Source organism: Streptomyces sp. NPDC058653 (assembly GCF_042716895.1).
In the GTDB taxonomy this organism is placed as follows: domain Bacteria; phylum Actinomycetota; class Actinomycetes; order Streptomycetales; family Streptomycetaceae; genus Streptomyces.
On sequence record NZ_JBHXRM010000045.1, the window covers coordinates 1 to 57671 of the forward strand.

Genomic DNA, 57671 nt, shown 5'->3' on the forward strand with positions numbered 1-57671 from the left:
CCCTAACTCCCTTATCGCCTGTTAAAGCCTGCGGGCGCGCGGGCCGGCACACCCCCGGCCGGCGGACCCGGCGCCGATCGGCTGTGACTGCGTACATCATCCGACGCGTGATCGCCGCGGTAATGCTGTTGCTGGTGGTCAGCGCAGTCACCTTCGCGATCTTCTTCCTTGTTCCACGGCTCGGTGGGCAGACGATCGACCAGCTGGCAGTCCAGTACGTCGGTAAGGACGCCAACCCTGACTCCATCGCCGCCGTCAAGGCGAACCTGGGGCTCGACCAGCCCCTCTACACCCAGTACTTCGACTTCATCAAGGGCATCTTCGTCGGCGCCGAGTACAACTTCGGCCCGGACCCGTCCATCTGCAACGCGCCCTGCTTCGGCTACTCCTTCAAGACGCACGTCGAGGTGTGGCCCGAGCTGATGGACCGGGTGCCGATCACGTTCTCCCTGGCCATCGGTGCCGCGGTGATCTGGCTGCTCTCCGGTGTCGCCATCGGTGTCCTGTCCGCGCTCAAGCGGGGCTCGATCTTCGACCGCTTCGCCATGACGCTGGCCCTGGCCGGTGTCTCGCTGCCGATCTTCTTCACCGGCATGCTCGGTCTGGCCCTCTTCACCGTCCAATGGCCACTGTGGGAGGACGGGGTCAACTACGTCCCGTTCGCCGACAATCCGGCGGACTGGGCCTGGAACCTGGTCATCCCCTGGTGCAGCCTCGCCTTCCTCTACTCCGCCCTGTACGCCAGGCTCACCCGGGCCGGCATGCTGGAAGTGATGGGGGAGGACTACATCCGTACGGCGCGGGCCAAGGGCCTGCGGGAGAGCACGGTCGTCGCCAAGCACGGACTGCGGTCCGCGCTGACGCCCATCGTCACGATCTTCGGCATGGACTTCGGCCTGCTCCTCGGCGGCGCCGTCATCACCGAACAGGTCTTCTCCCTCCAGGGCATGGGCTCGTACGCGATCCAGTCGGTGAAGGACGCCGACCTGCCGATCGTGATGGGCGTGACCCTGTTCGCCGCATTCTTCATCGTCTTCTGCAATCTGCTGGTGGACCTGGTGTACGCCGCCATCGACCCCAGGGTGAGGTACTCGTGAGCGAGGTTTCCAAGGAGCAGTCCGCGGCACGGGTCCCCGGTCCCGCGTCCGCGCCGGGCGAGCCGGTGGTCTCCAGGGCCGAGGGGCCCGCCGGGTCCGGCGAAGCGGGAAAGCCCTTCCTCTCCGTACGTGACCTCCAGATCCACTTCAGCACCGACGACGGTCTGGTGAAGTCGGTCGACGGCGTCAGCTTCGACGTCGAGGCCGGCAAGACCCTCGGCATCGTCGGTGAGTCCGGCTCCGGCAAGTCGGTCACCTCGCTCGGCGTGATGGGCCTGCACCGCTCCGCCAACGCCGCGATATCCGGCGAGGTCTGGCTGGACGGCGAGGAGCTGGTCGGGGCCGACCCCGACCATGTACGGCGGCTGCGCGGCCGGAAGATGGCCATGATCTTCCAGGACCCGCTCTCCGCGATGCACCCGTACTACCGCGTCGGCGCCCAGATCGTGGAGGCGTACCGCGTCCACAACAAGGTCACCAAGAAGGTCGCCCGCGCGCGGGCGGTCGAGATGCTCGACCGCGTCGGCATCCCCGAGCCCCACAAGCGCGTCGACAGCTATCCGCACGAGTTCTCCGGCGGTATGCGCCAGCGCGCCATGATCGCGATGGCCCTGGTCAACAACCCCGAACTGCTCATCGCCGACGAGCCGACGACCGCCCTGGACGTGACCGTCCAGGCGCAGATCCTCGACCTCATCAGGGATCTGCAGAAGGAGTTCGGCTCGGCCGTCATCATGATCACCCATGACCTCGGGGTCGTCGCCGAGATGGCCGACGACCTGCTGGTCATGTACGGCGGCCGGGCCGTCGAGCGTGGACCGGCCGAGAAGGTGTTCTACGAGCCGCAGCACCCCTACACCTGGGGACTGCTCGGCTCGATGCCCCGGATCGACCGTGAGCAGACCGAACGGCTCATCCCCGTCAAGGGCCAGCCGCCGTCGCTCATCAACGTGCCGGGAGGCTGCGCCTTCAACCCGCGCTGCCCGTACGCCGACGTGCCCAAGGACGGCATCACGCGTACGGAGCGCCCCGAGCTGAAGCAGGTCGGCGCCGGGCACCACTCCGCCTGTCATATGACGCAGGAGGAGCGGACCAAGATCTGGACCGAAGAGATTGCGCCGAAGCTGTGAGCGCCGACGCCGTGAGTAACGCAAAGGATGCCGCTGTGGCGGACAGGCCGGAAAAAGACAAGGCGGGGGAGCCTCTGCTGAGGGTGGAGGGGCTGGTCAAGCACTTCCCCGTCAAGAAGGGGCTGCTGCAACGCCAGGTCGGCGCCGTCAAGGCGGTCGACGGGCTGTCCTTCGACGTCCACGCCGGTGAGACGCTCGGCATCGTCGGTGAGTCCGGCTGTGGCAAGTCGACCATGGGCCGGCTGATCACACGGCTGGACGAGCCGACCGACGGGCGTATCGAGTTCCAGGGCCACGACATCACGCACATGTCGGCGGGCAAGATCCGTCCGCTCCGCCGCGACGTGCAGATGATCTTCCAGGACCCGTACTCGTCGCTGAACCCGCGCCATACGATCGGCACGATCGTCGGCGCGCCCTTCAAGCTCCAGAACGTGGAGCCCGAGGGCGGCGTGAAGAAGGAGGTCCAGCGGCTGCTGGGCCTGGTGGGTCTGAGCCCCGAGCACTACAACCGCTACCCGCACGAGTTCTCCGGCGGCCAGCGCCAGCGCATCGGTATCGCGCGGGCCCTGGCGCTGAGCCCGAAGCTGGTCGTGGCCGACGAGCCGGTCTCCGCGCTGGACGTGTCGATCCAGGCCCAGGTGGTGAACCTGCTGGACGACCTCCAGGACGAGCTCGGCCTCACGTACGTGATCATCGCGCACGACCTCTCGGTCATCCGCCATGTCTCGGACCGGATCGCCGTGATGTACCTCGGCAAGATCGTCGAGCTGTCGGACCGCAAGTCGCTGTACGAGCGGCCGATGCACCCGTACACGAAGGCGCTGCTGTCCGCGGTGCCGGTGCCGGACCCGAAGCGGCGCGGGGTCAGGAGCGAGCGCATCCTGCTCAAGGGCGATGTGCCGTCGCCGATCTCGCCGCCGAGCGGCTGCCGGTTCCACACCCGTTGCTGGAAGGCGACGGAGGTGTGCCGGACGGTGGAGCCGCCGCTGGTCCAGCTGGAGCCGGGGCACGAGGCGGCCTGCCACCACCCGGAGAACGCGCCGGACCAGATCCCGGACGACACGACCGTGCTCGCGTCGGCGCGCGAGGCGATCGCGCTCGTGGGCGACGCGGTGGCCGCGGACGCGGCGGCCGGGAAGCCGGCGGCCGATGACGCGGAGGCCGTGAAGCCGGCGGCCGATGACGCGGAGGCCGTGAAGCCGGCCGCCGCCGACACCTCCGAAGGGGCCTCCGGGTCCCCGAAGGGGCTCACCAAGGAGTAGCCCACCCGTCTCTTTACCCCGTACGACACGCACGCCCCTCGTCCCGCACGGTCCACCATGCGGACGGGGGGCTTCTGCGTCGTACGGGAGGTTCACCCGGTTCGCCCGCCCCAACTACGGCTCGCCTGGCAGGACTTGACTGGTTGGCGCGCGATGCCCCGGAGTCCGTCCATTTGTCGACCGTCCGGATCTCAGGTCTGCAACTCCGCATTGCGGCCTGTTCATTCGGGACTTTCTTGAATGTAATCTTCGGCCGTCAAGACCGAGCTCTCGACTCGTCCGGACCCCTGGGGTGGACCATGCGAATATTCAAGTCCCGAGCCGCTGGGGCGATCGTCACGGCCTTGGCCGTCGCGCTGATCGCCACTGGCTGTTCCAGCGAGCGCGACGAGGAAGGTGACTCGGGCGGCGGGAAGGACACCTTCGTCTTCGGCGGCCCCGGTGACCCCGGCTCGCTGGACCCGGCCCTCGCCAGCGACGGCGAGACCTTCCGCGTCACCCGGCAGGCTTTCGAGGCGCTGCTGAAGCACGAGTCGGGCGGCAGCGAGCTGGCCCCGGCCCTCGCCGAGAAGTGGTCGAGCAACGCGGCCGGCACGGTCTGGACGTTCAACCTCCGTAAGGACGTGACGTTCCACGACGGCGAGAAGTTCGACGCCGCGGCCGTGTGCGCCAATTACGACCACTGGTTCAACTGGAAGGGCACGTACCAGTCCAGCGCGGTCTCCTACTACTGGCAGACCGTCATGGGCGGCTTCGCGGCCAACGAGGACCCCGAGACGCCGAAGGCGAACTACAAGTCCTGCACCGCCAAGGACGACAGCACCGCCGTCATCGAGGTCAACGAGCCCTCCGCGAACCTGCCCGGCGGCTTCTCCCTCCAGGCGCTGGCGATCCACTCGCCGAAGGCCCTTCAGGAGTACACGAAGCAGGACGCGACCGCCAAGGGCGACGCCATCACGTACCCCAAGTACAGCCAGGTGGCGGGGACGGTCGCCGGCACCGGACCGTACAAGATCACCGAGTGGAACAAGGGCAACAAGGAAGTCTCGCTGGAGCGTAACGACGACTACTGGGGCTCCAAGGCGAAGATCAAGAATCTCGTCTTCCGTACCATCGACACCGAGGACGGCCGTCGCCAGGCCCTCCAGGCCGGTGACATCGACGGCTACGACCTGGTCGCGCCCGCCGATGTGAAGACGCTGGAGAGCGACGGCTTCCAGGTCCCCACGCGTGACGTCTTCAACATCTTCTACGTCGGCATGAGCCAGGAGAAGAACAAGGCGCTGCGGAAGCCCGAGGTCCGCCAGGCCATCGCGCACGCCATCGACCGGGAGAACCTGGTCAAGACCCAGCTGCCCGCGGGCGGCGTCGCGGCGACGCAGTTCATGCCCGACACGGTCGCCGGCTACTCGGACGCGGTGCGGAAGTACCCCTTCGACACCGCCAAGGCCAAGCAGCTTCTCGCGGGGGCCGACGAGAGCGCGCTGAAGATCGAGTTCTGCTACCCGACCGAGGTCACCCGCCCGTACATGCCCGCCCCGCAGGACATGTTCGAGCTGATGAAGGCCGACCTGGAGAAGGCCGGGATCACCGTCACCCCCAAGCCCATGAAGTGGGCGCCGGACTACATCGACGCCACCGAGGCCGGCGGCTGCGCACTGCACATGCTGGGCTGGACCGGTGACTTCAACGACGGCTACAACTTCATCGGCACCTGGTTCGCCGAGTACGACAAGCAGTGGGGCTTCAAGGACAAGGGCGTCTTCGACGCGCTGAGGGCCGCGTCGCTCGAGACGGACGTGACCAAGCGCACGGAGCTCTACAAGACGGCGAACGAGACGGTCATGGCGTATCTGCCGGGCGTGCCGATCTCCTCGTCGCCCCCGGCGATCGCCTTCGCGGCCGACGTCAATCCGCCGAAGGTCTCCCCGCTGACGCAGGAGAACTTCGCGGAGACGTCCTTCAAGTAACAGCACCAGTGCGGGTCCGCCCGGCCGGCGGAGCACGGAAACCCCGCCGGGCGGACCCGACCTACGTCTGAAAGGGGCACGCGGGGTGCTGAGACTCGTCGCACGACGACTGCTGCAGCTGATACCCACCCTGCTCGGTCTGTCGGTTCTGCTCTTCCTCTGGCTGAACCGGCTGCCCGGCGGACCCGCGTCGGCGATCCTGGGCGAGAGGGCGACCGAGGCCGAAGTGGCGCGCATCAACCGGGCGCTGGGGCTCGACGAGCCGGTGTGGGTCCAGTACGGACGGTTCATCAAGCGGATCCTCCAGCTCGACCTCGGCACCTCCACCCAGACCGGCCGACCGGTGTGGGAGGAGTTCACCCTGCGCTTCCCGGCGACCGTCGAACTCAGCGTCGCCGCCATGGCCCTCGCGATCGTCGTCGGCGTCCCGCTCGGCTACTTCGCCGCCCGGCGGCGCGGCAGCTGGCTCGATGTCACGGCCGTGTCCGGCTCACTGCTCGGCATCTGCATCCCGGTCTTCTTCCTCGCCCTGCTCCTCAAGGGGCTCTTCGCCGTCAACCTCGGGATCTTCCCGAGCTACGGCCGGCTGTCGACCGGTATCGACGCGACGAAGGTCACCGGATTCGCCGTGCTGGACGGGCTGTTGACCGGTGAGTTCGACGCCTCGTGGGACGCGATCATGCATCTGGTGCTGCCCGCGGTCGCGCTCGCCTCCATCCCGCTCGCCGTCATCGTGCGCATGACCCGGGCCAGCGTGCTCGAAGTGCTGGGGGAGGACTACGTACGGACGGCGGAGTCCAAGGGCCTGGACAAGCGGGTCGTACGCGCCCGCCACGTCCTGCGCAACGCGCTGCTGCCGGTGATCACGGCGGTGGGTCTGCTGACGGGAAGCCTGCTCTCCGGCGCGGTCCTCACCGAGTCGGTCTTCACCTTCGGCGGGATCGGGTCGTTCATCCGTACGTCGATCGACGCCCGTGACTATCCCGTGCTCGTCGGCTTCATCCTCTTCATCGCGCTGGTGTACGTCCTGATCAATCTGCTGGTCGACGTGGCGTACAGCCTCATCGACCCGAGAGTGCGGGTGCACTGACGTGAACGCGACCCCCGACAGTTCCCCGAGCAGCACCCCGGACACCTCCCCGAAGCCGACGAGCAGGGCCGACAGGATCGACCGGCTCGCGCGGCTCACCGAGCGGACCGAGACCACCTCGGGCGCCGGACTGTGGCGCGAGGCGTTCCGGCGGCTGCGCACCAGCAAGACGGCGGTCATCGGCGGAGTGGTGATCGGCCTGTTCGTGCTGATCGCGATCGTCGGCCCCTGGCTCGCCCCGTACAGCCCCACGGCCCAGGAGTGGCGCGGCGAGGTCTTCCCCAACCAGGGACGCTTCGTCGGACCGCGCGGCGAGAACTGGTTCGGTCTCGACCACCTCGGCCGTGACGAGTTCTCCCGGATGCTCGTCGGCGCCCGGCAGACCCTGCTCGTCGGCGTCGTGTCGATGCTCATCGGGCTGGTGGCCGGCGCGGTCATCGGCGCCGTGTCGGGCGCGGCGGCGACGCTCGGCGGGGAGCCGGGCAAGCGCGTGGACACCGTCATCATGCGCGTCACCGACATCATGCTGGCGCTGCCCTCGCTGCTGCTCGCCGTCTCCGTGGCGGCCGTGCTGGGCCAGTCGCTGACCACGGTGATGATCGCGGTGGGCGTGGTCCAAGTGCCGGTGTTCGCACGGCTGTTGCGCGGCTCGATGCTCGCGCAGGGCAGTTCGGACTATGTGCTGGCCGCGAAGGCGGTGGGCATCCGCAAACGCCGTATCGTCCTCACCCAGATCATGCCGAACTCGCTCAGCCCCGTGATCGTCCAGGCGACGCTCAGCCTCGCCACCGCGATCATCGAGGCCGCCGCCCTGTCCTATCTGGGCCTCGGCAATCCGGACCCCGCGATCCCCGAGTGGGGCGTGATGCTGTCGCAGGCACAGCGGTTCTTCGACAACGCGCCGATGATGTCGGTGTATCCGGCGGTCGGGATCATCGTCACCGCTCTCGGCTTCACCCTGCTCGGTGAGGCGATGCGGGAAGCCCTCGACCCGAAGCTGCGAGGCTGAAGTCCCATGTCGCTACTGTCGGTTGACGCCCTGTCGGTCACGTTCGCGGGGCACGGTACGGGTCGGGGCAAGGGCCGGGGTACGGGTGGCGCCGGAGGCCCCCGCGACACGAGGGCCGTCGACGGTGTCTCCTTCGACGTCGACGAGGGCCAGGTCGTGGGCCTGGTGGGCGAGTCGGGCTGCGGCAAGTCCGTGACGGCGCTCGCCCTGATGGGTCTGCTCCCGCGCAAGGGGGTGAGCGTCGGCGGGCGCGCGGAGTTCGACGGGGCGGACCTGCTCTCCATGGGTGAGAGGAAGATCCGTGACCTGCGCGGCAGTCAGATCGCGATGATCTTCCAGGACCCGCTCTCCTCGCTCAACCCGGTCGTCCCCATCGGTGTCCAGGTCACCGAGGTCCTGAGCCGCCACCGGGGGCTGAAGGGCGAGCCGGCCCGCAAGGAGGCCGCCTCACTGCTCGACCGGGTGGGAATCCCCGACCCGGACCGGCGGCTGAAGGAGTACCCGCACCAGCTCTCCGGCGGGATGCGGCAGCGCGCGCTCATCGCGATGGCCGTCGCCTGCGCGCCGCGCCTGCTGATCGCCGACGAGCCGACGACGGCGCTCGACGTCACCATCCAGGCCCAGATCCTCGAACTCCTCAAGGAGCTGGTGGACCAGCAGGGCACGGCGCTCCTGATGATCACTCATGACCTGGGCGTCGTCGCCGGGTTGTGCGACCAGGTCAATGTGCTCTACGCGGGGCGCGCGGTGGAGACGGCGGGCCGCCGCGAACTGTTCAGGCATCCGACCCATCCGTACGCGCACGGGCTGCTCGGTTCCATCCCGCGCCTCGACGCCCCGCGCGGCGATCCGCTCAGACCGATCCGCGGATCGATCAACGACAAGATAGCGTGGGCCGACGGCTGCGCGTTCGCGCCCCGGTGCGACTTCTACACGATGGAGTGTCTGACGGGCACACCGGAACTCACCGAACCACGCGCCCGGGGCCACCAGGTGCGCTGTGTCAATCCCGTCCTCCCGACGGACGCGGCGGAGGTCTCCTGATGAGTCTGCTCGAACTGGACGGTGTGAAGGTCCACTTCCCCGTCAGGAAGGGCGTCTTCTTCGACCGTACCGTCGGCCACGTCTACGCCGTCGACGGTGTCTCGCTGAAGGTCGAGGCGGGACAGACGTACGGCCTGGTCGGCGAGTCCGGCTGCGGCAAGACCACCCTCGGCCGCGCCGTCCTGCGCCTGGTCGACATCACCGAGGGCGAGGTCGTCTTCGACGGTACGGATCTGGCGAAGCTGCCCGGCGAGGAGATGCGGAAGATCCGGCACCGTCTCCAGATGGTCTTCCAGGACCCGCTGGGCAGCCTGAACCCCCGCCAGAACATCGAGTCGATCCTCTCCGAGGGCATGGCCGCGCACGGCATCGGCGCGGACCAGGAGGAACGCCGCGAGCGGATCAAGAAGATCCTCGCGGAGGTGGGCCTGCCGACCAACGCGCTCTCCCGCTACCCGCACGAGTTCTCCGGCGGTCAGCGCCAGCGCATCGGCATCGCGCGGGCGCTCGTCCTCGATCCGGACGTGATCATCTGCGACGAGCCGGTCTCCGCGCTCGACGTCTCCATCCAGGCACAGGTGATCAACCTCCTTGAGGAGCTCCAGGAGTCCAAGGGGCTGACGTATCTCGTCATCGCCCACGACCTGGCCGTCGTCCGGCACATCTCGGACGTCATCGGCGTGATGTATCTGGGCTCGCTGGTGGAGGAGGCGCCGAGCGACGCGCTGTACGCGGCGCCGAGGCACCCGTACACGAAGGCGCTGATGTCGGCCGTGCCCGTGCCCGACCCGGACGTGGAGGACCGCCGCGAACGCATCCTGCTCCACGGCGACCTGCCGTCGCCGGCGGCCCCGCCGGCGGGGTGCCGGTTCCATACGCGCTGCCCGTGGAAGCAGGAGACGCGGTGCGCGACGGAGCGGCCGGAGCTGACGGTGGTGGGGGACGGGCACCGGGTGGCGTGCCACTTCGCGGCGGAGATCGAGGCGGGGACGGTGGGACGGACGAGGGCGACGGGGATCGCGGCGGTGACGGAGACGGAGCCGGAGACGGTGTGAGCGGGGTGCCAGGGACGGAGACGGCCCGAGCCGGGGGCTGAGGCGGGAGGGCCCGGGCCGGTCCTGGCTCTGCTCCGCACGCTCCTGACCTGGTGCTCCGCCCTCGGTGTACAACTGTCGGGTGTTCGAGGAACTGTTCAACCCCTCCGTCCAGCACTCGCTCGATCTCGCCGGGATCTTCGTCTTCGCGATATCCGGCGCACTGCTGGCCGTCCGCAAGAACTTCGACGTCTTCGGCATAGCCGTGCTCGCCGAGGTCACCGGGCTGGGCGGCGGTCTGCTCCGGGACCTGATCATCGGAGCCGTACCGCCCGCCGCCTTCACCGACCTCGGCTACTTCACCATGCCGCTGGTCGCCACGGTCCTGGTCTTCTTCCTGCACCCGCACGTCGAACGCATCCAGGGCGCGGTGAACGTCTTCGACGCGGCCGGGCTCGGGCTGTTCTGTGTGACGGGCACCGTGAAGGCGTACGAGCACGGGCTCGGCCTCACCGCGTCCGCCGCGCTCGGTCTCGCCACGGCGGCGGGCGGCGGCGTCCTGCGCGACGTCCTCGCCAACGAGGTCCCGTCCCTGCTGCGCTGGGACCGCGACCTGTACGCGGTGCCCGCGATCGTCGGCGCCACGATGGTGGTGGTCTTCATCCGGCTCGACGCGCTGAACGGGCCGACGAGCGGCCTCGCGGTCGTCACCGCGTTCACGCTGCGACTGCTGGCGACGCGCTTCCACTGGCGGGCCCCGCGCGCGTACAACCGCCGCTCGACGGCCGCCGAGGAGCGGTCGGAACCGAACATCTAAGCTACCGCTCAGTAAGGCGGTGTTGTACCGTTCTGGTCATGTCACAGGCAGCGCAGACCATCAGCGCGGGCAGCGAATTCGACCGCGACACCTCCGTCTCCCTTCGCGCACCGGGCGTCTACGACGCCGACCTCTCCGAGGGCTGGGCGATCCTCTCCGCCGTCAACGGCGGCTATCTGCTGGCGATCGTGGCCCGTGCCCTGCGTGACGCGCTGCCGCACCCCGATCCGTTCACGGTCACCGCCCACTATCTGACCCCGTCCAGGCCCGGTCCCGCGGTCGTCCGTACGGAGCCGGTGCGGAGCGGCCGGAGCCTGGCCACCGGACAGGCGTCGCTCTTCCAGTACGAGGCGGACGGCACCGAGGTCGAACGCGTACGGGTCATCGCCGCGTACGGCTCGCTGGACTCGCTCGGCGACGACGTCCGCACCCTGGTCAAGCCGCCCGCGCTGCCTCCCTCCGAGCGGTGCCTCGGTACGGAGGACGGGCCCGCCGCCTTTCCGGGCGACTCGGACTTCTCGCGTCGGGTGACGGTCAGGCTGGACCCGGCGACCGCGGGCTGGGCGATCGGCGCCCCGTCCGGCAAGGGCGAGATGCGCGGCTGGTTCACGCTGGCCGACGGCCGCGAGCCGGACCCGCTCTCGCTGCTGCTCACGGTGGACGCCTTCCCGCCGACCGCCTTCGAGCTCGGGCTCAAGGGCTGGACCCCGACCGTCGAACTGACCACGCACATCCGCTGCCGCCCCGCGCCGGGGCCGCTGAGAGTCTTCGCGACCACGCGGAACCTGGCCGGCGGCTATCTGGAGGAGGACGTGGACGTCTGGGACAGCGCGGACCGCCTGGTGGCCCAGGCCCGCCAACTGGCCAGGGCACCCCGGGAGCCCAGGGTGCCGGGGGCGCGTTAGCGTCACCGGGCCGGACCGGCCCCTTCCGTCGGACGGAGCAAGTCGGCCAGGGCCGGGGGCAGTTCGGCCGGCGCGGGGTGCCGCCGCGTGCCGCGCAGCAGCAGGAGAACGTCCCACCTGACGTCACCGATCGCGCTGCCGAGGGTCCATCCACGCATACGGGCCGGGCTGGTTGCGGGGTCCGGCAACGGCCGGGACCGGCAGGCGCCGTCACACCCCGCGCGCGCCGTCGGTCCTCTCGCGGAGCAGATCGGCGTGGCCGTTGTGCCGGGCGTACTCCTCGATCATGTGGACCAGCACCCAGCGCAGCGACACCGTTCCGCGCCACCCGTCCTCGCCCACGACGTCGAGGCTCGGCGCCGCCGCCACGAACCGGTCCGCGAAGGCCACCTCCTCGCGCCAGGCCGCCCAGGCTGCGGCGACCACGTCCGGGTCGGGGACGGCGCCGTCGAAGTCGCCGTCCGGGGCGGCCTCGGAGGAGAAGCGGAGCGGCGCGTCCTGCCCGGCGAGGACGGCGCGGAACCAGCGGCGCTCCACGTCGGCCAGGTGGCGCACCAGGCCGAGCAGCGAGAGCGTGGAGGGCGGTACGGCGCGCCGCGACAGCCCCGGGCCCGCCAGGCCCGCGCACTTGACCTCCAGCGTCGCCCGCTGCGCGGCGAGGAAGTCGCCGAGCATCGCGCGCTCGCCGCCGGTGGTACGGGTGTCGAACCGGCGGTCGGGTCCGGCGGTGACGAACATCTCGGCTCTTCTGCTGCGACCCGTCATGGCGTCCATCATTCCGGAGGCGGTTTCCGTATCGCGCGGGGTCCCCACCTGCCCGGGGGCGCGACACCCGGGGCCGGGGCCGGCACCCCTCGGCGACGCGACCGCACCGCGACGCCCCGTCCGATGCCCGCCCTCGGCGACCGGCACCCACCGCGGCTCGTAGAATCGTCGACACCATGGCTTATCTCGACCACGCCGCGACCACCCCGATGCTTCCCGAGGCGATCGAGGCGATGACCGCCCGGTTCGCCGACGTCGGCAACGCGTCCTCGTTGCATGCCGCCGGGCGGCGGGCCCGGCGTACCGTCGAGGAGGCCCGCGAAGAGCTCGCCGACGCCCTCGGCGCCCGGCCCAGCGAGGTCGTCTTCACCTCGGGCGGCACGGAGGCCGACAACCTCGCGGTGAAGGGCCTCTACTGGTCCCGCCGCGACGCCGATCCGGCCAGGACACGCGTACTCGCCAGCCCCGTTGAGCACCACGCCGTCCTCGACGCCGTCGACTGGCTCGGCGAGCACGAGGGCGCGAACGTCGAGTATCTGGCGGTCGACGGATACGGCAGGGTGTCGCCCGAGACCCTGCGCGCGGCCATCGAACGCGACCCCGACGACGTGGCCCTCGCCACCGTCATGTGGGCGAACAACGAGATCGGCACCATCCTCCCCGTACGCGAACTCGCCGAGGTCGCCGCCGAGTTCGGCGTTCCGCTGCACTCGGACGCCGTCCAGGCGTTCGGCCAGACCGAGGTCGACTTCGGGGCGTCCGGGCTCGCCGCGATGACCGTCACCGGCCACAAGATCGGCGGCCCCTACGGCGTCGGCGCGCTGCTCCTCGGCCGCGAGTACACCCCCGTGCCCGTTCTGCACGGCGGCGGCCAGGAACGCCATGTGCGCTCGGGCACCCTCGACGTCCCCGCCGTCGCGGCGTTCGCGGTCGCCGGGCGGCTCGCCGCCGAGAGGCGCGGCGAGTTCGCGCGCGACATCGGCGCCCTGCGCGACGAGTTGATCGCCTCCGTACGGAAGGCGGTGCCGGACGCGATCCTCGGCGGAGACCCGGTCGACCGCCTGCCCGCCAACGCCCACTTCAGCTTTCCGGGGTGCGAGGGCGACTCGCTGCTCCTGCTGCTGGACGCGCAGGGCATCGAGTGCTCGACCGGCTCGGCCTGTACGGCGGGGGTCGCCCAGCCCAGCCACGTACTGCTGGCGACGGGCACCGACCCCGAACTGGCGCGCGGCACGCTCCGGTTCTCCCTCGGTCACACCTCTACGGAGGCCGACGTCAAGGCGGTCGCCACGGCGATCGGCCCGGCGGTGCGGCGGGCGCGGAACGCGGGGCTGAGCTAGGTCGCCGTCCGGCGCGCGCTCTTGGGTGCGGGTTGCTGGGTTGCCCGGTTGCGGTTGTCTGCCGACGGGCGGGGTTCGGGGTCTCCGGAGGGGTATGTCCGGACGGCGTGATTTACGGCGCGTGCGGGGCTCGTTGGTCCCGCTGTGGCGTTCTTGTTCACGCGCCACAAATCAGCCTGAGTGTCCGAACACACCCCTCCTGCGACCCCGCCCCCCTCCGGCTGTCGCGTGGCGCTGTTCAAGCTCCTCCGGCCCGCGCGGGGAAGGGGGACGCGCAGGGGTCGTGTCCGGACACTCAGGCTGATTTGTGCCGCGTGGACAACCCGGTCTCTTCGGGTCCAACGAGGGGTGCACGCGGCGTAAATCACGCCGTCCGGGCATGACCCCGGAGCGGCACCCGGCAACCACCGCGACCACCCCCAGCCCGGCCGGCGCTTGAGGCCGACCCCGGCCAGGCACGAACCCGCACGCGAACCCGCCGCAGGCGACCCCGCGGGCACCCGGCAACCACCGGGACCACCCCCAGCCCGGCCGGCGTTTGAGGCCGACCCCAGCCAGGCACAGGCCCGCACGCGCCGACACGCCTCAGCTCGGCCCCTCCGTCGGCGCCGCCTCCGCCCGCGCCGCCTCCGCCCGCACCAGCTTCATGTACCGGTCCCAGTCCCAGTGCGGCCCCGGGTCCGTGTGGTCCGTTCCCGGTACCTCCACGTGCCCGATGATGTGCTCCCGGTCGACCGGCATCCCGTACCGCGCACAGATCCCCGCCGTCAGCTTCGCCGACGCCGCGTACATCGCGTCCGTGAAGTCCTCCGGCCGGTCCACGAACCCCTCGTGCTCGATGCCTATGCCGCGTTCGTTGTACGAGCGGTTCCCCGCCTGGTACGCCACGTCCAGCTCGCGGATCATCTGCGCGACATGCCCGTCCTTGCGCACCACGTAGTGCGTGGCCGCCTGGTGCGCCGGGTCCTTGAAGACCTTGAGCGCCGTCCGGTAGCTGCCCTGCACCACGTGGATGATCACCCGGTCCACCGTGTAGTCGTCGGGCCGGTCCGCCCGGCGCCAGTTCGCCGAGGACGCCGCCACCCACTCCGCGCCCGCGTGATCGAGCTCACCCGGCTTCCGCGGCTTCTCCACCCCCGGCACCCGGTACCAGAGCCGCGTCGCCTGATCCTGGCCCGCCACGACCGCGACCGCCCCGCCGCCCACCAGCACGGCGGCGCCGCCCAGCAGCAGCGTGCGCCGACCGACCGTCGGCCGCCCGCTCCCTCGTCCCCCGCCGTCCGTCCGCCCCTCGCCGACCGGGCTCCCGCCCTCGTCCGAGCCGCCCGCACCCGGAGTCCCGCCGTTCACGGCGCCCCGCCTTCTGTTGCCCATGGACCGACAACGGATACTCGCGCGACTCTGGTTCCCCGGCACCCTTACGCTGGTGTGGCTATGACTCAGACACCCCAGCGCCCTCTCCGTGTGCTCGCCGCCATGTCCGGCGGCGTGGACTCCGCCGTCGCCGCCGCCCGCGCCGTGGAAGCCGGTCACGACGTCACCGGTGTCCATCTCGCGCTCTCCGCGAACCCGCAGTCGTTCCGTACGGGCGCGCGGGGCTGTTGCACCATCGAGGACTCCCGTGACGCGCGGCGGGCCGCCGACGTCATCGGTATCCCCTTCTACGTATGGGACCTCGCCGAGCGCTTCCGTGAGGATGTCGTCGAGGACTTCATCGCCGAGTACGAGGCCGGGCGCACCCCGAACCCGTGTCTGCGCTGCAACGAGAAGATCAAGTTCGCGGCGCTGCTCGACAAGGCGCTCGCGCTCGGCTTCGACGCCGTCTGCACCGGCCACTACGCGACGGTCGTCACCGCCCCCGACGGCACCCGTGAGCTGCACCGGGCGAGTGACATGGCCAAGGACCAGTCGTACGTGCTCGGTGTGCTGGACGAGCGCCAGCTCGCGCACGCCATGTTCCCGCTCGGGGACACCCTCACCACGAAGGAAGAGATCCGCGCGGAGGCCGAGCGCCGCGATCTGGCCGTCGCGAAGAAGCCCGACAGCCATGACATCTGCTTCATCGCCGACGGCGACACCCAAGGCTTCCTCGCCGGCCGTCTCGGCAGGGCCGAGGGGGACATCGTGGACGAGTCGGGGGCCAAGGTCGGTACGCACGACGGCGCGCACGGGTTCACCATCGGCCAGCGCAAGGGCCTGCGCATCGGCCACCCGGCGCCGGACGGCAAGCCGCGGTACGTGCTGGACATCTCGCCCGTGGACAACCGCGTGACGGTCGGTCCCGCCGCCGCCCTCGACGTCACCGCCCTGACGGCGATCAAGCCCCGCTGGTGCGGCGGTACGGCCCCGGCCGGCCCCGGCGCCTACACGGCCCAGCTGCGCGCCCACGGCGACGAGACCCCTGTCACGGCCGAACTGGTCGACGGCACCCTGCGCGTCGACTTCGCGGAGGCCGTACGGGGCGTGGCCCCGGGCCAGGCGATCGTGCTCTACGACGGCACGCGCGTGGTCGGCTCGGCCACGATCGCGACGACGGTACGGCGCACGGGAGCCCTGACCGCCTGACCCGCCGGCCCGCAATTCGCTGATCCGCCGACCCGCCGGTCGTACCCACCGGCCGGTCGGCGGAGCTGTTTCCGTCGGCCGCCTCCCGTTACCCAAGCGTGATCAGACGGGCCCTTGTGGCTCGTGGGGCACTGCCCCAGGGTGCATGTATGCGCATACAGGCAGCGCATACATTGCTGCCGCCCGCTCCGTCGAGCCGCCCCCGTTCTGCTCTCCCCCGAGGAAGTGCGACGCCATGACGCATGCCGCCCCCGCCCCACGCCGCCGCACCGTCCTGGGCGGAGCCGCCCTCGGTACGCTCGCCACCGTCGGCCTGTCCGCCCCGGAGGCCGGGGCGACCCCGGCCGGCCCCGTCGCGCCCGGCGACACCACCCCGGCCGGCTCCGTCTCGTACCGGAACAAGCAGATCCTCATCGGCGGGGAGCCCGTGCTCGTACTCGCCGGGGAGATCCACTACTTCCGGCTCAAGAGGGCGGACTGGCAGTCCAGGCTCGACCGCGCCAAGGCCGCCGGCCTCAACACCATCGCCTCGTACATCCCTTGGATGTGGCACGAGTTGCCCGACGGCACGATCGACGTCACCGGCCGTACCCGCCCCGAGCGCGACCTCGGCGCCTTCATCGACCTCTGCCACCGCAACGGCTTCCTCTTCATCGCCCGGCCCGGCCCCTTCACCATGGCCGAGCTGAAGGGCGAGGGCGTCCCCGAGCGCGTCCGCGAGGACCACCCCGAGATCGTCTCCACCGGCTGGAACGACGCTCCCGCCACCACCCCCACCGTCGACTACCTCGCGCCCGCCTTCCTCAAGGAGACGCGCCACTGGTACGCGGCGGTGATGCCGGTCCTCGCCGAGCGCCTGCACGGCAAGGGCGGGCCCGTCATCTCCGTACAGCTCGACAACGAGATCGGCATGCTGGCCTGGGTCAGCAACTCGCCCGACCTCACCGACCATGTGACCGCCGACTTCGACGGCTGGCTCCGCAAGGAGTACGGGGACGCGCTCGGCGACCGCTACCCCTTCGCGAGCGAGGACCTCGCCGGGCGGCGCAAGGCGATCCGGCACCCGAAGGACGCGTACGGCGCCGCGCTGATGCACGATCTGGGCCGCTTCATGCGGGGCCGCTTCGCGCGGTACGTCGCCGAACTACGCGCGGCGGCCGAGGAGTACGGCGTCACCGGCGTCCCGTTCCTGATCAACATCCACGGCACGTCGGACAGCCGCGCCGAACCGTTCCCCATCGGCATCAGCCAGCTCATGGAGACCTACGCGGGGATCGGCGGCACGATCTCCGGCGCCGACTTCTACCTCGGCGATCTGACCCTGCGCAACGTCACCGACCTCTACCTCGTCAACGCCTTCATGGACGCCGTCAACGACAAGGACCAGCCCGTCACGGCGCTGGAGTTCGACGCGGGGCACGCCGACTACGGGCAGAACATGGACAGCCAGACCAGCCCGTCCGGTGTCGATCTGAAGACCCGTCTCTGTGTCGCGCAGGGCGCGAAAATGCTCAACTACTACCTGTTCGCGGGCGGGTTCAACCCGAAGCTCGACAAGCCGACGGGCGACGGGAACGACCGGATCGGCATCACCGGCGAGCGCCACGGCTTCGCCGCGCCCGTCGACCCCGAGGGCCGGCCGGGGGTCAGCTACGCGTCGACTCGCGAGACGGTACGCGCGATGGGCGGGCTCGCCGACGTCCTCGCGCCGATGCGTCCGACGTACGACGAGGTGGCGCTCGGTTTCGTACCGGATCACTATCTGACCGAGTACCACCCGCCGGAGCTGGCCTCCGTACAGAGGGTGCTGGACGAGGCGGTGAACACCCGCGGCGCCGGCCCGCGCGGTTCCCTGGCCCGCGCGATGCTGCTCGGCGGCTTCCGCTACCCGAGCGTCAACCTCCAGGCGGGCGATCCGGACCCGGAGGCCGTACCGGTGATCGCGCTGGCCACCGGCGAGCATCTGGGGGCCGAGCTCCAGCGGCGCCTGGTCCGCTACACGGAGGCCGGCGGAAAGCTGCTCCTGTCGGGGCGGCTGCCGGTCAAGGACATGGCCGACAAGCGCTGCACCGTGCTCGCGGACGCGCTGGGCCTGAAGGCCGGCTCCACGCTCACCGACGCGAACCGCTTCTGGCTGTCGGTCACCGCCCACGACTGGGCGGCGCCGCTTCCTGAAGTACGCCTGTCACGCGCCCAGTTGTGCGAGCCCACCCGGGGCAGGACGGTGCTGCGCGAACTGTCCACCGGCAAGGGCTGTGGCTTCGACATCCCCCTCGGGCGCGGGCGGGCCGTGGTGATCACCACGGACTACCAGTGCGACCTGGCCTTCTGGGGACGCGCGTTCCACGCCCTGGACGCCGCCCCCGCGATCCGGCACAGCGCGACCGACCCGGGGGTCTTCCTGCTGACGACGGCGGACGGCGAGCGCGGCCGGCTGCTGCACGCCTTCAACGTCTCCTCGGGCTACGACCAGGACTTCACCGTCACCGAGAGGGGCAAGCCCCTCTTCGGCGGCGAGAAACTGCGCCTGCCGGGCCGGACGGCGGCGATCCTGCCACTCGGACTGGACGCGGGCGGCCTGCGCGTCGCGTACGCGACGGCGGAGCTCACCGGCGCCGCCGACGGCCGGGCGACCTTCCGGGCACTCGGGGCGCCCGGCGGCGAGTCGGTCGTCGCGGTCGAGGGCACGGCGCGGTGCGAGGGCGCCCGTGTCTCGACCGAGGGCGGCAGGACGGTACTGCGCGTACGCCGGGACGAGTTCACCGTGCACCGCGGCTGAGGCACCGCGCGCGGCCCGGGACACCGCCCCGTGCCGCGCGAGCGGCCTCTGTGCGAGGCTGGGACGGACCCGCGCCGACCGAAGGGACCTCCCACCGTGGCCGAGCACCTCCTGGACTCCGTGCCCGGCACGGTGAGCAATGTCTTCTCGCGCGAGCTGCCCCCGGTGCTCACGGTCGACCCCGGCGACACCCTCACCGTCCACACGCTCGACTGCTCGGGCCATCTGGAGCGCCGCCGTACGGCGGACGAGTCCGTGCCGCGCATGTTCGGCGAGCAGCGCGGCCACTGCCTGGTCGGACCCATCGCGGTGCGTGGCGCGGAGCCCGGCATGGCTCTCGCCGTACGGCTGGAGTCCCTGCGCCCCGACGCGTGGGGCTTCACCGCGGCGGCGTCGTCCGACACCCCGCTCAACCGCCGGCTCGGCGTGACCGGCGAGGACGCCGAGTGGCTCACGTGGGACCTCGACGCCGACAAGGGAACCGGGACCGACCAGTACGGTCACACCATCTCCCTCGCGCCCTTCCTCGGCGTCGTCGGCACACCCCCGGACGAACCGGGCGAGCACTCCACGACGCCGCCCCGCACCCTCGGCGGCGGCAACATCGACTGCCGCGAACTGGTCGCCGGATCCACCCTGTTCCTCCCCGTCACCGTGCCGGGCGCGCTGCTCAGCATCGGCGACGGCCATGCCGCGCAGGGTGACGGCGAGGTCTCCGGCACGGCGGTCGAGTGCGGCATGACCACCCGGCTCACCGTCGACCTCCTGCCGTCCCCGCCGCTCCCCACGCCCCACGCGGTCACCCCGGCGGGCCGGATCACCTTCGGCTTCGACGCCGACCTCAACGAGGCCTCGGCGCGGGCTCTCGACGCGATGCTGACATGGATGACGGCGCTGTACGGGGTCAAGCGGTCGACGGCGCTCGCGCTGGCGAGTACGACGGTCGATCTGCGGGTGACGCAGGTGGCCAACCAGGTGTGGGGAGTGCACGCGCTGCTGCCGGACGACGCGATCCGCTGAACCCCACGCGGCCGTGTCTGCGACGGGCCTGGGCGGCGAGCATGGCGCCCGTCACCATGCGTATCGGCTCCGGGTCCGCCGCCTCTGCTCCTACCTCAGCCGCCGGCCTCACGCCGCCGCCGCGAAATACTCTTCGAGGACCGGCGCCAGCACATGCGGCGCCACCTCGTGGACCTGGCCCGTCAGGGTGCGGTGCCGCCCGCGCGGCAGCGCCCGGGCCACCGCCCGCGCCGCCACCCGCGTCGGCGGCGGGCTCGCGCCCCCGTCGACGACCATCACCCGCGCCGTGACCCGTGCGAGCCGTTCCGTGGGCACCGGCCCGGGGCCCACCACCGCGTCGTCGTACGCCAGGGTGTGAGCCAGCGCCGTCATGCCCCGCCACATCTCCGCGCGGCGCATCACCGCCACCACGTCGGGCGGCACACCGACCACCGACAGGAACAACTCCACCGCCTCGTCCCGCCGCCCCCGCGCCAGCAGGCCGCCCAGCCGTGCCGTGTAGGCCGATTTGTCGGTGCTGTCGGCCGCGCCCGTGTCGTACGGAGGCTCGTACACGGCGAGTTGGGTGATCGGCAGCCCCGACGCGGCGGCCTCCAGCGCCAGCGCGGCGCCCGACGACATCCCGTACACCGACGCGTCGCCGCCCGCCTCCGTAAGGAGGGCGGCGATGTCCTCGACCTCGCGCTCCACCGAGTACGGCGCCGTGTCGCCACTGCCGCCGCGCCCCCGCCGGTCGTACGTGATCACACTGAAGCGCGGTGCGAGGAGCGCCGCCAGCGGCGCCTCCGCGGCCGCCGTGCTGAACGCCCCTCCCACCACGATCACCGGAGGCCCGTCGCCGCCCGTCCGCCGGTATGCGATGAGGGTGCCGTCACCCGACTTCGCCTTGCCCACTTGGTCCATACGAGGGGAGACCGGAGCGCTCACCGGAACTCATCGCCGGTGAGCGGAAATCGGGGAAACTTTTTTCTCCGGGCCCTCCGCCGGCCCGCCCGGAGCCGTGACTCAGTCCGCGACGACCTCGGTCTCGTAGAAGCAGAAGTGGCCCTTGATCCGGGCGACTTCGTCCTTCGGCTCGGGATACGCCCACACGAGGTCGGGCGCGTCCGGCAGTGACCAGTAGGAGGCGTCGCCCTTGAACGGGCAGTGCGTGGAGGTGTCCGAAGGCGTCAGCAGCTCCGTGCGTACGTCCTCCGGCGGCAGGTAGTAACGGACGGGCAGTCCGGTCTCGTGCAGCAGCAACGGGCGGTGGCTGTCCGCGACGACCTGTCCGTCGCGTACGACCCGGACGTGCTCGGTGCCCTGCTCGACAGTGATGGTGTGGCCCTTGGCCATGGCGATCCGCTCCTTCGGTGAACTCGGTCCCGCTGCTCGTGCTGGTGCCTTCTACCGTCAGCAACGGCCGGGCACGCCCTCTTCCCAAGGAGGTCACCCGGTTACCGTGAGGTCATGAGAATCTGTGTCTTCCTCTCCGCCGCCGACCTGGACGAGCGCTACACCCGCCCCGCCCGCGAATTCGCCGAACTCCTCGGCAAGGGCGGTCACACGCTCGTCTGGGGCGGGTCCGACGTGGGCCTGATGAAGGTCGTCGCCGACGGGGTGGAGCAGGCTGGCGGGCGTCTCGTGGGCGTCTCCGTCGGTTTCCTGGGCGCCTCCGTGCGGGCGCGGGCGGACGAGATGGTGATCGCCGAGGACCTCGCCGAGCGCAAGAGGCTGCTACTCGCCAAGTCCGACGCTGTCGTGATCATGGTCGGCGGTACGGGCACGCTGGACGAGGCGACCGAGATCCTGGAGCTGAAGAAGCACGGCCTGCACGACAAGCCCGTGGTGCTGCTCAACACGGCGGGCTTCTACGACGGGCTCAAGGAGCAGTTCCTGAGGATGGACAGCGAGGGCTTCCTCCCGGTGCCCCTCACCGACCTGGTCTTCTTCGCGGAGGAGGCGGTGGGCGCGCTCGCCTATCTGGAGGAGTCGGCCGGGATGCCCTGACCCCGGCACGGGGTGCCGGCGGGTGCCGGGCGGGGCCTCGGCAGGGCCGTACGGGCGCGCCGTGGGGTGATGCGAACATGACCCCATGGCTACCCATCTGATCACCGGCGCCGGCTCGGGCATCGGCGCCGCCGTCGCGCGCCGGCTCCATGAGCGCGGCGACGACCTGCTGCTCTTCGCCCGCGACGCCGGCCGCGCCAAGGAACTCGCCGGTGACTTCCCCGGCGCCCGTACGCTCGTCGGCGATCTCGCGACCCCCGACAGGCTCTCCTGGGCGCTGTCCCACCAGACGCTCCCCGACCGGCTGGACTCGCTCCTGCACTTCGCGGGCGTCGTCGACCTCGGCCCGGTCGCCGAGCTGACCACCAAGCTGTGGACCGGTCAGCTGAACGTGAACCTGGTCGCGCCGGCCGAGCTGACCCGTCTCTTCCTGCCCCAACTGCGCGCCGCCAAGGGCCAGGTGATCTTCGTCAACTCGGGAGCCGGTCTGAACGCCCACGCCATGTGGGGCGCGTACGCCGCCTCCAAGCACGGCCTCAAGGCGCTCGCCGACGCCCTCCGTCAGGAGGAGAGGCCGCACGGCGTACGGGTCACCTCGGTCTATCCCGGCCGTACGGCCACACCCATGCAGGTCAAGGTGCACCGGCAGGAGGGCAAGGAGTACGACGCCCCCCGCTGGATCGACCCCGAGTCGGTCGCGACGACGATCCTCACCGCCCTCGATCTGCCGCGCGACGCGGAGATCAACGACCTGACGGTGCGGCCGGGACGATGAACGACACCGACCACCGGTCCGACCACGGCTTCGACAACCGGTCCGGACCGGGCCGTGGGACGGACGAGACCGCGAGCGACGCCCCGGCGAAGCCCCTGTGGGGCGCCGCCACCGGCGTCGGGTCCATGCCGGGCGACGACGCCCGCGAGACGGCCAAGGCCGTCACCGGCACCTTCGAGGACTTCCCGCACCTCGCCGAACTGCCCGCGCGCGGCCCCGGCGCCGACATGATCGGCCGGACCGTCGGCCTCCTCGTCGAGGTCTTCGCCCGCGTGGAGCCCAGCGGCTGGCGCATCGGCGACCGCCCCGGCCGCGACACCCGGCGGTCCTGGTCCTGGCTCGGCGAGGATCTCGACGCGCTGGAGGAGTTCACCCAGGGGTACGAGGGCCCGCTCAAGATCCAGGTCGTCGGCCCGTGGACGCTCGCCGCGGCTCTGGAGCTGCGCAACGGCGAGTCCGCGCTCAGCGATCCCGGGGCCTGCCGCGATCTCACCGGGTCCCTGGTGGAAGGGCTGACGGCGCATCTCGCCGACGTACGGCGCAGGGTGCCCGGCGCCCGCCCGGTGCTCCAGCTCGACGAGCCGTCCCTCACCGCCGTCCTGCGCGGACAGATCAGGACGGCCAGCGGCTACCGCACCCACCGGGCGGTCGACCGGCAGGTCGTCGAGGACGCGCTGCGCCAGGTGATGCGGGCCAACGAGGGACCCGCCCTCGTGCACTCCTGCGCCGCCGACGTGCCCTTCGCGCTGCTGCGACGTGCGGAGGCCGCGGCCGTGTCGTTCGACTTCTCGCTGCTCACCGAGCGTGACGACGACGTCATCGGCGAGGCGGTGGAGGACGGCGTGAGACTGCTCGCCGGGGTGGTGCCCGGCACGGACGCCTCATTGTCGGACCCTGGAGGTAGCGTCATGGGTATCAGAACGCTGTGGCGCAGGCTGGGGCTGGATCCGGGGATTCTGGCGGAGTCCGTGGTGATCACTCCGGCGTGCGGGCTTGCGGGTGCTTCGCCCGCGTATGCCCGTGCCGCCATGGAGCACTGTGTCAGGGCCGCGCGATCCCTCGCGGACAACCCTGAGTGACATTGGCGGGACTTGGCTCGCGCTGATCGCGGCAATCGCGGTACGCGGTGGAACGGGAGGACGAAACGGTGGCTGGCGAACAGCAGACGGCAGTGCCCGCGGACGCGCGGGAGCGGCACGCGCACCTCGCCGAGCAGGTCGAGGAGCACCGGTTCCGCTATTACGTGAAGGACCAGCCGGTCGTCAGCGACGGCGAGTTCGACACGTTGCTGCGCGACCTGGAGGCGCTGGAGGAGCGGTATCCCGAGCTGCGCACGCCCGACTCGCCGACCCAGAAGGTCGCGGGGGCGTACGAGACGGAGTTCACCGCGGTCGAGCACCGCGAGCGCATGCTCTCGCTGGACAACGCGTTCGACGACGAGGAGCTGGCCGCCTGGGCGGAGCGGGTCGCCCGGGACGTCGGGGCCCCGGGCTACCACCTGCTGTGCGAGCTGAAGGTGGACGGACTGGCCGTCAATCTCACCTACGAGCAGGGCAGACTCACCCGCGCCGCGACCCGCGGCGACGGCCGCACCGGCGAGGACATCACGCCCAACGTCCGTACGATCGCGGAGATCCCGCACCGGCTGAAGGGCGACCGGGTCCCCGAGCTGGTCGAGATCCGCGGCGAGGTCTACTTCCCGATGGAGGCCTTCCAGGAGCTCAACGCCCGGCTGGTCGAGGCCGGCGACAAGCCGTTCGCCAACCCGCGCAACGCTGCGGCGGGTTCGCTGCGCCAGAAGGACCCCCGGATCACGGCCTCCCGGCCGCTGCACATGGTCGTGCACGGCATCGGCGCCCGGCAGGGCTTCGACATTGACCGCCTCTCGCACGCGTACGGGCTGCTGGAGGAGTGGGGCCTGCCGACGGCCCGGCACAACAGGGTCGTCGACGACCTCGCCGGAGTACGGGAGTTCATCACCTACTTCGGTGACAACCGGCACTCCGTGGAGCACGAGATCGACGGCGTGGTCGTCAAGCTGGACGAGATCGCCCTCCAGGGGAGACTCGGCTCCACCTCCCGCGCCCCGCGCTGGGCGATCGCCTGGAAGTACGCGCCGGAGGAGGTCAACACCAAGCTGGTGAACATCCGCGTCGGTGTCGGGCGTACGGGGCGGGTCACCCCGTACGCGCAGGTCGAGCCGGTCCTGGTCGCGGGCTCCGAGGTCGAGTTCGCCACCCTCCACAACCAGGAGGTGGTGAAGGCCAAGGGCGTCCTCATCGGTGACACGGTCGTGCTGCGCAAGGCGGGCGACGTCATCCCGGAGATCCTCGGCCCGGTCGTGGACCTGCGGGACGGCAGCGAGCGCGAGTTCGAGATGCCGGCGGTGTGCCCGGAGTGCGGTACGGGCCTCCAGGCCATGAAGGAGGGCGACATCGACCTCCGCTGCCCCAACGCCCGTTCCTGCCCCGCTCAGTTGCGGGAGCGGCTGTTCTATCTCGCCGGCCGCAACTGTCTGGACATCGAGAACTTCGGCTATGTGACGGCCGCCGCGCTGACCGGCCCGCTGGAGCCCTCGACACCGCCGGTGCTCAACGAGGGCGACCTCTTCTCCCTCACCATCGACCAACTGCTGCCCATCACCGCGTACGTGCTCGACAAGGACACCGGTCTGCCCAAGCGCGACCCGGAGACCGGCGAGGAGAAGATCGCCACCCCCTTCACCAACAAGGAGGGCGGTCCCCGCAAGAACGCGGTGGCGATGCTGGCGCACATCGAGGAGGCCAAACAGCGCCCGCTGGCCCGCTTCCTCACCGGGCTCTCCATCCGGCACGTGGGACCGGTCGCCTCGGTCGCTCTGGCCAGGGAGTTCCGGTCCCTGGACCGTATCGAGCAGGCCGCGGAGGAGGAGCTGGCCGCCGTCGAGGGTGTCGGTCCGATCATCGCCGCCTCGCTCAAGGAATGGTTCACGGTCGACTGGCACCAAGAGATCCTGCGCAAGTGGCGCGAGGCCGGGGTCCGGACGGAGGACGAGGGCTCCGACGAGGACCAGGGGCCGCGCCCGCTGGCGGGCCTCACCGTCGTCGTAACGGGCACGCTCGAAAATCACACCAGGGATGGCGCGAAAGAGGCGCTCCAGACGCTCGGAGCGAAGGTCACGGGCGCCGTGTCGAAGAAGACGGCCTTCGTGGTGGTCGGTGAGAACCCCGGTTCGAAGTTCGACAAGGCGATGCAGCTGAAGGTGCCGGTGCTCGACGAGGCGGGATTCGCCGTTCTGCTCTCCGAAGGCCCCGACGCGGCGCGGGAGGCCGCCGTACAGGCACCTGAGCCCGCGGAGGAAGCTCGGGCGGAATCGGCCAAGGACGCCCCCGAGACGGCTGACGGAGCGTCCGCGAAGGGTCGGAAGGAGTGACCGAACGGGCACAACGCGCCCTTGTAGGTCACCCGTTCGGCGCATACCAGATGGATACGGAAGGGCGGGTTGCATTCGGGCAACAGCGGTAGAGCGCTGCCCGCCGACGCCGTTCGCGGCCTACTGTTGAGGGGTACGCCTGTCGTGCACGGCTGCGTGTGGGAAATCAGTCGTGGTGGCATGACAACGTGCCATCGCGTGGTAACGGCACTGCCGGCTGTGAGAGGGACGGGAATGAAACCGACCGAGAGCGCCGCCCCGGTCTCACGCCCGCGCGCATTCGCGGGAGTTGGAGGCACGTCGGCAGCAGTGGCCCTCGTCGTGGTGGGACTCGCCGCCTTCGTGCTGGCCCTCGGCATCGTCCTGCAGGTCCGGAACGGCCGGGCGCTCTTCCCGGACGGCACCACCGGCTGGTCGCTCGCCATCCTCACCGGCATCGTCGTCGGCCATCTCGTCGCGCTCGGCCGCGACCGCTGGTGGGGCGGCACCGGCTCCGGCGCCGCCCTCACCCTCGCGGTCCTCCTTCTGTACGGCTGGGTGGCCGCCGGCCTCGTCAGCCTCGCCGTCGTGGTACTGGTCGGCATCGCGCGCCGGCACCGCTGGCGCCAGGGCGCGCTGCACGGCGCCGTGGACATCCTCGGCATCGGCGCGGCGGCGCTGGTCCTGCTCGCCTTCGGCGACGTACCGACCGTCGCGAAGCCCTGGCAGCCCCTCCACTGGGGGATCGGCACCGTCCCGGAGATCGTGCTGGCGGCGGGGGCGTATCTGGTGGTGACCCGGCTGCTCCTGTGGTATTCGCTGACCCCGCAGGGCAGCGGCCTGCCGACCGTCGCCCGTACGGCCCTGCTGCGGCAGAGCCTGCTCGCCGTCGCGCTGCTCGGAATCACCCCCCTGATCTGCGTCGTCGCCGTCTCCAGACCCGTGGTGCTGCCCCTGTTCGCCGTCCCGCTGATCGCCCTCGACTCCACGCTCTGGATCGCCAGGGCACGGGCCGAGGAGCAGCTGCGCGACCCGCTGACCGGGCTGCCCAACCGGCAGTGGCTCCTGGAGCGGACCTGGACGGCGCTGGAGGAGGCCAAGACCCTCGGCGCGCGCTCCGCGCTGGTGCTGATCGACCTCGACCGGTTCCGGTCGGTCAACGACACACTCGGTCATCTCGCGGGCGACAGACTCCTGTTGCAGATAGCGGAGCGGCTCAAGCTGGCCCTGCCGCGCGGAGCGGAGGCCGCGCGGCTCGGCGGTGACGAGTTCGCCGTACTGCTGCCGCTGGTCGACTCCACGACCAGCGCGCAGCGCGTCGCCCGCCATCTCGCGGCCGAACTGTCCTCGCCGCTCGACCTGGACGGTCTGACGCTCGTCCTGGAGGCCAGCGCCGGCGTCGCCGTCTACCCCGAGCACGCGGTCGACGCCGAAGGGCTGCTCCAGCGGGCCGACGTCGCGATGTACCAGGCCAAGCGGGACCGCACGGGCGTGGAGGTGTACGAGTCCAAGCGGGACTCCAACACCCCCGACCGCCTCGGCCTGTTGGGCGATCTGCGGCGCGCGCTCGACGCGGGCGACGTGGAGCTGCACTACCAGCCCAAGGTCCGCTTCGACGGTCAGGTCGTCGGTCTGGAGGCGCTCGTACGGTGGGTGCATCCCGACCGGGGGAGAGTGCCCCCGGACGAGTTCATCGCGATCGCCGAGTCCTCGGGCCTGATGCCCTATCTCACCGAGTACGTACTGGAATCGGCCCTCGCCCAGGTCGCCCGCTGGCGCGCCCAGGGCCTGTTCGTGCCGGTCGCCGTCAACGTCTCGCCGCGCGACGTCCACACCCCCGGCTTCGCCGGCGCGGTCGCCGCCCGGCTCGCCCGGCACGGTGTCCCGGCCGGCGCGCTCCAGCTGGAGATAACCGAGCACGTCCTGCTGGAGGACCCGCAGCGGGCCGCCGACACCCTGGCGGGCCTGACGGGCCACGGCGTGAAGATGTCCCTCGACGACTTCGGCACGGGCTACTCGTCGCTGGTGCATCTGCGCCGTCTCCCGGTGAGTGAACTGAAGATCGACCGTTCGTTCGTGGCCCGCCTCGCGATCGACAACGAGGACGCGGAGATCGTCCGCTGCACGATCGACCTGGCGCACTCGCTGGGCCTGGTGGTCGTCGCCGAGGGCGTCGAGGACGACGAGACCTGGGAGCGCCTGCGCGACCTGGGCTGCGACGCCGTCCAGGGCTGGCTCGTGGCCGCCGCGATGCCCCCGCACGAGGCGACGTCCTGGCTGCTGGCCCGCGGTGAGACCGGCTGGCACCGCCCGCCGCCCGCACCCGCCCTGGAGCCGCCGCGCACCGACGCGTCGGACCCCTCCAGCCGCGTCGTCCAGTAACAGAGCGCCGCGAGAGCCCCGCAGGCGACCGGGACGGAAGCCCGCGACGGGAAACCGTTTCGTTGGCACGGTGTCGTGCCCCATAGGATTGGGCCAAAATCCCGACACTCACCCAGAGGATCGCTGCATGCCTGGCATCACGCGCGAGGAGGTCGCCCACCTCGCACGGCTGGCGCGTCTGGAGCTGAAGGACGAAGAGCTCGATCACTTCGCCGGTCAGCTCGACGACATCATCGGCGCGGTCGCCCGCGTATCCGAGGTCGCCGACCAAGACGTTCCGCCGACCTCCCACCCGCTGCCGCTGACCAACGTCATGCGCGCGGACGAGGTACGCCCGTCGCTCACCCCCGAGCAGGCGCTCTCCGGCGCCCCGGCCCAGGAGCAGCGGCGTTTCAAGGTGCCGCAGATCCTGGGGGAGGACTAACAGCCATGACGGACATCAAGACCGACATCATCCGGCTCACGGCCGCCGAGATCGCCGGGAGGATCGCCTCCGGCGAACTGACCGCCGTCGAGGTCACCGAGGCCCACCTCGCCCGTATCGAGGCCGTCGACGAGAAGGTCCACGCCTTCCTGCACGTCGACCGCGAGGGCGCCCTCGCGCAGGCCCGCGCCGTCGACGAACAGAGGGCCAGGGGCGAGAAGCTCGGCCCGCTCGCCGGCGTCCCCCTCGCGCTCAAGGACATCTTCACCACCGAGGGCATCCCGACCACCGTCGGCTCCAAGATCCTCGAAGGCTGGATCCCGCCGTACGACGCGACGGTCACCCGGCGCCTCAAGGAGGCCGGTGTCGTCATCCTCGGCAAGACCAACATGGACGAGTTCGCCATGGGGTCGTCGACGGAGAACAGCGCCTACGGCACCACGGGCAACCCCTGGGACCTCACCCGTATCCCCGGCGGCTCGGGCGGCGGCTCGTCGGCCTCCCTGGCCGCGTACGAGGCACCGCTGGCCATCGGCACGGACACCGGCGGCTCGATCCGCCAGCCCGCGTCCGTCACCGGCACGGTCGGCGTCAAGCCCACCTACGGCGGCGTCTCCCGCTACGGCATGGTCGCCTTCTCGTCCTCGCTCGACCAGGGCGGCCCCTGCGCCCGTACGGTCCTGGACGCGGCCCTCCTCCACGAGGTCATCGGCGGCCACGACCCGCTCGACTCGACCTCCATCGACGCCCCGGTCCCGCCGGTGGTCGAGGCCGCCCGCAACGGCAGCGTCGACGGGATGCGCGTCGGCGTCGTCCGGCAGTTCTCCGGCGAGCACTACCAGGCCGGCGTCATGCAGCGGTTCTCCGAGGCCGTCGACCTCCTCAAGGAGCTCGGCGCGGAGGTGGTCGAGCTGGACTGCCCGTCCTTCGACCTCGGCCTCTCGGCGTACTACCTGATCGCGCCTTCCGAGTGCTCCTCCAACCTCGCGCGCTTCGACGCCATGCGCTACGGCCTGCGGGTCGGGGACGACGGCACCCGTTCGGCCGAGGACGTCACCGCCCTCACCAGGGAGGCGGGCTTCGGCGACGAGGTCAAGCGGCGCATCATGCTCGGCACGTACGCGCTCAGCTCCGGCTACTACGACGCCTACTACGGCTCGGCGCAGAAGGTCCGCACCCTGATCGTCCGGGACTTCGAGAAGGCCTTCGAGCAGGTGGACGTGATCGTCTCGCCCACCACGCCGACCACCGCCTTCCCGATCGGTGAACGCGCCGACGACCCCATGGCGATGTACCTTTCCGATCTGTGCACCATCCCGACCAACCTGGCCGGAAACGCCGCCATGTCGCTGCCCTGCGGACTGGCGCCGGAGGACGGTCTCCCGGTCGGACTGCAGATCATCGCTCCAGCGATGAAGGACGACCGTCTCTACCGGGTAGGCGCCGCGGTCGAGGCGGCGTTCGTGGAACGCTGGGGACACCCGCTGTTGGAGGAGGCACCGTCGCTATGAGCGCAATGACCAAGAAGGCCAAGAACTTCAAGAAGTCCAAGTCCGGCGTGTACCTGTCGATCGGCACGACCGCTTTCGGAGCGATCAGCGTCGCCAAGCAGGCCAAGCTGGCCCGCCAGGACAACGACACGCTGCGGCTGATCGACGCCGCCGTCTCCGCCGCCGCCATCGTCACCGGCCTCGCCCTGCTCTACCGCGAGCTGAAGCGGCTGGGCGACGACGACGTCCTGCTGGGCTGAGCCCGCAGAGAGGGAAAGTTTCACCGTGACCGTCACTGAACACGTGTCGCTCGTCCCGTACGACGACGCTCTCGCGACGTACGACCCCGTCATGGGCCTGGAGGTCCATGTCGAGCTCGGCACCCGTACGAAGATGTTCTGCGGCTGCTCCACCGAGCTCGGCGCCGCTCCCAACTCGCAGACGTGCCCCACCTGTCTCGGCATGCCGGGGGCGCTTCCGGTCGTCAACGCGATCGGCGTCGAGTCCGCCGTCAAGATCGGTCTCGCGCTGAACTGCGAGATCGCGGAGTGGTGCCGGTTCGCCCGGAAGAACTACTTCTACCCGGACATGCCGAAGAACTTCCAGACCTCGCAGTACGACGAGCCGATCGCCTACAACGGCTATCTGGACGTCCAGCTGGACGACGGCGAGATCTTCCGTGTGGAGATCGAGCGCGCCCACATGGAGGAGGACACCGGCAAGTCGCTGCACGTCGGCGGCGCCACCGGCCGTATCCACGGCGCGTCCCACTCCCTGCTGGACTACAACCGCGCCGGCATCCCGCTCATCGAGATCGTCACCAAGCCGATCGAGGGCGCCGGGGCGCGTGCGCCGGAGGTCGCGAAGGCGTACGTCGCGGAGCTGCGCGAGCTGATCAAGGCGCTGGACGTCTCCGAGGCCCGGATGGAGCAGGGCCAGATGCGCTGCGACGTCAACCTGTCGCTGCGGCCGCACGGCCGGACCAAGTTCGGCACTCGCTCGGAGACGAAGAACGTCAACTCGCTCCGCAGCGTGGAGCGGGCCGCGCGCTATGAGATCCAGCGGCATGCCGCGGTTCTCGACAGCGGCGGGACGATCATCCAGGAGACCCGTCACTTCCACGAGGAGGACGGTTCCACGACGCCCGGCCGGGTGAAGGAGGAGGCGGAGGACTACCGCTACTTCCCCGAGCCGGACCTCGTCCCGATCGCGCCCCCGCGCGAGTGGGTGGAGGAGCTGCGGGGCGGGCTGCCGGAGCTGCCCCGGCTGCGCCGCAACCGGCTGCGCGAGGAGTGGGGCGTCTCGGAGCACGACATGCAGTCGATGCTCAACGCGGGCGCGGTCGACCTGATCACCGCCACGATCGAGGCGGGCGCCCCGGCCGACCAGGCGCGCAAGTGGTGGATGGGCGAGCTGGCGCGCAGCGCGAACGAGACGTCCACGGACCTCGCGGCGCTCCCGATCGTCCCGGCGCAGGTGGCCAGGGTGGCCGAGCTGGTGGCCTCGGGCGATCTGAACGACAAGCTGGCCCGGCAGGTCCTGGAAGGCGTCCTCGCGGGCGAGGGCGACCCGGACACCGTCGTCGAGAAGCGCGGTCTGAAGGTCGTCTCCGACGAGGGCGCGCTCGGTACAGCGGTGGACGAGGCGATCGCGGCGAACCCGGCGATCGCGGACAAGATCCGCTCGGGCAAGATCGCGGCGGCGGGCGCACTGGTGGGAGCGGTCATGAAGGCCACCCGCGGCCAGGCGGACGCGGCACGGGTCCGCGAACTGATCCTGGAACGCCTGGGCGCGGAGGGCTGAGACGGGGGCCGACCCTGGCGGGCTCGGCCCCGTAACAGCCGGATGCCGACGGGCACCGGGAGCGGATGCCGGTCCCGCCGGCCCCGGGCCGGGGCACCGTTCCGACGCTACGAACGGGCGGTCGCGGGGACGGGGCCGCCGGTGGTGTCGGGGTCGTTCGATGGTGCCGTGCGCCGCAGGCGTGGCCCGGAGGGCGGCGCCCGGCCCCACTCACTTGCCGTCGTAGAGGCGGGCTTACTCTCCTTCGTCCGGCGCGCCGGCCCCGGGCACCGCCTCGGTGTCACGAACGGGCCGTCGCGGCGGCGGGACCAGCAGTGGTGTCGGGGTCGTTCGATGGCGGCGTGCGCCGTGGGCGTGGCCCGGGGGGCGGTGCCCGGCCCCGCCAGGGGCGTCGGGGGAGTCCGCCGGCGCCCCGTCCCCGGGTCGGGGCAGTATCTCGGTGTCACGAACGGGCGGTCGCGGGTGGGACCACCTGTGGTGTCGGGGTCGTTCGATGGTGCCGCGCACCGTGGGCCTGGTCCGGAGGGCGGTGCTCGGTCCCGGTCCGGCTCACTCTTGTCGTCGTGGAGACGGGTCCACCGGTCACGGTGGTCCAGTGCCTCTCGTTCGGCGCGCCGGCCGTCACGATGGCGGGGCGCCGTAGTCGTGTCGGCGTGGTTCGATAGCGCCGGGCGACGGGGCGTGGTCCACGGCCCGGCCCCCCCCGCAGAGACCCCGTCCGGCCCGCACACCCCTCGTCGAGCACGTCGCCGACGGCCCGGCAGTGGCGTTCCAGGGGGTGTCGTCGGGGACACCGGCGCCGGGACCGTAAGTTGGGGCGGCGTCGCGCGCAGCGCTTCGCGTCGTACGAACGATCCGTCCGCCCACCAGCCCCCAGGCGCCGCCCGTGAACAGCCTCGTCGCCGAGATCGTGTCCGTCGGGTTGCTCCTCGGCGTACTCGCCTTCGCCGTCGTGCGACCCAGAGGTCTGCCCGAAGCCGTCGTGGCCGTCCCCGCCGCCGGTCTCGTCGTCCTACTCGGCGCCGTCTCTCCCGCCGACGCGTGGGACCAGACGCACAGCCTGCTGCCCGTCGTCGGGTTCCTCGCCGCGATTCTCGTACTGGCCCAACTCTGCGACGACGACGGCCTGTTCCAAGCGGCCGGCGACCTCGTCGCCCGTCTCTGCGGCGGCCGTCCGCGCCGGCTGCTCGGCGGCGTGTTCGGCGTCGCCGCCGTCACCACCGCCGTACTCAGCCTCGACGCGACGGTCGTCCTCCTCACACCCGTCGTCTTCGTCACCGCGAGCCGCGTCGGGGCCCATCCCCGCCCGCACGTCTACGCCTGCACCCACCTCGCGAACTCCGCGTCACTCCTGCTCCCCGTCTCCAACCTCACCAACCTCCTCGCGTTCACCGCCAGCGGTCTCTCCTTCACCCGGTTCGCCATGCTCATGGCCCTCCCCTGGCTGGCCGCGATCGCCGTCGAGTACGTCGTCCTGCGCCGCTTCTTCGCCACCGACCTCGCCGCGGGGGCGCACCCTCCCAAGGAGGTCGAGTCGCGCGCCGTACCGACCTTCACCCTCGTCGTCCTCGGCCTGACACTCGTGGCGTTCGCCGTCACCTCCCTCCTCGGCATCGAACCGCTGTGGGCGGCCTTCGCCGGTACGGCGGTGCTCGCCGCCCGCGCGCTGCGCCGACGGCGTACCACCCCGCTCGCGCTCCTCCGCGCCGCGTCGCCGCTGTTCTGCCTCTTCGTGCTCGCGCTCGGCATCGTCGTCAAGGCCGTCCTGGACAACGGGCTCGACACCGGGATCAGCCGGATCCTCCCGGGCGGTGAATCCCTCACCACCCTCCTCGCCATCGCCGGCGTCGCCGCCCTCCTGGCCAATGTGATCAACAACCTGCCCGCGATCCTCGCCCTGCTGCCCGTCGTCGCGCCCGCGGGCCCCGGCCCCGTGCTCGCCGCGCTCATCGGGGTGAATCTGGGGCCCAACCTCACCTACGTGGGTTCCCTCGCCACCCTGCTCTGGCGCCGTGTCCTGCACGAACACGACGCGGCGCCCTCCCTGGGGCAGTTCACCCGGCTCGGTCTGCTCACCGTGCCCGCGACGCTGATCGCTTCGACCGTTGCCCTGTGGGGCACCCTCCAGTTGTGACCGACGTGAAGACAACCGCCCTCGTCTGGATCAGTCCCTCCACCTGGCCCGCCTGCGTCGACGCCGCCCGTGACCGGGCCCCCGACGACCATGTCGTCCTGCTGCACGTCGGCGACGACGAGATCGTCGAAGAGGCGCACCGCGCGTACGCGGGGCTGCTCGGCCGTGGCCACGGACCCGAGCGCGACCCCGGCACCCGGCTGGAGGCACTGGCCGGAGTCGCGGGCGCCGACCTCCTCGAGAAGGCCGCGCACCGCCTCGGCCGCCCCTGCGAACTGCTCGACCGGCACGGCCGTCCCCAGGAGGAGGTCGTCCGCGCGGCGGCCGACGTCGACCTGCTGATCTGCGCGCGCGACGGCGACCGCGACCGGCCGGGCCCGCACAGCCTCGGCCCGGAGTCCCGTTTCGTGGTCGACCACGCGCCGTGCCCCGTCCTGCTGGTGTGGCCCTACCCGAGCTGACCGCCGCCGGGGCCTGGGGAGCCGTGGGCGTCCCCGCCGGTGCGACAATCCCCGCATGACGACGAAGAGCAGGGACGAGCTTCTGGCGGAAGGCGTCGACCTGCGCGCACGGGGGGAAGCGGAACAGGCCAGGGACCGGCTGGTGGCCCTCGCCGACCGGCACCCGGACGACGCCGAGGTCGCCTATCAGACCGCCTGGACCCACGACGTCCTCGGCCTGGAGGCCGAGGCCGTCGCGTACTACGAACGCGCCCTGGCCGGCGCCGACCTCTCGGCCGGCGACCGCCTCGGCGCGCTCGTGGGCCTCGGCAGCACCTTCCGGATCCTCGGCCGGTACGAGGAGGCGGTCCGGACGCTGCGGGGCGGGCTGGCGGAGTTCCCCGGCGACGGCGCCCTGCGGACCTTCCTCGCCATGGCGCTCTTCAACACCGGCGAGCACGACGAGGCGACGCGGATCCTGCTGGAACTGCTCGCCACGACCAGCGAGGACCCGGGGGTGCGGACGTACCGAAAGGCGATCGCCCACTACGCCCAGGACCTGCGCGAGATCGTGCCGCAGGAGAGCTGATCGCCCCCCGGAGCGGCTACGGGTAGAGATCCCGCCCGTACGTGGCCGGGTCGTCCAGCGCGTCCAGCAGCAGGTCCGCGAGGTCGGCGTAGGTCGTACGGGGCGCGAGCCCCCGATAGGGCGTGAAGGCGCGCGGACGGTTTCCGCGCGCCGGCCCGTGGTGCAGCACCCCGGACCGTACGACGGTCCAGTCCAGGCCGCTGGTGAGGATCACCGCGTCCTGGGCCTCCCTCTCCCGCAGGAGGGGCCGCGCCGTGGCGCGGTAGAGGGCGGCGATGGTACGGCCCGAGAGACCGCGTACATGGGGCCCGTATCCGGCCTCCGAGACGACGATCAGCCGCCGTACGGCCAGCTTCCGCATCGCCTCCACGATCAGTTCGGTGCCCCGCGAGTAAAGGGGCGTCGTCCGGTTGCCCTTGAGACCGAAGGCGATCACCGCGGCGTCGGCGCCGGTGAGGGCGTCGGCCACCGCGCTCTCGTCGAAGGGGCTGCCGGTCACCACCCGGTCGACGGGGGCGGGGCCGAGCCGGGCCGGTTCCCGCACCTGTGCGGTGGTGCGGTGTCCGGCGCGTGCGGCGGCGGTGAGAAAGGCTTGTCCGGTACGCCCTGTGGCGCCGAACACGGAGACATTCATGGGCAGGTTGTCCCTGTCGTCTTCATGGGTTCGTTCATCGTCGGTCGAAGCTGTCCGGGGACCGCGGGACCAGGAGGAAAGGTGGCGGTCGCCGAACCCGTTCAGCTTGCGTCACGCGGCGCCCGCCCGCCACGGATCCGGCGGACCCGACGCTCCGACCCGGGGGCGGACGCCGCCCGGACGGGCGACTCTCGGACGTTCATCGCCGTGCCGTCCCGGGGTCTTCCCGTCGCCACCTGCGGTGGCTAGCTTCCGGCGGTAGCACCTGACTCGGGAGGATCTCTTGGCCACGGACATTTCACGGCGACGGCTCTTCGCGCTCGGAGGTGGCGCCGTCGGTGCCGCCGCGGCGGGCTCCGTACTGCCGCCGTCCCTGCGCGCCGCCATCGCCGCCGAGGCGCCGGCCGGGGGACTGGACGCCGTCCGGCATGTCGTGGTGCTCATGCAGGAGAACCGGTCGTTCGACCACTACTTCGGCACGCTGCGCGGCGTACGGGGCTTCGGGGACCGCAACGCGGTGGAACTGCCCACCGGCCGCCCCGTGTTCGAGCAGCCCGCCGCGTCCGGCACCGGCACCGTCCTGCCCTTCCCCGTGCGCGACGCCGCCGAGGCACAGAAGAAGGACCTTCAGTACATAGGCGACCTCGACCACTCCTGGAGCGGTGGCGCCAAGGCCTGGAACAACGGCTGGATGGACCGCTGGATCTCCGCCAAGACCCCGGCCACCATGGCGTACTACGACCGCGCCGATATCCCGCTGCACTACGAGCTGGCCGACACCTTCACCGTCTGCGACGCCTACCACTCGTCGGTCCACACCTCGACCAGCCCCAACCGCAACCACCTCTGGAGCGGCTGGACCGGCTTCGAGGCGGACGGTCGGCGGGCCGTCGGCAACGACGCGTACGACGAGGGCACCCACCCCGGATACGACTGGCCCACCTACGCCGAGCGGCTGGAGAAGGCCGGGCGGAGCTGGAAGACGTACACCGAGTGGGAGAACTTCACCGACAACAACATCGAGTTCTTCACCTCCTTCAAGAAGATCGCGCGGAAGGCGCTCGCCAAGGCGCGGGAGCTGGAGGGCGGCGCCGGCTTCACGTACATGGAAGCCTTCTACGCCGCGGTGCGCGACACCGACGACCCCGCCGTACGGGCCGGGCTCCTCGACGCCCTCGAAGAAGGCGTCGAGACTCTCACCGCCCATGAGCGGTCCCTCTTCGAACGCGGGCTGCGGCGCGTCGAGTCGGGCACCCTCGCCGCCTCCTTCCGCGCCGACGTGGCCGCCGGGAAGCTGCCCGAGGTGTCGTACCTGGTGCCCTCAGCGGTCGACTCCGAGCACCCCGGCGCGTCCTCGCCGGTCGCCAGCGCCGGCCTCGTCTACCAGGTGCTGGACGCCCTCGGCGCGCACCCGGACGTCTGGCGGCACACCGTCGTACTGATCAACTACGACGAGAACGACGGCTTCTTCGACCATGTCCCGCCGCCCGTGCCGCCCGTGGACGACCCGGACGAGCGCTGGGAGGGGCTCCCCACGGGGCTCGGTATCCGCGTGCCGCTGCTCGTCGTCTCACCCTGGACCGTCGGCGGCTACGTCTGCTCGCAGGTCTTCGACCACTCCTCGGTCGTCCGCTTCCTGGAGAAGTGGACCGGCGTACGGGAGCCCAACATCACGCCGTGGCGGCGCGCCGTCACCGGCGACCTGACGTCCGCCTTCGACTTCGACCGGAGCCGGCCGAGGCCGGACGTCGAGCAGCCCGGGGCCGTCCCGCCGTTCACCGGGCGCTGGCGGCCCGTACCGCCGGCGGTGCAGCGGATGCCGGTGCAGGAGCCCGGTACCCGCCCCGCACGGCCGCTGCCGTACCAGCCGGACGCCCACGGCACACTGGCCGGCCGCGCCGGGTCGCGTGTCCTCCAGCTCGAACTGCGGAACACCGGGCGCGCCAGTGCGCACTTCGCGCTCTATCCGTACGCCGGCGAGTTCGACGCCCCGCAGCACCGCGACGTAAGGGGCACGGCACAGTGGACGGTGCCCCTTACGGGTGACGCCTACCGGTTCACGATCACCGGGCCCAACGGATTCCGCCGCGAGTTCGCCGGCCCCGTCTCGGGCCGCGGCGCCGAGCTCACCTCGTCCCTCGACCACCACGACCGCGATCTGCACCTCACCCTCCGTAATGAGGGCGATCTGCCCGTCACCTTCACGGTGCGCTCGCTCGGGTACGCCGACGAGGCCGATCTCCGCGACTGGAAGCGGGAGTTCACGGTCAAGCCGGGGCGCAGCCGCCATGTCGTGCACTCGGCGGCCGACGCGCACGGGTGGTACGACATCGAGGTGACGGCGGGCCGCGGCTTCCGTCGGCGGCTGATGGGTCACATCGAGAACGGGAAGCCGAGCGTCTCCGGCTGAACCGGAATTCTCCCCTCCCTTCGATCGAACACCAGGTCATCGGCGTGTGAGGAAGCCCACCAAAGGGGCAAACGATCACGATTCGATGACAGAGTTGGCTCTCCGGACCATCGCAGGGGAGCAGACCGTTGGCAGCAGTCGCGCGGTGGTGCGTCAGGCACCGGCTCCTGGTCGTACTCCTCTGGCTGCTCGCCCTCGGTTCCACCGCCACCGGCGCTGTCGTCGCCGGGACGTCGTACTCCAACGACTACGACGCTCCCGGCACCGAGGCCGGCCACGCCGTCGACCTCCTGGAGAGCGGCTTCCCCGGGCGCGGCGGCGACAGCGACACCGTGGTCTGGCACACCGATCGGGGCTCCGTCCGCGCGGGCGACGTCGAACGGAAGATGACCCTCACGCTCGGTGACATCGCCAAGCTGCCCGGAGTCGCGTCCGTCACGAGCCCCTACGCCGTCACCGGCGGCGAACGGGCGCCCGCGCAGACGACGGGCCCCGAGGACGGCGAGGGCGCCCGGCAGATCAGCGAGGACGGCCGCACCGCCTTCGCCGTCGTGACCTACGACAAGCAGACCGACGAGATGCCCCCCGCCGAGGCACAGGCCGTCGTCGACACCGCCAAGAAGGCGGCCAACGGCGATCTCGACGTGGACGTCGGCGGCAGCGGGGCGGCCCTCACCGAAGGCACCACGGCGCACCTCGCCGAGATCGTGGGCGTCGCCATAGCCGCCCTGGTCCTCTTCCTCGCCTTCGGGTCCCTCGCGGCCAGTCTGCTGCCCATCGCGACCGCCCTGGTGTCCGTCGGGACGGCGTACGCGGGCATCGCGCTCCTCGGCCACGTCATGACCGTCGCCGACTTCGCGCCCATGCTCGGCATGCTCGTCGGCCTCGGCGTCGGCATCGACTACGCGCTCTTCCTCGTCACCCGACACCGCAAGGGCCTCAAACGGGGCCTGACGGTCACCGAGGCCGCGACCGAGTCCGTCACCACCACGGGGCGCGCCGTCGTCTTCGCCGGGGCCACCGTCTGTATCGCACTGCTCGGCATGCTCGTGCTGCGCCTCAACTTCCTCAACGGCGTCGCGATCGCCGCCTCGCTCACCGTCGCGCTGACGGTCGCCGCGTCCGTGACGCTGCTGCCCGCCCTGCTCTCGTACACCGGCGGCCGCGCGCTGAGCCGCCGCGAACGCGCCAGGCTCGCGGAACACGGTCCGGTGCCCGACCCGCCCACCGGCTTCGCCGCCCGCTGGTCCGCCTTCGTGGAACGCCATCCCCGGCTGCTCGGCGCCGCGGCCGTGGTCGTCATGGTGGTGCTCGCGCTGCCCACCCTCTCGCTCCATCTGGGCACCTCCGACCAGGGCAACAACCCCGTGGCCAGCACCACCCGGCAGGCGTACGACCGGCTCGCCGACGGCTTCGGCCCCGGCGTCAACGGCCCCCTGACCCTCGTCGCGGAACTGGACGGAGCCGACGACCGTCTCGCGATGGACCAACTGCCGGACACCCTGCGCGATTCGGCTGACGTCGCCTCCGTAGGACCGATCGTCTTCAGCGGCAGCGGTGACAGGGCCCTGCTCTCGGTGGTCCCGAAGTCGGCCCCCCAGTCGGAGAGGACCAGCGAGCTCGTCGACCACCTCCGTACGGAGGTGCTGCCCCGCGCGGAGGAGGGCACCTCCTTGGACGTGGCGGTCGGCGGCGTCACGGCCGCCCACGACGACTTCGCCGCGGTCGTCGTCGGCAAACTGCCGATGTTCGTCGGAGTCGTCGTCTCTCTCGGCTCTCTGCTGCTCCTGCTCGCCTTCCGCTCCGTCGGCATCCCACTGAAGGCGGCGGTGATGAACGTCGCGGCCGTCGCCTCCTCCTTCGGGATCGTCGTCGCGATCTTCCAGTGGGGATGGGGGAGCGAACTCCTCGGTCTCGGCAGCTCGGGCCCGATCGAGCCGTTCCTGCCCGTGATCATGGTCTCGGTCCTCTTCGGCCTCTCCATGGACTACCAGGTCTTCCTGGTCAGCCGGATGTACGAGGAGTGGCTGGCGACCGGCGACAACAGACGGGCCGTACGGGTCGGCCTCGCCGAGACCGGCCGGGTGATCAACTCGGCCGCCGTGATCATGATCTCGGTCTTCCTCGCCTTCGTCCTCAGCGGGGACCGTGTGATCGCCATGTTCGGCGTCGGACTGGCCGCAGCCGTCGCCCTGGACGCCTTCGTCCTCCGTACGCTCCTCGTGCCCGCCCTGATGCATCTGCTGGGCGGCGCCAACTGGTGGCTGCCGCGCCGGCTGGACCGCTGGCTGCCGCGGATCAGCATCGAGGCGCCCGCCGCCCGCCGCCGTACGTCTGGGAAGATCCCCGCGCGGCGCGAGGAGCCCGCGGAGCACCTGCCGCGGTAGCCGGCCGCGCGGGCAGCTGAGCCGACCGGACCGGAGGAGTGCGATGTTCGCGACATCACTGGGTGACGACGGAGCGGAACTGAGGCCGCTGGAGCCGTGGCAGGCCGGGGAGTTCCTCGCGCACATGGACCGCGCCCGGGAGTTCGTCGACCGGCACGTGCGGCTCGGCGAGGTGGTGTTCGACCTCGAATCGGCGCGGGCCATGCTCGTCCGATACGCCCAGAGCCAAGCCGCCGACGGCGGACGGATCTACGGAATCTGGCTGGACGACACCCTCGTCGGCGGCGTGATGTTCCGGCTCTTCGACGCGGCGGAGGGCACCTGTGAGGTCGGCTGCTGGCTCGAACCGGGGGTGACGGGCCGGGGGCTGGTGACCCGCGCCGTACGGGTGCTGATCGACTGGGCGGTCGAGCGGCGCGGCATCCACCGGGTGGAATGGGTGGTCTCCTCGGCCAACGGGCCGAGCATCAGGACCGCCGAACGGCTCGGCATGCGGCGCGACGGGGTGCTGCGTCAGAGCAGCCTGCGCCACGGGGTCCGGCAGGACAACGAGGTCTGGTCCGTACTCGCCCCGGAGTGGTCGGAGCGGCGACGGAACACCGCTTGAGAGAACTCTCATGGATCTCTCATACGGGGCGCCTAGCGTGCGGCGCATGAACCCCACGACCAAGCCAGAGCAGACCGCTGACAACAGCGGCGACCACGAGGCGGAGCGCGCCGTTCCGGCTGCTGCCGATGCTGCCGAGAAGAACGACGCGCCGGGCCCGACCCTGGCCAAAGAGCCTGGGGAGAGCCCTGCGGGGGGCGCCGCCGGTGACGAGGCAGACCTGACGGACGGCGAGCTCACCGACGGCGAGCTGACCGACAACGAGCTGGACGACGAGGTGGACCCTGAGTACAGCCCCTCGCCCTCCGGCGGGCTCGCCGCGGCCTCCACGGCGCTCATCTCCGTACTGCTGTCGCTCGTCGGCCTGATCGGCAGCTGGTCCGGCAAGGTCATCTCCGAGCGCGAGACACTCGTCGGCCAGATCGACCTCGGCCAGACCGGCACCGCGGAACAGCAGATCTCCGAGATCTACGGCGACGCCTGGCACGCCATCGCCCTGACCAACGGCGTCTTCGCGGTACTGGCCCTCCTCATCGGCCTGGTCGCACTCGTTCTGCCGCAGCGCAAGAGCTGGGTACGCCCCTTCGCCGTGGCCGGAATCTCGCTCGCCGCGATCGGCCTGCTGATCGCCGTCGGTATGTACTTCGACGTCTTCGTCTCCCTGCCCGAGCCGCCCCCGGCCGCCCCGCCGGCCGTCGGCTGAGGCCGGCACGGCGCCCGCTCGGGCAGGAATTCCGTGCTCACCGGGCGGGGCCTTAGGCCCCGCCCGGTCCGTCTGCCCCTCCGCCCGTCCGCCTAAGTCCTCCGGACCGCGAAGATGCGGCACTCGCCCGATGCGGCCGCACCCCCTGGGAGACGAATGTTGAGGCATCACAGGACGCCGCGACAACGCGTGACAGGGGAGTCGGAATGTTCGATTACGAGATGTACCGGATGCGGGCGGCCGAGCTGATCGGCGAGGCCGACCACCGGCGGCTGATCCGCCAGGTCCGCAAGGCCCGCAAGGAGGCCGCGCGAAACGCCCGGAACAAGGGCGAGGGGCGGGTGGACTCGCTCCGTAGCCGCTTCGAGCGCGCGGCGTGACGGGCGTACGGAGATGGGAGCCCGCCCCGGCCTCCTGAAGACGTCGGACCGGCCCTCGCCGCACGCGCCGGAGGCGCGTGCGGCGACCGCCGTGCCCGAGATAACGAGTGCCGCGCTGTCAGACCCCTGTGCGATGCTCGGCATCGTGGAGACCAAGTCCGTCAGTCCCGTGTTCGTCGGTCGCGACGGGGAGCTGACCGTACTGACCGAGGCGCTCGCCCGCGCCGCCTCCGGCGAGCCGCAGGCCCTGCTCGTGGGTGGTGAGGCGGGGGTCGGAAAGACCCGGCTCATCGAGGAGCTGACCTCGGTGGCCTGCCGTGACGGAGCCTTCGTCGCGATCGGCGGCTGCGTGGAGATCGGCGGCGACGGACTGCCCTTCGCGCCCTTCTCCGCTGCCCTGCGCGGCCTGCGGCGGCGACTGCCCGAGGAGATCGCCGCGGCTGCCGAGGGCCAGGAGGGCGAACTGGCCAGGATTCTGCCCGAGTTGGGCCCCTCGGAGAGCGGCGCCCTGGGCGAGCACGGCAGGGCCGGCCTCTTCGAACTCACCGTCCGGCTGCTGGAGCGCGTCGCCGCCGACCGGACGGTCGTCCTCGTCCTGGAGGATCTGCACTGGGCGGACGCCTCCACCCGCCATCTGCTCGCCTATCTCTTCCGTACGCTGCGACGCGGCAGGCTCCTCGTCATCGCCACCTACCGCGCCGACGACATCCACCGCCGCCACCCGCTGCGTCCGCTCCTCGCGGAGCTGGACCGGCTGCGTACGGTCAGCAGGATCGAACTCTCCCGCTTCAGCCACGCCGAGGTCCGGGGACAGCTGCGGGGCATCTTCGGGGACGAGCCGGCACCCCACCTGGTCGACGAGATCTTCGGACGCTCGGACGGCAACGCGTTCTTCGTGGAGGAGCTGGCCGTCGCCTTCGAGTCCGGCTGCCGCTCCGGGCTCACCGACTCCCTGCGCGATCTGCTGCTCGTCCGCGTCGAAACGCTGCCCGAGAACTCCCAGCGCGTCGCGCGGATCGTCGCCGAGGGCGGCGCCACCGTCGAGTTCCCCCTCCTGATGGCCGTCGCGCAGCTCTCCGAGGACGACCTGATCGAGGCGTTGCGGGCCGCCGTCGGCGCGAACATCCTCCTCACCACGGCGGACGGCGACGGGTACCGCTTCCGGCACTCGCTCGTCCGCGAGGCCGTCAGCGACGACCTCCTCCCCGGCGAACGCTCCCGGCTCAACCGCCGCCTCGCCGAAGCCCTGGAGGCCGACCCCTCCCTCGTACGCGACGACGAGCGCAGCACGCGCCTCGCCAGCTACTGGTACTACGCGCACGACGCGGCCAAGGCCCTGCCCGTCGTCCTGCTCGCCTCCGTCGAGGCCCGGCGGCGCTACGCCCACGCGGAGCAACTGCGGCTGCTGGAGCGCGCCATGGAGCTGTGGGACTCCGCGCCCGACTCCGTACGGGCCTGCCTGAGGCCCCCGGACGACACCGAGGTCCACCCGCCCAGCGGCGAAGGCGGGAGCGCCCCGCTGCGCTATCTCGACCTGCTGTCCGAGGCGACCGTCGCGGCACGCTCGGGCGGCGACCGCGAGCGGGCCCTCGCGCTGTCCAAGAAGGCCCTGCGGGTGCTGGAGACCGTGGACGACCCGCTGCGCGCCGCCTGGTTCTGGACCCAGCGCTCCCGGCTGGTGCAGGACCTCTCACGCGGCGACGGCTGGGACGAACTGGCCACCGCCCAGGACCTGGTGCTCGGCCTGCCGCCGTCCGCCGTGCACGCCTCGGTCCTCTCCGACGTCGCCGGCTGGGGCGCCCTGCACCGGCCCGGCGCCAACAGCCTGGCCGCCGCCGACCGCGCCGTGGAGTACGCGCGTCTGGTCGGCGCGGAGAACATCGAACTGAACGCCCGGCTCACCCGCGGCTGGCTGACCACCGAGGCGGGATCCATCGAGGAGGGCCTGGCCGAGATGTACGCGGTACGGGACCGCGTCATCGAACTGGGCAACGTCGCCGCGCTCACCCTCCTGGGCCGCGTCACGATCAACCTGCCGTCCACACTGGAGAGCGTGGGCCGCTCCGAGGAGGCGGTCGCCGCCGCCGAACTGGGCATCAGCCTCTGCCATCAGCGGGGGCTGACCGACAAGGAGGCCTGGGTCCGGGCCAATCTGAGCGAATCCCTCTTCTCGCTCGGCCGCTGGACCGAGGTGGAGTCCGCGATCGAGGAGGCCGCCCGGATCGCCCACGCACCCAAGGCGCGCGCCCTGGTGGCCGTCCGGCGCGCGACCCTCGCCCTCGGGCGCGGCGAGTTCGCCGAGGCCGGGAGCCAGGTGACCCTGGCCCGCGCGGTCTTCGGGCCGCACGATCCACAGCCCCAGCACGTCATCGCACCGACCAGACTGGCGATGGTCAGCGCCGCGCGGCAGGGCAGGCTCGCCGAGGCCCGCGCCGAGTTCGAACAGGTCGTGGCGCAGGGCTTCCCGCCGGGCATGCAGCGGTACGCCCTTCCGCTGCTCTGCTCGGCCGCCGCGATGGAGGCGGACGCGCGCGGGCTGCCGGAGGCCGACGCCGGACGTGAGGCGATCCTGGCGACCGTCCGCGACCAGGCGAAGCGGCTGCCCGCCGTCGTCCCGGTCTGGCGGGCGTACGACCTGCTGCTCGAAGCCGAACTGGCCCGCGCCGACGGCATCGTCGCCCCCAAGCTGTGGGCCCGCGCGGCTGCCGCCTTCGAGGGGCTGGCACGGCCGTACGAACTGGCCAACACCCGCCGCCTCTGGGCCGCCGACCTCCTCGCCGCGACCGCCGACCGGGAGAAGGCCGCCGCTCTCCTGGTACAGGCCCACACCACGGCGAAGCATCTCGGCGCGCGGTTCCTCGTCGAGCAGACGGAACTCCTCGCCGGCCGCGCCCGCATCAGCCTCTCCACCACACCGAGGCTCGCCCCGCCGCCCGACGCCGTCAGCTCACTGGGCCTGACCCCGCGCGAACAGGACGTCCTGCGCCGGGTCGCCGAGGGCCGCAGCAACCGTCAGATAGCCGAGGAGCTCTACATCTCGCCCAAGACGGCGAGCGTCCATGTCTCCAACATCCTTGCCAAGCTGGGCGTCTCGGGCCGCACGGAGGCGGCGGCGATGGCCCACCGACTCCAGCTCTTCACCGACCTGGAACCGACGCACCTCTAGGACCGCTCGGCGGGGTGCCAGGAGAAGCCGAAGCCGCCCGTACGACTCCGAGCGACGCCAGGCGTGCCACGTTCACGAGCGCCCTGCTGGACCGCCCTGCCGGACGCGCCCGGCGGGGCGAACTTCTCGTCGCACGGATCGGGATCACCGACGAGGGAACGCTCCACGAGCGTGAGCCCGTCGAGTGACGTTCGGCCAGCCGGGGACCGCCGCCCCGCCCGGCAGAGGGGCGACGCCCCTGGGCGGGAAGCGGGAAGCGTGACCCGGCTGCTCGCGGAAGAACTCGCGCAGCCCCCGTTCCGGAAAGAGCGCGCTCAACGCGTTCACGCCCCGCGCGAAGCACGGTCGGCGCCAGGGTCGTCCGGTTGGCCGTGAGAGCGCCGAGATACGGCCCAGGACCCGCGCGGGCGTACCCCCGGTCGATCAGCCCGGACACGCCCCCGTCGGCCTTCGCGGCCCGCGACGCCCGGCCCCGGGCCGAACCCACGGACGGCCGGACGGCGTCCTCGGGCCGAACCCGGTCGCGCCGGGTGCGCGGACAGTCGCCCGGAAGGCTTCCTGGCCGTGAACCTCCACGATGGGCGCACGCCCCCACGAGCAACCCACGCTGGGACCACCGGTTCCGGGCGGGGACGGGCACCGCGTCCCCGGACGGGTACGTGGCCCCGGGGCAGCGGCGCCGCGTTCGCCCCCGCTAGGTGATGTCCACCCGGACGATCCTGTCGTCTCCCGGCTTCGGGGTACCACGGCCGTCCGTGTTGCTCGTCAGCAGCCAGAGCGCCCCGTCCCCGGTCGCCACCACCGTGCGCAGACGGCCGTACTTGCCCTCCAGGAAAGCCTGCGGGTCCGCCGACGGCTTCACGCCGGCCAGCGGGATCCGCCAGAGCCGCTCACCGCGCAGGGCCGCCATCCAGATGGACCCCTTCGCGAACGCGATACCGCTCGGCGACGCGTCGGCCGTTCTCCACTCCTCCACCGGGTCGACGAAGCCGGGCTTCCCCGCCTTGCCCTCGGCCTCCGGCCAGCCGTAGTTCTTGCCCGGCTCGATCAGATTGAGCTCGTCCCAGGTGTTCTGGCCGAACTCCGAGGCCCACAGCCGCTTCTCCGAGTCCCAGGCGAGACCCTGCACATTGCGGTGCCCGTACGTGTACACGACCGAATCCGCCTCCGGATTGCCGTGCGCCGGCTCACCCTCCGGGGTCATCCGCAGAATCTTCCCGCCCAGGGACTTCTTGTCCTGCGAGAGACCCGTCTCACCCGACTCGCCCGTGCCCGCGTAGAGCATCCGGTCCGGACCGAAGGCGATCCGCCCGCCGTTGTGGATGTTGCCCTTGGGGATGCCCCGCAGGATCGTGTCCGGCGCGCCCAACTGCTGGCCCACCGGCCGCTTCGGGTCGTACAGCATCCGGGCGATGCGATTGTCCGAGTCCGTCGTGAAGTACGCGTACACATAGGTGTCCGACGCGAACGACGGCGAGATCGCGAGGCCCAGCAGACCGCCCTCACCCCCGGGAGAGACCCCGGGCACCTCGCCGACCTCGGTCTTCCTGCCGTCCTCCGCGTCGACCCGGGTGATCGTCCCCTCGTCACGCGAGGAGACCAGCAGATCCCCCTCGGGCAGCGCGGCCATCCCCCACGGCGACTTCAGGCCCTCGGTCAGTGTGGAGACCACCTTCGCCGAGCCCTTCGCGGGCGGCGCCGACGGCTGCGCCTCGCCGTCCGGAGGCGTCGCCCCGTCGGACACCGACGCGGACGGCGAACCCGCCGGGCCGCCCGACTCCGCCCCGCCGTCGGAGGACGAGCAGGCGGTCACCACGAATAGCGCCGCTGCGGCCAACATGGCCGTCACTGGAGCACGTTGCACGGTCTTGATCCCTTCGACGGCTGCGTCTCTACGTTTCATACACCGCGGCCCGCGTCCAGGTTCCCATCCACCCGGTATCGGATCCACGACTCCCACGCCGACCGCGCCCCGGCGATCCCCACCGGACCACCCACCCGCCCCGCTCACCCGCCGCGGTCCGCCGCCCGGCGGCCCCTTCCGCCCCCACAAGGCCAGGCCCGCTCCTCACCGCCCGGAGGCGTCGCATAGCCTCCCGACCATGACTTCAGACGTATGGCTGCCGATCCCGGCCGACGAGATCGAAGGACTCCCCACGGGCCCGGCCTACCGCCACTGGGACGGGGCCGACGAGTACCCCGCCGATCCGGCCGACTGCGCGTTCTACGTGGTCCCGTACATGAAGGGCATGGAGATCGCGCTCCGCCCGCTCGCCGCGATGACCTCCGTACGCGTCGTACAGACCCTCTCCGCCGGCATAGACCATGTGGCCCCCGGACTGGACTCGCTGCCCTCCGGCGTACGCCTCTGCAACGCCAAGGGCGTCCACGAGGCCAGCACCGCCGAACTCACCGTCGGACTCGTCCTCGCGTCCCTGCGCGGCATTCCCGGCTTCGTCCGGGGCCAGGAGACCGAGGAGTGGCGCTCCGGCTTCTACCCGGCGCTGGCAGACAAGTCCGTGCTGATCGTCGGCTACGGCTCGATCGGCTCGGCCATCGAGGACCGGCTCGCGCCCTTCGAGTGTGCGCGGGTGGCGCGCGTGGCGCGCTCCGCCCGTGCCACCGAGCGCGGCCCCGTGCACGCGCTCACCGATCTGCCGGACCTGCTTCCGGAGGCCGACATCGTGATCGTGTCGACGCCGCTCACCGAGCAGACGAAGGGCCTCGTCGGTGTGGAGTTCCTCGCCCGAATGAAGGACGGCGCGCTGTTCGTGAACGTCGCGCGGGGCCAGGTCGCCGACACCGCGGCGCTCCTCGCCGAGCTGAAAAGCGGAAGGATAAAAGCCGCACTGGACGTGACTGATCCGGAACCCCTCCCGGCGGGCCACCCTCTCTGGCATGCTCCGGGTGTGCTCATCAGCCCCCACGTGGGCGGATCCACCTCGGCCTTCCTCCCGCGTGCCAAGCGTCTGCTCGCGGACCAACTCACCCGCTACGCCGCGGGAGACGCTCTGCGCAACCAGGTGCTCACCACCGGCTGAGCCGCCGGCCGACCCGGACCCGGACTCGACAACTCCCCTGCTCGTCACGGAGAGTAGAAGAACTATGTCCCTGAGTGACGAGTCTGGTGTATCGTCCCGATCTGGGGGCCGCGTCGTGCGGGCGACGTGGCGGAGCGATCAGAATCCGAGGGGGGCGACGGGCGATGTACTGCCGATGGACGAAAGATCCGACGCGGAAGGGCCGCCCACGACGGCTTTCGGACCCGCCGGGGCGATCCCCGGAGACCGCGACCACTTCACCGGTGTCCGTGGCGAGCCCCTCGGCGGTGACGGCGACACCCCCCGAGGTGACCCCGTGAACGCCCCCGGGGCGCTCCTCGGCCGCCGCACCGACCCGGACGACGGCATCAAGAGCGGCAACGACAGCGGCCCCGACGGCGGAGGAGGCGGTACGGGCCTCCTCACGCAACTCCTGCTCGCCCTGATCTGCGGCGGTTACGCCACGGGCGCGGCCCTCGGCTGGGGATCACGCGAAGTGGCCCTGTTCATGGGCGACTTCGGCCTCAGCATCGCCGCCCTCATCGCCTCCGTCTCCTGCTTCCTCTACGCCCGCGGCAACGGCAGCCGCTTCCGGCCCGCCTGGCTGCTCTTCTCGCTCTCCTCCGCCATGGCCGCGGGAGGGAACGCGGTCTGGGGCTGGTACGAGGTCGTGCTCGACCAGCCCGTACCGAGCCCCTCCCTCGCCGACCTGTTCTTCCTCTGCTTCGCGCCGCCGGCCATCGTCGGCCTGCTCGTCCTCGCCAAACGACCGGTCAGCAAAGCCGGTTGGGTCTGTCTCGGTCTCGACGCGTGGCTGATCGGCGGCTCGCTCCTCACGCTCTCCTGGAGCCTCGCCCTCGCGCACACCACGCACTTCGACGGCGAGACGGTCGCGCACGCCGCGCTCTCCCTGGCGTATCCACTGCTGGACATCGTGCTCGTCAGCATGGTGCTCGCCCTGCACTTCCGGCGCTCGGCCGGCAGCCGTACGGCCATCAACTCCGCCATCGCCGCCCTCGCCCTCACGGTCCTGTGCGACGCCCTGTTCACCTCCCCCCTGCTCCGCGAGACCTACCGCTCGGGCCAACTGCTCGACGCGGGCTGGTTCGCCGGCTCCCTCCTGCTCGCCTACGCGCCCTGGGGCGTCCGCGGAGCGGACGAGGGTATTCCGGAGCCGGTCCGGCCCCCTCGCCCGTCCAGACAGCCCAGCAGGCCGATCGCGGGCTCCCTGGCGGCCCTCACGCCGTATCTCGCCGCCGCCGTCTGCACCCTGGGGATCCTGTACAACGTCATCGAGGGCCGCCGGGTCGACCGCGTGGTGGTCCTCACCGGCTGTACGGTCGTCCTCGCCCTGGTCGTACGGCAGGGCATCATGCTCGTCGACAACATCGCGCTCGCGCATGAACTGGCCCAGAAGGAGAACCACTTCCGCTCCCTGGTCCAGGGGTCGAGCGACGTCATCATGATCGCCGGACCCGAGGGCACCCTCGACTACGTCAGCCCGGCGGCGGCCGGGGTCTACGGACGCGAGGCGGACGGTCTCGTCGGCGCCGCACTGGAATCGATCATCCACCCCGACGACCGCGGCCGGGTCAAACGCGAAGTACGCCGCTTCCTCGCCGCCCCTCCCACGGAGGAGCCCACCACCCGTATCGAATGCCGCTTCAAATCCGGCTCGGGCGACTGGCTGAACGTGGAATCCACCGTCAACCGGCATCAGGGCGGACTGATCCTCAACAGCCGCGACGTCACCGAACGCGTCAGGCTCCAGGCCCAGTTGCAGCACAATGCCGAACACGACCCGCTCACCGACCTGCCCAACCGCGCGCTGTTCACCGAGAGGGTCCGCCAGTCCCTCTCCGGGCGCCGCGCGGGCGACCCCGGTACGGCGGTGCTCTTCATCGACCTCGACGGTTTCAAGGGCGTCAACGACCGTCTCGGCCATCAGGTCGGTGACGAGCTGCTGATCCACGCCGCCCGCCGCCTCCAGGACTCGGTACGGGCCGGGGACACCGCCGCCCGCCTCGGGGGGGACGAGTTCGCCGCCCTCATCGTCGGCGACGGCACGGACGACCAGAGCGCCCGTGAGTACCAGGTCCACGAGATCGCCGACCGGCTGCGCCTCAGGCTCTCGCAGCCGTACCGCATCGAAGGCAACGATGTCCGTGTCGCCGCCTCCATCGGCGTGGCCTTCGCCGAGCCCGGCATCACCCCCACCGACCTGATGCGCAACGCCGACCTCGCGATGTACCGCGCCAAGGCCGGAGGCAAGGACCGCGTCGAGCTGTACGCGCCCCAGATGCAGGCCGACGTCGTCCGCCGTACGGAGCTGGCCGTCCGGCTCCGCACCGCCCTGCGCGACGGCGAGTTCGCCCTTCTCCACCAGCCCGTGGTCGACCTGGCCACCGGGCAGATCTCCGCCGTGGCCGCACAGGCCCGCTGGCGCTCCGCCCAGGGAATCCTCTTCACCCCCACCGAGTTCCTCCGTGTCGCCGACGACAGCGACCGGACCGCCGAGTTATCACGGTGGCTGCTCGAAGAGGCGGTCGCACAGGCCGCCGAGCGCGCCCGGACGGGCCACCTCGTGCCCGTCACCGTCCGCCTCTCCGCCCGCAGGCTGCTCGACCGGTCCATGCCCCTCGGCTCCATCGAGGCGCTTCTCACCCGCCACGGGCTCCCCTCCGGGGCGCTGCTGATCGAGCTGTCCGACAGTGACCCCCGCGCGTCCATCGACGAGCTGGAGCACCGTCTGGTCGCGCTGCGCCGACTGGGCGTACGGATCGCGCTCGACGGCTTCGGCAGCGGTTACGCGGCGATAAACGCACTGCGCAGGCTCCCCGTCGACGTACTGAAACTGGACCGCGGGCTGGTCGAGGGCGTCGTCGAGTCCGCCAGGCTGCACAAGATCACGGCGGGACTGCTCCGTATCGCCTGCGACCTGGGCATGGTCTCGGTGGCCGAGGGCGTCGACCTTCCCGAGCAGGTCCTCGCGCTCCGCGCCATGGGCTGCACCCACGGCCAGGGAATGGCGTTCTCGGGTCCCCTGGACGAGTACCGGCTGCGCCGTGCCCTGGTCCGCGGCGACTATCCGCTCCCCGTCGCGGCCCCGCTGCCGGTCCTCACCGGAGGCGCGCTGCCCGTGCGCCGTACGCGCGCGGCGACCCCCGACATGATCCCCAGGCCCATCACCCGACCGCCCCTCCGCTCAAATGTTGAGACGCCGGTCCCACCCACTTGACAGTGGTAGCGCGTCAGGGGGAGGGTCAATGCCATGCGCACCCGAATTCTCGTACTTGGACAGCGCGTCGGCTGAAGCAGTGTCCGCCACCGGCCCTGCAGACCGCACCGACGCGCTCCCCTCGCCTGCCTCACGGCACGAGGGGTTTTTTGTTGTACTGGCACAGCCCAAACCCCCGCAAAAACCCTCAGCTTCGAGAAGAGACTGACGATGACCGAGCAGGCCACCGGGGCACACCCGACGCCGCGCGCCCGTAACGGCGGACCCACGTCCGCCACCGTTGAGTACGTCACGGGCGCGCAGTCCCTCATCCGCTCTCTTGAGGAAGTGGGGGCCGACACGGTATTCGGCATCCCCGGCGGCTGCATCCTCCCCGCCTACGACCCGATGATGGACTCCACCCGGGTCCGCCACATCCTGGTCCGCCACGAGCAGGGCGCGGGCCACGCGGCCACCGGCTACGCGCAAGCCACCGGCAAGGTCGGCGTCTGTATGGCCACCTCGGGCCCCGGCGCCACCAACCTGGTCACCCCGATCGCCGACGCGCACATGGACTCCGTGCCGCTCGTCGCGATCACCGGCCAGGTCGCGAGCAAGGCGATCGGCACGGACGCCTTCCAGGAGGCGGACATCTGCGGCATCACGATGCCGATCACCAAGCACAACTTCCTGGTCACCAAGGCCGACGACATCTCGCGCACCATCGCCGAGGCGTTCCACATCGCCTCCACGGGCCGCCCGGGCCCCGTGCTGGTCGACATCGCCAAGGACGCCCTCCAGGCGAAGACCACCTTCACCTGGCCGCCCACCCAGGAACTCCCCGGCTACCGCCCCGTCACCAAGCCGCACGCCAAGCAGATCCGCGAGGCGGCCAAGCTGATCACCCAGGCCAAGCGCCCGGTGCTGTACGTCGGCGGCGGGGTCATCAAGGCCGGTGCCACCGCCGAGCTGCGCGTTCTCGCCGAACTGACCAACGCCCCCGTCACCACCACCCTGATGGCACTGGGCGCGTTCCCCGACAGCCACCCGCTGCACGTGGGAATGCCGGGCATGCACGGATCGGTCACCGCCGTCACCGCGCTGCAGAAGGCCGACCTGATCGTCGCCCTCGGAGCCCGCTTCGACGACCGCGTCACCGGCAAGCTCGACAGCTTCGCCCCGTACGCGAAGATCGTCCACGCCGATGTCGACCCGGCCGAGATCGGCAAGAACCGCGCCGCCGACGTGCCGATCGTCGGCGACGCCCGCGAGGTCCTCGCCGACCTCGTCCAGGCGGTCCAGGCCGAGCACACCGAGGGCAACGTCGGTGACTACGGCGCCTGGTGGCGCGATCTGACCCGATGGCGCGAGACGTACCCGCTCGGCTTCGACCAGCCGGCGGACGGCAGTCTCTCCCCCCAGCAGGTCATCCAGCGCATCGGGCAGCTCGCCCCGGACGACACGATCTACACGGCGGGTGTCGGCCAGCACCAGATGTGGGCCGCCCACTTCATCGACTACGAGCAGCCCGCCACCTGGCTCAACTCCGGCGGCGCGGGCACGATGGGCTACGCGGTCCCGGCCGCGATGGGCGCCAAGGCCGGCCGGCCCGACCGCACCGTCTGGGCGATCGACGGCGACGGCTGCTTCCAGATGACCAACCAGGAACTGGTCACCTGCGCCCTCAACAACATCCCCATCAAGGTCGCGATCATCAACAACGGGGCGCTGGGCATGGTCCGCCAGTGGCAGGCCCTCTTCTACAACCAGCGTTACTCCAACACCGTCCTGCACAGCGGCCCCGACGTGGCGGACGGCGGCTCCTTCGAGGGCTCAGGCCGCGCGGACGACGCGAAGCCCAACGGCGGCACCCGCATCCCCGACTTCGTGAAGCTGTCCGAGGCCATGGGCTGTGTGGCGATGCGCTGCGAGTCGCCCGGCGACCTGGACGCCGTGATCGCCAAGGCCAACTCCATCAACGACCGCCCCGTGGTGGTCGACTTCATCGTCCACGAGGACGCCCAGGTCTGGCCGATGGTCGCCGCGGGCACCTCCAACGACGAGGTCCTGGCCGCCCGGGGTGTGCGCCCCGACTTCGGCGACGGCCTGGACGACTGAGCCGGATGCCGAGAGCGAGAGAAAGAACGACGAAAATGTCTTCCAAGCACACCCTCTCCGTCCTGGTGGAGAACACGCCCGGCATCCTCGCCAGGATCGCCGCCCTGTTCTCCCGGCGCGGCTTCAACATCGACTCACTCGCGGTGGGTGTCACCGAACACCCCGACATCTCCCGCATCACCATCGTGGTCAATGTCGAGGACCTGCCGCTCGAACAGGTCACCAAGCAGCTCAACAAGCTGATCAACGTCCTGAAGATCGTCGAACTCGAGCCCGGCGCCGCGATCCAGCGCGAGCTCGTCCTGGTGAAGGTCCGCGCCGACAACGAGACCCGCTCCCAGATCGTCGAGATCGTGCAGCTCTTCCGCGCCAAGACGGTGGACGTCTCACCCGAGGCCGTCACCATCGAGGCCACCGGTTCGAGTGACAAGCTCGACGCGATGCTGAAGATGCTGGAGCAGTACGGCATCAAGGAACTCGTCCAGTCCGGCACGATCGCCATAGGGCGCGGCTCCCGGTCCATCACGGACCGCAGCCTCCGGTCGCTCGACCGCAGCGCGTAGCCCGCCTCCGCCGGGGCCCCGCGGCACCGCGGTTCGTATGCCGAGACCGTGAGGCTCCCTTTACCCGCCCCGCCGTACGGTGGGGGCCACAGCGACACGCTTACCGCGACACCAGCACCAGCGACACCCCAGTTTGCACACCAAGGAGAAGACCCAGTGGCCGAGCTGTTCTACGACGACGATGCCGACCTGTCCATCATCCAGAGCCGCAAGGTCGCGGTCATCGGCTACGGCAGCCAGGGCCACGCCCACGCGCTGTCGCTCCGTGACTCGGGTGTCGACGTCCGGGTCGGTCTGCACGAGGGTTCCAAGTCCAAGGTGAAGGCCGAGGAGCAGGGCCTGCGCGTGGTGACGCCCGCCGAGGCGGCCACCGAGGCCGACGTGATCATGATCCTGGTGCCGGACCCGATCCAGGCACAGGTCTACGAGGAGTCCGTCAAGGACAACCTGAAGGACGGCGACGCGCTCTTCTTCGGCCACGGCCTCAACATCCGCTTCGGCTTCATCAAGCCGCCCGCGGGTGTCGACGTCGCGATGGTCGCCCCGAAGGGCCCCGGCCACCTGGTCCGCCGCCAGTACGAGGAGGGCCGCGGCGTGCCGTGCATCGCGGCCGTCGAGCAGGACGCCACCGGCAAGGGCTTCGAGCTGGCCCTGAGCTACGCGAAGGGCATCGGCGGCACCCGCGCCGGCGTCATCAAGACGACCTTCAGCGAGGAGACCGAGACCGACCTCTTCGGTGAGCAGGTCGTCCTCTGCGGCGGTACGTCCGCGCTGGTCAAGGCGGGCTTCGAGACGCTGGTCGAGGCCGGCTACCAGCCGGAGATCGCGTACTTCGAGTGCCTCCACGAGCTCAAGCTGATCGTGGACCTGATGTACGAGGGCGGCCTGGACAAGATGCGCTGGTCGGTCTCCGAGACCGCCGAGTGGGGCGACTACGTCAGCGGCCCGCGGATCATCACGGACCAGACCAAGGCCGAGATGAAGAAGATCCTGGCCGAGATCCAGGACGGTACGTTCGCCAAGAACTGGATGGACGAGTACCACGGCGGTCTGAAGAAGTACAACGAGTACAAGAAGGCCGACAGCGACTCGCTGCTGGAGAGCACGGGCCGTGAGCTGCGCAAGCTCATGAGCTGGGTCGACAACGACGACGCCTGAGCCCTCTCCGGTGCCGGCCCGGTGCTCCGGGTCCGGCACCGGACCGGTCGTACGATCGCCCCCCCCGCACCGGTCGTCGGACCGCGGGTGGGATCGCCGGTCGGACTGCCGGGCGGACTGCGGGTCGGACCGCCGGTCGGGTCGGCCCCGGGGCGGTCGTACGATCCGCCCGCGCCGGTCGTCCGGCCGGTCGTCGGACGGCCTTTCGGTAAGCGCTTACGGGGGGTCCGGCCACGTACGGGTGATCCGCCCGCCCGGGCGGGAAACCCCCGCCCACGACACCACTACACTGCTGAACACATACGCGTCAGGCCCACAACGTCGTGCGTCTTCCACGCGATCAGGCCCGGACCAGGGCCTGGCACCCTCCGCCGCCTGCGGCCGTCGGGACGGCCGTCCGCAATGGACTTGTGAGGACCCACGTGAGCTCGCGTTCCAATGAAAAGCCGGTTGTACTCATCGCCGAAGAGCTGTCGCCCGCCACCGTCGACGCGCTCGGTCCGGACTTCGAGATCCGCCACTGCAACGGCGCCGACCGCGCCGAACTGCTGCCCGCCATCGCCGACGTGGACGCGATCCTCGTCCGCTCCGCGACCAAGGTCGATGCCGAGGCCGTCGCCGCGGCGAAGAAGCTGAGGGTCGTCGCCCGCGCCGGTGTCGGTCTCGACAACGTCGACGTCTCCGCCGCCACCAAGGCCGGCGTGATGGTCGTCAACGCGCCCACCTCGAACATCGTCACCGCCGCCGAGCTGGCCTGCGGTCTGCTGGTCGCCACGGCGCGCAACATCCCCCAGGCCAACTCCGCCCTGAAGAACGGCGAGTGGAAGCGCAGCAAGTACACGGGCGTCGAGCTGAGCGAGAAGACGCTCGGCGTCGTCGGCCTCGGCCGTATCGGTGTGCTGGTCGCGCAGCGCATGTCCGCGTTCGGGATGAAGATCGTCGCGTACGACCCGTACGTGCAGCCCGCGCGCGCCGCGCAGATGGGCGTCAAGCTGCTCTCGCTGGACGAGCTGCTGGAGGTGTCGGACTTCATCACCGTGCACCTGCCGAAGACCCCCGAGACCCTCGGCCTGATCGGCGACGAGGCGCTGCACAAGGTCAAGCCGACCGTGCGGATCGTCAACGCCGCGCGCGGCGGGATCGTGGACGAGGAGGCGCTGGCCTCCGCGCTCAAGGAGGGCCGCGTCGCGGGCGCCGGTCTGGACGTGTACGCGAAGGAGCCCTGCACGGACTCCCCGCTCTTCCAGTTCGACCAGGTCGTCTGCACCCCGCACCTCGGCGCGTCGACGGACGAGGCGCAGGAGAAGGCCGGTGTCTCGGTCGCCAGGTCGGTACGGCTCGCGCTCGCCGGTGAGCTGGTGCCCGACGCGGTCAACGTCCAGGGAGGCGTCATCGCCGAGGACGTACGGCCCGGTCTGCCGCTGGCCGAGAAGCTGGGCCGGATCTTCACGGCGCTGGCGGGCGAGGTCGCCGTACGTCTCGATGTCGAGGTCTACGGCGAGATCACGCAGCACGACGTGAAGGTGCTCGAACTGTCCGCGCTGAAGGGCGTGTTCGAGGACGTCGTCGACGAGACCGTCTCGTATGTGAACGCGCCGCTGTTCGCGCAGGAGCGCGGCGTCGAGGTGCGTCTGACGACGTCGAGCGAGTCGCCCGACCACCGCAACGTCGTCACCGTGCGCGGCACGCTCGCGGGTGGCGAGGAGGTGTCGGTCGCCGGCACGCTCGCCGGGCCGAAGCATCTGCAGAAGATCGTCGCGATCGGTGACTACGACGTCGACGTCTCGCTGGCCGACCACATGGTCGTCATGCGGTACGAGGACCGTCCCGGCGTCGTCGGCACCGTGGGCCGGATTCTCGGCGAGGCGGGGCTGAACATCGCGGGGATGCAGGTCTCGCGTGCGGAGGAGGGCGGCGAGGCGCTGGTCGTCCTGTCCGTGGACGACAACGTGCCGCCGGCCGTACTCGCGGAGATCTCGGACGAGATCGGCGCGAACTCGGCGCGCTCGGTGGATCTGACCGACTGATCCGACTGATCCG

Annotated in this window: 46 protein-coding genes; 39 read left to right on the forward strand and 7 right to left on the reverse strand. The window is 71.1% G+C overall.

Translation table 11 applies throughout. The features are described from left to right. The first annotated feature begins 83 nt into the window (after nt 1-83). The 10 genes from ACFWU9_RS29705 (at nt 84) to ACFWU9_RS29750 (ending at nt 11361) form a co-directional block, all read left to right on the forward strand. Nucleotides 84-1097 (forward strand): ABC transporter permease, encoded by a 1014-nt coding sequence (locus ACFWU9_RS29705; RefSeq protein WP_384323863.1) that lies wholly within the window; start codon nt 84-86, stop codon nt 1095-1097. Beyond that, nucleotides 1094-2227 carry an ABC transporter ATP-binding protein gene (locus ACFWU9_RS29710; protein WP_384323865.1) on the forward strand — a complete coding sequence of 378 codons (1134 nt, stop codon included), beginning with the start codon at nt 1094-1096 and terminating at the stop codon, nt 2225-2227. The genes ACFWU9_RS29705 and ACFWU9_RS29710 overlap by 4 nt, the downstream gene beginning before the upstream one ends. An 11-nt stretch (nt 2228-2238) precedes the next feature. Further along, nucleotides 2239-3492 carry an ABC transporter ATP-binding protein gene (locus ACFWU9_RS29715; RefSeq protein WP_384323867.1) on the forward strand — a complete coding sequence of 418 codons (1254 nt, stop codon included), beginning with the start codon at nt 2239-2241 and terminating at the stop codon, nt 3490-3492. Nucleotides 3493-3791: 299 nt separating this feature from the next. Beyond that, nucleotides 3792-5462, forward strand: coding sequence for an ABC transporter substrate-binding protein (locus tag ACFWU9_RS29720; protein WP_384323869.1), 1671 nt, complete (start codon nt 3792-3794; stop codon nt 5460-5462). Between the two features lie 85 nt (nt 5463-5547). After that, entirely contained in the window at nt 5548-6552 is a 1005-nt protein-coding gene (locus tag ACFWU9_RS29725; RefSeq protein ID WP_384323871.1) for an ABC transporter permease, read from the forward strand. Nucleotides 6553-6628: 76 nt separating this feature from the next. Then, on the forward strand, nt 6629-7561 hold the full coding sequence (locus ACFWU9_RS29730; protein WP_384323964.1) for an ABC transporter permease: 933 nt from the start codon (nt 6629-6631) through the stop codon (nt 7559-7561). Nucleotides 7562-7567: 6 nt separating this feature from the next. Then, the gene (locus tag ACFWU9_RS29735; RefSeq protein ID WP_384323873.1) at nt 7568-8605 is read left to right on the forward strand and encodes an ABC transporter ATP-binding protein; all 1038 of its coding nucleotides are present in this window, start codon (nt 7568-7570) and stop codon (nt 8603-8605) included. Then, nucleotides 8605-9660, forward strand: a complete 1056-nt coding sequence (locus ACFWU9_RS29740; protein WP_384323875.1) for an ABC transporter ATP-binding protein — start codon at nt 8605-8607, stop codon at nt 9658-9660. The genes ACFWU9_RS29735 and ACFWU9_RS29740 overlap by 1 nt, the downstream gene beginning before the upstream one ends. Nucleotides 9661-9781: 121 nt before the next feature. Then, on the forward strand, nt 9782-10456 hold the full coding sequence (locus ACFWU9_RS29745; RefSeq protein ID WP_384323877.1) for a trimeric intracellular cation channel family protein: 675 nt from the start codon (nt 9782-9784) through the stop codon (nt 10454-10456). A 38-nt stretch (nt 10457-10494) separates the two neighbouring features. Continuing rightward, nucleotides 10495-11361 carry a thioesterase family protein gene (locus tag ACFWU9_RS29750; RefSeq protein ID WP_384323879.1) on the forward strand — a complete coding sequence of 289 codons (867 nt, stop codon included), beginning with the start codon at nt 10495-10497 and terminating at the stop codon, nt 11359-11361. Nucleotides 11362-11363: 2 nt separating this feature from the next. On the opposite strand, the gene ACFWU9_RS29755 is transcribed toward ACFWU9_RS29750, so the two are convergent. Both ACFWU9_RS29755 and ACFWU9_RS29760 read right to left on the reverse strand, forming a co-directional pair. Beyond that, nucleotides 11364-11519 carry a hypothetical protein gene (locus tag ACFWU9_RS29755; RefSeq protein ID WP_384323881.1) on the reverse strand — a complete coding sequence of 52 codons (156 nt, stop codon included), beginning with the start codon at nt 11517-11519 and terminating at the stop codon, nt 11364-11366. A gap of 52 nt (nt 11520-11571) precedes the next feature. Beyond that, nucleotides 11572-12126: a DinB family protein gene (locus ACFWU9_RS29760; protein WP_384323883.1), complete on the reverse strand. Its 555-nt coding sequence runs from the start codon at nt 12124-12126 to the stop codon at nt 11572-11574. 176 nt (nt 12127-12302) lie between these two features. On the opposite strand from ACFWU9_RS29760, the gene ACFWU9_RS29765 reads away from it, so the two are divergent. Beyond that, complete coding sequence (locus ACFWU9_RS29765) at nt 12303-13466, forward strand: cysteine desulfurase family protein (protein ID WP_384323884.1); 1164 nt, start codon at nt 12303-12305, stop codon at nt 13464-13466. Between the two features lie 585 nt (nt 13467-14051). Here ACFWU9_RS29765 and ACFWU9_RS29770 read toward each other — a convergent pair. Beyond that, nucleotides 14052-14840 (reverse strand): N-acetylmuramoyl-L-alanine amidase, encoded by a 789-nt coding sequence (locus ACFWU9_RS29770; RefSeq protein ID WP_384323886.1) that lies wholly within the window; start codon nt 14838-14840, stop codon nt 14052-14054. A gap of 60 nt (nt 14841-14900) precedes the next feature. Here ACFWU9_RS29770 and mnmA point away from each other — a divergent pair, with 60 nt between their 5' ends. The 3 genes from mnmA to ACFWU9_RS29785 all read left to right on the forward strand — a co-directional run bounded on the left by mnmA (nt 14901) and on the right by ACFWU9_RS29785 (nt 19830). Further along, nucleotides 14901-16031 (forward strand): tRNA 2-thiouridine(34) synthase MnmA, encoded by a 1131-nt coding sequence (gene mnmA, locus ACFWU9_RS29775; protein ID WP_384323888.1) that lies wholly within the window; start codon nt 14901-14903, stop codon nt 16029-16031. A gap of 235 nt (nt 16032-16266) precedes the next feature. Beyond that, nucleotides 16267-18810, forward strand: coding sequence for a beta-galactosidase (locus ACFWU9_RS29780; RefSeq protein ID WP_384323890.1), 2544 nt, complete (start codon nt 16267-16269; stop codon nt 18808-18810). Nucleotides 18811-18906: 96 nt separating this feature from the next. Next, nucleotides 18907-19830: an acetamidase/formamidase family protein gene (locus ACFWU9_RS29785; protein WP_384323892.1), complete on the forward strand. Its 924-nt coding sequence runs from the start codon at nt 18907-18909 to the stop codon at nt 19828-19830. Nucleotides 19831-19938: 108 nt separating this feature from the next. Here ACFWU9_RS29785 and ACFWU9_RS29790 read toward each other — a convergent pair whose 3' ends face one another. After that, nucleotides 19939-20724 (reverse strand): alpha/beta fold hydrolase, encoded by a 786-nt coding sequence (locus tag ACFWU9_RS29790; RefSeq protein WP_384323966.1) that lies wholly within the window; start codon nt 20722-20724, stop codon nt 19939-19941. A 111-nt stretch (nt 20725-20835) separates the two neighbouring features. Beyond that, nucleotides 20836-21165: a DUF427 domain-containing protein gene (locus tag ACFWU9_RS29795; protein WP_384323894.1), complete on the reverse strand. Its 330-nt coding sequence runs from the start codon at nt 21163-21165 to the stop codon at nt 20836-20838. Nucleotides 21166-21279: 114 nt separating this feature from the next. On the opposite strand from ACFWU9_RS29795, the gene ACFWU9_RS29800 reads away from it, so the two are divergent. The 12 genes from ACFWU9_RS29800 (at nt 21280) to ACFWU9_RS29855 (ending at nt 35247) form a co-directional block, all read left to right on the forward strand. Then, a complete protein-coding gene (locus tag ACFWU9_RS29800) occupies nt 21280-21819 on the forward strand; it encodes a TIGR00730 family Rossman fold protein (RefSeq protein ID WP_384323896.1) in 540 nt (179 codons plus the stop codon). 85 nt (nt 21820-21904) lie between these two features. Then, entirely contained in the window at nt 21905-22594 is a 690-nt protein-coding gene (locus ACFWU9_RS29805; RefSeq protein ID WP_384323898.1) for an SDR family oxidoreductase, read from the forward strand. Then, complete coding sequence (locus tag ACFWU9_RS29810; RefSeq protein WP_384323900.1) at nt 22591-23673, forward strand: methionine synthase; 1083 nt, start codon at nt 22591-22593, stop codon at nt 23671-23673. The genes ACFWU9_RS29805 and ACFWU9_RS29810 overlap by 4 nt, the downstream gene beginning before the upstream one ends. Before the next feature lie 68 nt (nt 23674-23741). Then, complete coding sequence (gene ligA, locus ACFWU9_RS29815; protein WP_384323901.1) at nt 23742-26006, forward strand: NAD-dependent DNA ligase LigA; 2265 nt, start codon at nt 23742-23744, stop codon at nt 26004-26006. 234 nt (nt 26007-26240) lie between these two features. Then, nucleotides 26241-28367 (forward strand): putative bifunctional diguanylate cyclase/phosphodiesterase, encoded by a 2127-nt coding sequence (locus ACFWU9_RS29820; protein WP_384323903.1) that lies wholly within the window; start codon nt 26241-26243, stop codon nt 28365-28367. Nucleotides 28368-28494: 127 nt separating this feature from the next. Then, nucleotides 28495-28791, forward strand: coding sequence for an Asp-tRNA(Asn)/Glu-tRNA(Gln) amidotransferase subunit GatC (gene gatC, locus ACFWU9_RS29825; protein ID WP_362776649.1), 297 nt, complete (start codon nt 28495-28497; stop codon nt 28789-28791). Nucleotides 28792-28796: 5 nt separating this feature from the next. After that, entirely contained in the window at nt 28797-30302 is a 1506-nt protein-coding gene (gene gatA / locus ACFWU9_RS29830; protein WP_384323905.1) for an Asp-tRNA(Asn)/Glu-tRNA(Gln) amidotransferase subunit GatA, read from the forward strand. Further along, nucleotides 30299-30541, forward strand: coding sequence for a hypothetical protein (locus tag ACFWU9_RS29835; protein ID WP_384323907.1), 243 nt, complete (start codon nt 30299-30301; stop codon nt 30539-30541). The genes gatA and ACFWU9_RS29835 overlap by 4 nt, the downstream gene beginning before the upstream one ends. Nucleotides 30542-30566: 25 nt before the next feature. Further along, on the forward strand, nt 30567-32084 hold the full coding sequence (gatB, locus tag ACFWU9_RS29840) for an Asp-tRNA(Asn)/Glu-tRNA(Gln) amidotransferase subunit GatB (RefSeq protein ID WP_384323909.1): 1518 nt from the start codon (nt 30567-30569) through the stop codon (nt 32082-32084). Nucleotides 32085-32970: 886 nt separating this feature from the next. Further along, on the forward strand, nt 32971-34218 hold the full coding sequence (locus ACFWU9_RS29845; RefSeq protein WP_384323911.1) for an arsenic transporter: 1248 nt from the start codon (nt 32971-32973) through the stop codon (nt 34216-34218). A 5-nt stretch (nt 34219-34223) separates the two neighbouring features. After that, on the forward strand, nt 34224-34679 hold the full coding sequence (locus tag ACFWU9_RS29850; RefSeq protein ID WP_384323968.1) for a universal stress protein: 456 nt from the start codon (nt 34224-34226) through the stop codon (nt 34677-34679). Between the two features lie 55 nt (nt 34680-34734). Then, complete coding sequence (locus ACFWU9_RS29855) at nt 34735-35247, forward strand: tetratricopeptide repeat protein (RefSeq protein WP_384323913.1); 513 nt, start codon at nt 34735-34737, stop codon at nt 35245-35247. 16 nt (nt 35248-35263) lie between these two features. Here ACFWU9_RS29855 and ACFWU9_RS29860 read toward each other — a convergent pair whose 3' ends face one another. Next, the gene (locus tag ACFWU9_RS29860) at nt 35264-35881 is read right to left on the reverse strand and encodes an NAD(P)-dependent oxidoreductase (protein ID WP_384323915.1); all 618 of its coding nucleotides are present in this window, start codon (nt 35879-35881) and stop codon (nt 35264-35266) included. A gap of 283 nt (nt 35882-36164) precedes the next feature. Between ACFWU9_RS29860 and ACFWU9_RS29865 the strand changes: the two genes are divergently transcribed. From ACFWU9_RS29865 to ACFWU9_RS29895, 7 genes are all read left to right on the forward strand, one after another. After that, nucleotides 36165-38291: a phosphocholine-specific phospholipase C gene (locus ACFWU9_RS29865; RefSeq protein WP_384323917.1), complete on the forward strand. Its 2127-nt coding sequence runs from the start codon at nt 36165-36167 to the stop codon at nt 38289-38291. A gap of 128 nt (nt 38292-38419) precedes the next feature. Then, nucleotides 38420-40678 carry an MMPL family transporter gene (locus ACFWU9_RS29870; RefSeq protein ID WP_384323919.1) on the forward strand — a complete coding sequence of 753 codons (2259 nt, stop codon included), beginning with the start codon at nt 38420-38422 and terminating at the stop codon, nt 40676-40678. Nucleotides 40679-40721: 43 nt separating this feature from the next. Beyond that, on the forward strand, nt 40722-41285 hold the full coding sequence (locus tag ACFWU9_RS29875; protein ID WP_384323921.1) for a GNAT family N-acetyltransferase: 564 nt from the start codon (nt 40722-40724) through the stop codon (nt 41283-41285). Nucleotides 41286-41331: 46 nt separating this feature from the next. After that, nucleotides 41332-41988: a hypothetical protein gene (locus tag ACFWU9_RS29880; protein WP_384323923.1), complete on the forward strand. Its 657-nt coding sequence runs from the start codon at nt 41332-41334 to the stop codon at nt 41986-41988. A 206-nt stretch (nt 41989-42194) separates the two neighbouring features. Next, the gene (locus tag ACFWU9_RS29885) at nt 42195-42368 is read left to right on the forward strand and encodes a hypothetical protein (protein ID WP_384323925.1); all 174 of its coding nucleotides are present in this window, start codon (nt 42195-42197) and stop codon (nt 42366-42368) included. Nucleotides 42369-42501: 133 nt separating this feature from the next. Further along, nucleotides 42502-45534, forward strand: a complete 3033-nt coding sequence (locus ACFWU9_RS29890; protein ID WP_384323970.1) for an AAA family ATPase — start codon at nt 42502-42504, stop codon at nt 45532-45534. A 14-nt stretch (nt 45535-45548) separates the two neighbouring features. Then, complete coding sequence (locus tag ACFWU9_RS29895) at nt 45549-45722, forward strand: hypothetical protein (protein WP_384323927.1); 174 nt, start codon at nt 45549-45551, stop codon at nt 45720-45722. 506 nt (nt 45723-46228) lie between these two features. Here the strand turns inward: ACFWU9_RS29895 and ACFWU9_RS29900 are convergent. Beyond that, nucleotides 46229-47383 (reverse strand): PQQ-dependent sugar dehydrogenase, encoded by a 1155-nt coding sequence (locus tag ACFWU9_RS29900; RefSeq protein ID WP_384323929.1) that lies wholly within the window; start codon nt 47381-47383, stop codon nt 46229-46231. A gap of 253 nt (nt 47384-47636) precedes the next feature. Between ACFWU9_RS29900 and ACFWU9_RS29905 the strand changes: the two genes are divergently transcribed. From ACFWU9_RS29905 to serA, 6 genes are all read left to right on the forward strand, one after another. Next, complete coding sequence (locus ACFWU9_RS29905) at nt 47637-48575, forward strand: 2-hydroxyacid dehydrogenase (RefSeq protein ID WP_384323931.1); 939 nt, start codon at nt 47637-47639, stop codon at nt 48573-48575. Between the two features lie 316 nt (nt 48576-48891). Next, nucleotides 48892-51813, forward strand: a complete 2922-nt coding sequence (locus tag ACFWU9_RS29910) for a putative bifunctional diguanylate cyclase/phosphodiesterase (protein WP_384323972.1) — start codon at nt 48892-48894, stop codon at nt 51811-51813. Nucleotides 51814-52023: 210 nt separating this feature from the next. Then, nucleotides 52024-53910, forward strand: a complete 1887-nt coding sequence (locus tag ACFWU9_RS29915) for an acetolactate synthase large subunit (protein WP_384323933.1) — start codon at nt 52024-52026, stop codon at nt 53908-53910. Nucleotides 53911-53945: 35 nt separating this feature from the next. Beyond that, nucleotides 53946-54473, forward strand: a complete 528-nt coding sequence (ilvN, locus tag ACFWU9_RS29920; protein WP_384323934.1) for an acetolactate synthase small subunit — start codon at nt 53946-53948, stop codon at nt 54471-54473. Between the two features lie 156 nt (nt 54474-54629). Continuing rightward, complete coding sequence (gene ilvC, locus ACFWU9_RS29925) at nt 54630-55631, forward strand: ketol-acid reductoisomerase (protein ID WP_384323936.1); 1002 nt, start codon at nt 54630-54632, stop codon at nt 55629-55631. Between the two features lie 422 nt (nt 55632-56053). Then, complete coding sequence (serA, locus tag ACFWU9_RS29930) at nt 56054-57658, forward strand: phosphoglycerate dehydrogenase (protein ID WP_384323938.1); 1605 nt, start codon at nt 56054-56056, stop codon at nt 57656-57658. The last annotated feature ends 13 nt before the right edge of the window (nt 57659-57671 follow it).

Bases quoted from the DNA above. Each gene is read 5' to 3' on its own strand.
- ACFWU9_RS29720 (WP_384323869.1), top strand. From the start codon at position 3,792: ATGCGAATATTCAAGTCCCGAGCCGCTGGGGCGATCGTCACGGCCTTG.
- ACFWU9_RS29735 (WP_384323873.1), top strand. From the start codon at position 7,568: ATGTCGCTACTGTCGGTTGACGCCCTGTCGGTCACGTTCGCGGGGCAC.
- ACFWU9_RS29740 (WP_384323875.1), top strand. From the start codon at position 8,605: ATGAGTCTGCTCGAACTGGACGGTGTGAAGGTCCACTTCCCCGTCAGG.
- ACFWU9_RS29750 (WP_384323879.1), top strand. From the start codon at position 10,495: ATGTCACAGGCAGCGCAGACCATCAGCGCGGGCAGCGAATTCGACCGC.
- ACFWU9_RS29755 (WP_384323881.1), bottom strand. From the start codon at position 11,519: ATGCGTGGATGGACCCTCGGCAGCGCGATCGGTGACGTCAGGTGGGAC.
- ACFWU9_RS29760 (WP_384323883.1), bottom strand. From the start codon at position 12,126: ATGACGGGTCGCAGCAGAAGAGCCGAGATGTTCGTCACCGCCGGACCC.
- ACFWU9_RS29765 (WP_384323884.1), top strand. From the start codon at position 12,303: ATGGCTTATCTCGACCACGCCGCGACCACCCCGATGCTTCCCGAGGCG.
- ACFWU9_RS29770 (WP_384323886.1), bottom strand. From the start codon at position 14,840: ATGGGCAACAGAAGGCGGGGCGCCGTGAACGGCGGGACTCCGGGTGCG.
- mnmA (WP_384323888.1), top strand. From the start codon at position 14,901: ATGACTCAGACACCCCAGCGCCCTCTCCGTGTGCTCGCCGCCATGTCC.
- ACFWU9_RS29780 (WP_384323890.1), top strand. From the start codon at position 16,267: ATGACGCATGCCGCCCCCGCCCCACGCCGCCGCACCGTCCTGGGCGGA.
- ACFWU9_RS29795 (WP_384323894.1), bottom strand. From the start codon at position 21,165: ATGGCCAAGGGCCACACCATCACTGTCGAGCAGGGCACCGAGCACGTC.
- ACFWU9_RS29800 (WP_384323896.1), top strand. From the start codon at position 21,280: ATGAGAATCTGTGTCTTCCTCTCCGCCGCCGACCTGGACGAGCGCTAC.
- ACFWU9_RS29805 (WP_384323898.1), top strand. From the start codon at position 21,905: ATGGCTACCCATCTGATCACCGGCGCCGGCTCGGGCATCGGCGCCGCC.
- ACFWU9_RS29810 (WP_384323900.1), top strand. From the start codon at position 22,591: ATGAACGACACCGACCACCGGTCCGACCACGGCTTCGACAACCGGTCC.
- ACFWU9_RS29820 (WP_384323903.1), top strand. From the start codon at position 26,241: ATGAAACCGACCGAGAGCGCCGCCCCGGTCTCACGCCCGCGCGCATTC.
- gatC (WP_362776649.1), top strand. From the start codon at position 28,495: ATGCCTGGCATCACGCGCGAGGAGGTCGCCCACCTCGCACGGCTGGCG.
- gatA (WP_384323905.1), top strand. From the start codon at position 28,797: ATGACGGACATCAAGACCGACATCATCCGGCTCACGGCCGCCGAGATC.
- ACFWU9_RS29835 (WP_384323907.1), top strand. From the start codon at position 30,299: ATGAGCGCAATGACCAAGAAGGCCAAGAACTTCAAGAAGTCCAAGTCC.
- ACFWU9_RS29855 (WP_384323913.1), top strand. From the start codon at position 34,735: ATGACGACGAAGAGCAGGGACGAGCTTCTGGCGGAAGGCGTCGACCTG.
- ACFWU9_RS29860 (WP_384323915.1), bottom strand. From the start codon at position 35,881: ATGAATGTCTCCGTGTTCGGCGCCACAGGGCGTACCGGACAAGCCTTT.
- ACFWU9_RS29875 (WP_384323921.1), top strand. From the start codon at position 40,722: ATGTTCGCGACATCACTGGGTGACGACGGAGCGGAACTGAGGCCGCTG.
- ACFWU9_RS29880 (WP_384323923.1), top strand. From the start codon at position 41,332: ATGAACCCCACGACCAAGCCAGAGCAGACCGCTGACAACAGCGGCGAC.
- ACFWU9_RS29885 (WP_384323925.1), top strand. From the start codon at position 42,195: ATGTTCGATTACGAGATGTACCGGATGCGGGCGGCCGAGCTGATCGGC.
- ACFWU9_RS29890 (WP_384323970.1), top strand. From the start codon at position 42,502: ATGCTCGGCATCGTGGAGACCAAGTCCGTCAGTCCCGTGTTCGTCGGT.
- ACFWU9_RS29905 (WP_384323931.1), top strand. From the start codon at position 47,637: ATGACTTCAGACGTATGGCTGCCGATCCCGGCCGACGAGATCGAAGGA.
- ACFWU9_RS29915 (WP_384323933.1), top strand. From the start codon at position 52,024: ATGACCGAGCAGGCCACCGGGGCACACCCGACGCCGCGCGCCCGTAAC.
- ilvN (WP_384323934.1), top strand. From the start codon at position 53,946: ATGTCTTCCAAGCACACCCTCTCCGTCCTGGTGGAGAACACGCCCGGC.